The sequence below is a fragment of the Vagococcus allomyrinae genome (genome assembly GCF_017829975.1).
Classification (GTDB): Bacteria; Bacillota; Bacilli; order Lactobacillales; family Vagococcaceae; genus Vagococcus_D; species Vagococcus_D allomyrinae.
This window is the reverse complement of sequence record NZ_JAEEGA010000023.1, coordinates 1-57671: the sequence shown is the minus strand read 5'-3', so window position 1 is coordinate 57671 and position 57671 is coordinate 1. Positions and strand designations below refer to the sequence as shown.

Here is a 57671-nt window from a genome sequence, read left to right as displayed (position 1 = left end):
AGAAAATGCTAAAAACTTGGATTTTAAACCACTGGATGCCGCCCAACTAGCTCGTTCGCTAGACAATGTGGACATTGCTTTAGTGCCAGGTAATTTTTCTTGGGCAGCAGAGTTAAAACCAGCAGATGCCTTAGCTTTAGAAAAATTGCAGGAAAAATATAAAAATGTGGTGGCCCTTCGAACAGAAGATAAAGACTCTGATTTAGGAAAAGCCTTTGCAGAAGTCTTAACCAGTGACGAGTTTAAAGCGGCTATTGCAAAGTCAGAGTTCAAAGATTTTGATCAACCAGAATCCTGGAAGTAGAGGGAGAGGAATAAGCCAATGAGTACAATTGAGTTAAAAAATGTGTCTGTTCAATTCAAACAAAAAAAGCGACAAATCACAGCCGTCAACCAGGTGTCCTTAAAAGTGGAAAAAGGCGAGATTTTTGGCATTGTCGGCTTAAGTGGTGCTGGCAAAAGTACCGTTGTCCGAACCATGAACTTGCTGCAAGTGCCAACAAGCGGTCAGGTGTTAATTGACGGCCAAGATATTACCGCAGCTAAAGGGCAAGCTTTGGGGGAGATTCGCAAAAGAGTTGGGATGATTTTTCAACATTTTAATCTCATTAGTAATCGAACCATTGGCGACAATATTCTCTTCGCTTTAAAAGCTGCCAATTACCCGAAAGAGCAGCGTCAAGAACGAGTGAAAGAACTTCTGGAACTAGTTGATTTGAGTGACAAGATTGCTGATTATCCAGCAAATCTGTCTGGTGGTCAAAAGCAACGAGTGGGCATTGCGAGAGCCTTGGCTAACAAGCCAGATATTTTATTATGTGACGAAGCGACCAGTGCTTTAGATGTAGAAACCACAGAAGAGATCATTAACTTATTGGAAAAGATTAATCAGGAACTAAATTTAACGATTGTTTTTATCACCCACCAGATGGAAGTGGCCAAGCGACTGTTTCACCGCTTGGCGGTTATGCAAAATGGCGAGATTGTGGAACAAAATCGAACATTTGAGATTTTCGGTAAACCACAACATGAATTTACCCAAAAATTGGTGGGACGTCACATGAACTTAGTGATTCCCCAAGAATTAGTGCAGAAATTTCGGACAGGTGTTTTATTGGAACTAACCTATCTGGATGATAATGCTTTAGAGCCCCTGATAGCGAATGTTTCTCGCCAGATTCCCGTCTTGGTCAGCATTACTCATGGGAAAATTGAGTACATTCAAGGAAAGGCTATCGGACGGTTGATTATTCATGTTGACGGAGAACCTGAGGAGATCAAACGGGCCATTGAGATGATCCAAGGACAGGTTGACACATTGAAGCTAGTCGGAGAGGAGGAAGGATCATGACGGAAACATGGCAAATCATTCAGCAGGAATTACCAAAAGCTTTAGGTCAAACGGCGCAAATGGTCGTGATTGCCACATTGATTGCCTTAGTTTTGGGTGGCGGACTCGGCTTATTGTTGTACTATACTAGTCACCCACTCTTTATGAAGCAAGGCGTGCTGTACACCATCATGAGCTTTCTTGTCAATGCTATTCGCTCATTGCCATTTCTAATTCTAATGGTGGTCTTAATCCCGTTGGCCACCTTTGTTGTCGGTGACCCATATACACCTGCTGGTGGCACAGTCTCCCTGACAATTGCTGCGATTCCATTTTTTGCCAGAATTGCTGAAGGGGCCTTTGCTGAAGTCGATCATGGTGTTTTAGAAGCGGCCATCGCAACTGGTGCTAGCAAGTCATTGATATTTCGCGAGGTTATTTTCCCCGAAAGCTTGCCTAGCCTGATTAGAGGCGTGGTATTAACGATCATTAGTTTAATCGGCTATTCTGCTATGGTGGGAACCATTGGCGCTGGGGGCATTGGCGATCTGGCCATTCAATATGGTTATTATCGTTATGAAACAGGTGTCTTAGTGGTTGTGATCATTCTCTTGATCGTCATTGTTCAATTGATTCAATGGATTGGCGATCTCTTTGCAAAACGGGCATTGAAACGATAATACACGAGCTTTCTGTCGGTAATCCTTATGATAAGGTCCCGCCGGAAAGCTTTTTAAAGAGTGAGGAGCAATTTAAATGAAACGGCTAATAGAAATTTGTGGAAAAGAACGAGTGACCGCGCCAGAATTGATTCCTCAGGAATACCTGGTAGACTCAGTGACGGGAAGACAAGGGGAGGCGTACGCCTTAGTCTTTCCTTTATCAACTGAAGAAGTTGTTGAATTAGTGGTGTACGCTCAACTGGCAGATCTGAGTATCATTCCGCGAGGGGCAGGAACAGGCTTAACTGGTGCCACATTACCTGTTAGCTCAGAACTGTTAATCGATTTTTCGCTGATGAATCAGATTTTGGGCTTTGATAAGGAAACTTTGACCTTAAAGGTGCAGCCGGGTGTGACCTTGGCTGACATTCAAGCTTATGTTTCTCAGGAAGGGTATTTTTATCCCCCAGATCCAGGTTCCAAAGACGCGACTATCGGAGGAACTGTGGCAACCAATGCCGGCGGGATGAGAGCCGTTAAATACGGGGTGACACGAGACTATGTTCGTGCACTGGAAGTCGTTCTCTTAAGTGGGGAGGTGTTACCCGTTGGCAGTATCACTGAGAAAAACAGCTCCGGATACGATCTAAAAGACTTGTTTATCGGATCAGAAGGTACCTTGGGCATCATTACGGAAATTCAGTTAAAAGTGATTGTGCCTCCTGTGACCAGTCAATCGGTGTTAATTGCTTTTGATCAGCTTGCAGATGTTTCTAAGACAGTCCTAGCTATATTATCAAGCCATGTGGAACCGACTGCTTTGGAACTTTTTGAAAAAGAAGGCATGGCTTACAGTGAAAAAGATTTAGGCTTGAAATTACCTTTGGACTCAGGGGCTGCCTATTTATTGCTAACGGTTGATGGGCAAGACCCTAAAGAAATAATTGCTCGTTACCAAACAGCGATTCGACTTGCAGAAACACATGGTGGAATTGACAGTTTGGTTTTGACTGCCGAAACAGCTGTACAAGTTTGGCAATTGCGGGGAAATATCGTGGCGGGAATAGAAGCAGTTAGTCAGCAAGAGCCACTAGATGTGGTTGTCCCATTAAACAGAATGACAGAAACCATCGACTTTATGAAGGCGCTGGGCCAACGTTACCATTTACCGACGGTCTGTTTCGGTCATGCTGGTGATGGTAACATTCACGGCTGTATCATGCGTCAACATTTATCAGCCGCAGAATGGGAAAAACGCTTGTCCCAGCTATTAAGTGAGTTATATCATTTTATTTCTGATCAACAAGGTCTTCCTTCAGCAGAACACGGCATTGGTTTATTGAAGAAAGAGTATTTTTTAAAAGAAGCAAATCCGGTTTACGTGAAATATTTACGGCAGGTTAAGCAGGTCTTTGATCCTGATAATCGCTTAAACCCGACGAAACTATTTTAAGAGAAAGCGATCGGCTGCGAAGCTGATCGTTTTTTTACGCTATCGGAAAGTATAAGACTTTCCGATAGCGTAGTTTGGCTCCAGTTTCAGGCCCTATTTAGCTTTTCTTGTATTGAACTATATTTATAAAAATGTGTATAAAAATAAACGGATATTTTATAACGGTATATTTTTAATTTGTGCAACTATTCATTTTATCTCAATTACATTCAAAGCTTTTGTTGTTCATATAATAGTGAGTTTACGTGGTAATGTTTAGCAAGATAAAAATAACGAAAAAAATATTGTTTTAGCGAGTGAAATTACTGGATTTATTTTCTTTTTTTTGTCATAATGTGTAAAAAGTAATATGCAATAAAGAGACCACAACCTCTGATTTTTGACTATTTTGATTGTTTAGGCTTTAACAGAGGTTTCTGTTAGTTATTTTATCAATTGGAGAGTGACTAACGAAGCAACCGTCTCACTGGCTTTATAAGTTGTTCAATTTATGTTCAAAGTGAACAAAAGAGAGGAGCGGGAACAGAAGGCATGAGGTAATCATAGTTCTTTTTCGAAAAGTGCCTCATGTGAACAAACAGGCAATTATTTCTATTTTAAGGAGGCTGTGTCAAGTATGGAGAGAATAGTTGAGACCTTTATCGAGTTGGTTAAAATTGATTCTGAAGCTAAAAATGAAGGAAAGTTTCAAAAATATTTAAAAGAACAGTTTGAAGGGTTGGGACTAAAGGTTATTGAAGATGACACGATGGGGAAAACCGGATTAGGGGCTAACAATTTGTTGTGTCAGTTCCCAGGCGATTTAGATGTTGCGCCGATTTTTTTCTCAGCCCATGTGGACACTGTCACACCAGGCGTTGGCATACAACCAGAAATCCGTGACGGGGTTATTTATTCAGATGGCACAACGATTTTGGCTGCAGATGATAAAGCCGGCATTGCGGTTATGTTGGAATTAGTTAAGGTGATTCAAGAAGAAAACATTCCTCATGGTCTGATCGAGTTTGTACTCACCCCAGGAGAAGAAATTGGTTTAGTTGGCGTCAGTGCTTTTGATGTTAGCCAATTACAGTCAGCTTATGGTTTTGTATTAGATAATGGCGGGCCAGTTGGCAGTATTACGATGGCAAGCCCAACCTTAATGGGATTAGAAGTGGAAATTATCGGTGAAACGGCTCATGCAGGGTTAGAGCCTGAAAAAGGTGTTTCGGCGATAGAAATTGCTGCTAAAGCGATTTCTGAGATGACACTAGGTCGTTTGGATGAAGAGACCACGGCTAATATTGGCACAATAGCTGGAGGAACGGCGACTAATATCGTGGCAGACAATGTGATTGTGACGGCTGAAGCTCGTTCGATTTCTCGTAAAGCGTGTGAAAAGCAAATGATGGCCATGGTCTCAGCTTTTGAAGATAATGCGCGTCAATTAGGGGGGAAAGTTAATTATTCGACAGACATTAAGTCGATCGGCTATCGCTTTAGTGAAAGTGACCCGGTCGTTCAACTGGCTGCTAAAGCCATTGAGGCCGTTGGAAGAAATGCCAGTTATGATGTCAGTGGTGGTGGCAGTGATGCCAATGTCTTTAATGCTAAAGGGAAGAAGGCGTTAAACCTGTCTGTCGGTTACGAAGAAATTCATACCTTGCACGAGTATATTGCCATAGATGAATTACTCAAAGCTCTTGAATTGGCGGTTCAATTAGTCAAAGGCACTAACTAATCGATCGCAGGGCTATTGGCTAGAAGCTTATGGCACTCCCTGACAAAGGAGGATAGCCATCAAGCACGAAACCAGCAAATTGGATAATTTAGGATGTCTATCTAGCTAGTTCCAATTAAATAATGACGAGCAATCGTTAACCTTCCAGCCAAAAAGAAGCTGAAAGTACCACTCTTTGCTCGTCATTAAGTTGATAATCTAGTGGAACGATATGTTCGGATTGTTTGCGAGCTGGATACAGTAAGAAAAGAGGCGACAAAAATGAAGACTCTGCTAAAACAAGTGCCCATTGTGGCATTTGCCATCGCCTTAATCGGCGTAAGTATTAACATGTTTTTAGGACCCCATCATATAGCGGCAGGTGGCGTCAGCGGTATTGGGATTCTGGCTGAACAATTTTTTGGTATTAACAGAGCCTTAGTAGTTTTAGTTTTAAATGGGTTTATGCTAATTATCACCTATCTCTTTTTAGGGGAAAGTCACTTTGTTCATACGGTGATTGGCAGTATTATGTTGCCGATTTCCCTAGCGATTGTGCCAGAGATTATGGTGACTAGCGATCGTTTGTTATCGGTGATTTTTGGTAGTGCTATTTTTGCAACAGGAGTGGCCATTTTATATAAAATAGGCGCTTCAAGTGGTGGAACGACGATTCCGCCCTTAATCTTCAAGAAATATTTTGGCCTAAGTACGTCGATCGGATTATTGGCAACCGATTCGGTGATTGTCTTATTTAATATCGTCGTCTTTGGCTTTGAAGAGTTCCTTTTAGCCATCTTCTCACTGGTGATTACCTCTATCGTGATGAGTTATATAGAAACAGGCATGAAACGCCGCAAAGCAGTGATGATTATGAGTGAACACCATGTTGATGAAATAAAAGCAGCGTTGTTCCAAGAAGTCAATCGTGGCATAACTGTTTTTTCAGTTGAAGGTGGTTATACGGGACGTGAGAAAAACATGCTGATGATTATTCTTAGTAATCAGGAGTATCCAGCAATCCTAAAAGTTATTGATGAAATCGATAATAAATCTTTTGTGATTGCTTATAATGTATCAGAAGTTCATGGGTTGGGCTTTACTTATCTACCTTTAGGATAAAGAAAAATTTCGGGAGTGATTTAGATGAATCCAGTGTTGGCATTTACAGTTATTATGTTGGTGTGGACGATCAGTGACTTTGTTTCTAAAAAAACAAAGTCGTTGATTTCTTCCCTATTAGTGGCCTCATTAATCTTTTTAATCGGTTTTAAAACGAGTATTTTACCAGAAGATATTTTAACCAGTTCTTCATTGTTACCCTTAGGGTCAACTGTGGTTGGCTTTATCATTGTGCACATTGGCACGATGATCAGTATTGATGAATTGAAGCAACAATGGAAAACGGTAGTCATTGGCGTGGCGGCCATTCTTGGGATAACAGTGGCCTTATTAGTAGTCGGTCCTTTATTTGAAAGCATGAACTATGCCATTGCGGCAATTGGCGCTGTTAGTGGTGGAACCATTTCAATTATCATCGTTCAGGAAGCGGCTTTAGCGGCGGGACTCGTCTCAGTGGCCGTATTGCCAGTCTTAATATCTGCTTTACAAGGACTGATTGGCTTTCCTTTTACCTCGATTATCTTAAGAAAAGAAGCGAAACGGCTCCAAGCTGAATATCGCGCTGGCACCTTAAAAACTGTTGAGAAAAAAGCCGATCATGAAGAAGAAAAAGGCAAATTACCGGCAATGTTTCAAACAACAGCCGGGACACTTTTTGTTGTTGGGGTAGTGGTGTTGATTTCGACGTTTATCAGCAATATTACAAACGGGATTTTGAATACGTTTATTGTCGCCTTGCTATTAGGTGTGACCTTAAGAGCCTTAGGAATTGTTAAACCTAATATTTTAACCGGCATCGATGCCTATGGGTTGATGATGCTTGGGATATTAATTATCATCTTTGGTCCGCTAGCGACGATTCAACCGCAGGATTTATTTGATTTGATCGTGCCAATCACCTTGTCATTCTTGGTAGGGGTGAGTGGCAGTGTCTTATTCTCTGTGATCACGGGGAAAATCTTGGGCTATAGTTTACCGATGTCAATTGCCGTCGGACTTACCTCTCTATACGGGTTTCCAGGAACCATGATTTTGAGTCAAGAAGCTGCCAAAAGTGTCGGGGAAAATGAAGCCGAAATTGCGGCAATTGAAGGTCAGATTTTACCTAAAATGATCATTGCCGGCTTTTCAACAGTGACGATTACTTCAGTGTTAGTGACCAGTATTATCGCTGGTTGGATTGGCTAGGAGGCTGTGATGAGAACCTGGCGACCATCAAAATTGTTAGATTTATTGTTCCATCTGATTGGCATGGCGCTATTAATTTTATTGTGTACACGAATCAGCTTTATTTTTAAACCAGTCGGAGTTTTTATTACGACGTTATTTACCCCGATTATGATCGCTGGCTTTTTATATTATGTCCTAAATCCAGTGATTCTTTTATTGGAAAAGTTAACTAAAAAGCGCAGTTATGCAATTGCTCTGGTGTTTGTGATGATCGCCCTGATCTTCGGCTTATTGATTGGCACTATTTTTCCCAATTTAATTGGTCAGTTTATGGAATTAACTAAGGCAATGCCAGAATTCGTCAGCCGTCAACAAGAAAATTTAGCTGAGTGGCTAAATAGATTAGCCTTTGATATTGATGTCCAACGCTATTGGAGTGAGTTATCCGTCTCGTCCAATCAGATTTTAAACGCGACAGTCAATGGCTTGACGACCAGTGTTGGGACAGTTATCAGTGTGCTTTCCCGTTCAGTCCTACTGATTATTACGGTGCCAATTATTTTATTTTACATGTTCAAAGATGGTCAGCGATTTCCAGAAGCGGTTAGTTTATTTGTACCCAAAGCGTATCAGCAACCGGCCAAGGAGTTACTTGGCCGTGTGAATACCGCTTTATCAGCTTATATCAGTGGTCAAGCTCTGGTATGTCTATATGTAGCAGCAGGGGCCTACCTTACCTTTAAACTATTAGGAATCCCTTATGCCTTTCTCTTGGCTTGCATTGCTGGCATGATGGATGTGATACCTTACTTAGGACCTTGGATTGGTGTAACCCCTGCCTTTATCATTGCCTTCAGTATGTCTCCTCAAAAAGCAGTCATTTTGGCAATCAGTATTATCTTGATCCAACTAGGTGAATCTTATCTGGTCTACCCTTTGGTTATGGGGAAAAGCCTTAACATGCATCCTTTGACCATTATCTTGGCTTTATTAGTAGCAGGCAAACTGGCTGGTCTCCCTGGGATGATCCTAGCTTTGCCGACCTATGTGATCGCTAAGATTATTATTTTAAATGGCCTTCATTATCGCAGAGAAAAGCAATTGCTAAAACTGCCTAAGGAGAAGGAAAAACAACCAAGTTAGCCCAGTGCTAGCTTGGTTGTTTGAGTTAAAGCTAATCCGTCGGAAAACAATGACCGTCATTTCGGTAAGGATTAAATACAATTTTGTGTTTTTAGAGAATAGGGGGTATTAGTTGAAAAAATGTTGGAATTGTCCCTGTGATAATGGCAAAATCGTCACCTATCAGGAATATTAAAATAAGCCGTTTTCTGTGAAGTTGGTTATTTATCAACCTTTTTAGAGTAGGTAGCTCTTGGACTGGGGGATTTTTTCACATGTTAAGGATAACACGAAAAAAAATTGTTCTAAGAGGAAACCGTAGAACTTTCAAAAAAGTCAGGATTATAGTAAACGTTACCATTTTTCTTAGATTGTGATATACTTAACTTGAAGATGAAAGGGTGTTCAATGTGAGTAAACGGATCAAAAGAAAATACACGTTTCTCTGACAAAGTATAACTGAGCGGTTGCGCTCTAAGTTTGCTAGACTGGAGTCATCTAATCAAATTAAGGGCTGTTTTTTCTGTCCTTTTATTCATCATGGGCTGGATTTTGTTCGTGAGAGTAAAAGAATGGCGAAAAGAGCCTTATTTCCAATGGAGGGAAAGCCATGTTATTGGTAACTAACAATCCGCTGGTGGCCCGATCAAAGATCAAGATTCCGCTGGAGTTTTTGAAAGAAGATCACGGCCAGTTGTTGCTAAAAGTAAAAAGATACATTATCGAGGAACAGATGGTGTTGTTAACTCATCCTTTGAGCAGCAGCATCAAACCTAATGAAACCTACTATAAGTCGATTGTCTTAGGAGGTGGCGGGGAAGTGATCGATATAACCAGTCTCGACTACATTGAACAAGCCATCCAAGTCTATCAGCGTTTTATGGCGGACAAGCCCCGTCCTAATTGGACCGAGGCTGTCTTACAAGATTTTGCTTACGTCGATTATTATGTCATGGTAAGTACCGTTGAGCGAATGGGTATTCGTTAATGGAGATAAAGTTGAATCAACGATTCACGATTAAAGGAGGTGAGACGCAGCTCAATAGTACGGAGAATCGGTACAAAAATTTGAATTGAGGTGAAGAAATGAAACTAGAACTTGGAAAGATTCACATTAAAGAGGTGGTATTTGGTGATACGGCGAAGGTGGTGGCAGGCGTACTCTACCTTAATGAAACAGAGATTAAAGGGATGGTCTTAAAGGATGAACGGATTCACTCCTGTGACATTCAAATCGCTAAACCTGGGGAAAGCATTCGCATCACGCCCGTTAAAGATGTGATTGAACCTCGCTGTAAAGTTGCTGGTGGTGGCGGGATATTTCCCGGCGTGATTAACAAGGTTGGCATTGTCGGATCTGGTCGGACTCACGTCTTAAAGGGTTGCGGTATCACGACGGTTGGCAAGATAGTGGGCTTTCAAGAAGGTATCGTTGATATGAGCGGACCAGGGGCGGAAAAAACGCCATTTTCGGCGATCATTAATATTTGTTTGGTGCTAGAGCCGGCAGTCGATTTGGAACCCCATAGTTATGAAGAAGCAGCTCGCTTAGCAGGTTTAAAAGTCGCAGAATATCTCGGGAAATTAGGTCAAGCACTTGAACCAGATGAGGTGACAGTTTATGAAACCTTACCAGTCTTTGAACAAGTGGCACAGTATCCTGACCTTCCTAAAGTTGGTTACGTTTACATGTTGCAGACTCAAGGCTTGCTGCATGATACTTATGTTTATGGAACCGATGCTAAGCATGTTGTGCCAACGATCTTATATCCGACAGAAATCATGGATGGGGCGATTATTAGTGGTAATTGTGTGTCAGCATGCGATAAAAATACGACCTATCATCATTTGAACAATCCGGTGATTGAAGAGCTCTACGAAAAACACGGAAAAGAAGTCAATTTTGTTGGTGTGATTATTACCAATGAGACAGTCTATTTGGCAGATAAGGAACGTTCCAGTGATTGGACCGCCAAATTGGCAGAATATTTAGGACTAGACGGTGTGATCATTACGCAGGAAGGTTTTGGCAATCCAGATACGGATCTGATCATGAATTGTAAAAAAATTGAACAAAAAGGGATTAAGACCGTTATTGTCACTGATGAATATGCAGGGCGCGATGGCGCTAGCCAATCCTTAGCTGATGCCGATAAATTGGCAACAGCGGTTGTGACTGGTGGCAATGCCAATGAAACGATTATCTTACCACCGATGGATCGGTTGATCGGGCAATATGACTATGTTGATGTCATTGCTGGCGGATTTGACGGGAGCTTGCGAAAAGATGGCAGCATTGAAGTGGAAATTCAAGCTATTACAGGAGCGACCAATGAGCTTGGCTTTAACAAAATGTCGGCGAAAGGACATTAGGAAATAGAGAATGTCCAAACTAAATGATGTCACATAAGGAGGTAAACATGGCTAAATATAAAATAGTTCATTACATCAATCAGTTTTATGCAGGAATTGGTGGCGAAGAGCATGCTGGAACCGAACCTTTTAAAAAGGCGGAAATTATTGGTCCTGGACTGGCATTCGCTGGCGCTTTAGGTGAAGAGGTTGAGATCGTCGGGACAGTCGTCTGTGGCGATAGTTATTTTGGTGAAAATATGGCTATTGCGGAAGCGACGGTCACGGAGATGATCCAATCCTTTCATCCTGATTTAGTAATCGCTGGACCTGCATTTAACGCTGGGCGTTATGGCGTGGCTTGTGGAGCAGTTGCTCAAGCCGTCACGCAACAATTAAATATCCCAGTTGTGACTGGGATGTATGAAGAAAACCCTGGGGTCGACTTATATAAAAAAGAGGCCTATATCGTTTCTGTCGGGAAGTCGGCGGCAGCGATGAGAAAAGCGGTGCCCTTAATGGCAAGCTTGGCCAAAAAATTATTAGCAGGCGAAGCGGTTGATCCGCTTGAGGATCACTACATCGTGCGTCATCGGACAAATTTTGAAGCTGAACAGCGAGGGGCAAACCGTGCTGTTGAGATGCTGATAAAAAAAATAGCGAATCAAGATTTTCAAACGGAATTTCCAATGCCTGAGTTTGATAACGTAGTGCCTGGTCAGGCAATCACTGACATGGCTCATGCGAAAGTGGCACTGGTTACTTCAGGAGGAATCGTTCCGAAAGGTAATCCCGATCATATCGAATCTTCCAGTGCCTCAAAATACGGTGAGTACGATATTACGGGCGTGCAGGATTTAACTGAAGCGACTTATGAAACAGCTCACGGTGGATACGACCCGATGTATGCCAATCAAGATGCCGACCGTGTTTTGCCAGTTGACGTGATGCGTGACTTGGAAAAGGAGGGACGGATTGGCGAGTTGCACTCGAAATTTTACACGACAACTGGCAATGGCACCTCAGTTGCTAATGCCAAAAGTTTTGCAGCCGAGTTTGCTCAAAAACTGGTTTCTGATGGTGTTCAGGCCGTGATCTTAACCTCCACCTGAGGAACCTGTACCCGTTGCGGAGCAACTATGGTAAAAGAAATTGAGAAAACAGGGTTACCTGTCGTTCATATCTGTACGGTCGTGCCGATATCCTTGACAGTTGGCGCCAATCGAATTGTCCCGGCGATTGCCATCCCTCATCCCTTGGGAAATCCCAGTTTAAATGGGGAAGATGAGAAGAAATTACGCCGTGGGATTGTTGAAAAAGCCTTGTCAGCTTTAGAAAGCGAGATTGACACGCAAACAGTTTTTGAATCATAAGCTGGGAACGCAAATTTTAATGATACGAGAGGGCTGACGGTGTTGACTGTTTAGCCATCTGTCAAGTTAAAGGAGGGAACCAAAATGTCGAATCAACATATTGTGATTGGAACAGCTGGGCATATCGACCATGGTAAAACAACCTTAATCAAAGGGCTAACCGGCATTGAGACGGACACTACGGCTGAAGAAAAACGTCGTGGCGTGTCCATTAATCTCGGTTTTGCTTACCTTGACTTGCCAGATGGTCAACGGATCGGCATCGTGGATGTTCCAGGACATGAGCGCTTTGTGAAAAATATGTTAGCTGGTGTCGCTGGGATTAACTTGGTGTTATTGGTCATTGACGCCAATGAGGGCATTATGCCGCAAACGAGAGAACATCTTGATATATTGCAGCTTTTAGGCGTAAAAGATTTTATTGTCGTGTTGACGAAAGTGGGAACAGTTGAAGAGGACCTGCGTCAGTTAGTGGTTGAGGATATTCGCGAGACCTTAAGCCATACTGCTTTAGCTGATGCCCCGCTGATTGAAACAGATGCAGTCTTAGGGATTGGCATGGCAGCGCTAAAAAGTGAAATTTATCGTAGAGTGACCAGCATTGAAAAGAGTCTCAACGAAAGTGAACCTCGGCTAAACATCGATCGTGTATTTTCGGTAAAAGGTCATGGCACAATTGTCACTGGTACCTTAATTGACGGCTCCTTAAAGGTGGGGGCAGATCTGGTTGTCTATCCCAGTGCAAAAAAAACCAAAATTCGCAGCATTCAAGTTCATGAGTCTGCTCAGGAAGAGGCTTTTGCTGGTCAGCGTACGGCCTTAAATCTGACGAAATTGAGCTTAGGCGATCTAAAACGAGGCGATGTCATAACAGTCAAAAACAATGTCACGCCTACTTGGATGATTGACGTTAAACTAAGGGCGCTCCCTTCTGCTGAGCGTCCATTGGGTCTTTGGAATCGCGTTCACATTCATCTGGGGACTAAGGAAGTCTTAGGACGGGTGGTCCCTCTAGGTGCCGCTGACATCCCCCCTGGTGGTGAGGGATATGTCCAATTGCGTTTAGAAGAACAAGTGGCTGTTAAACAAGGCGATCATTTGATTTTACGCTCCTATTCGCCGACGGTAACCATCGCTGGTGGTATTGTCTTAGAAGCCAATGCTGAAAAGCACCGACGTTATAATCAGGATATTTTAGAAAGCTTGCACGTCAAAGAGTCAGGGGACTTTAACTTGGTTCTATTGGATTACTTGAACAAACAAGCTGGCTTTGTTACCGCAAAAACCATGGCAGATTATTTGAATACCAGCAGCCTCAAGATCAATCAAAGCTTAGAGACTTTATTGGCCAAAAAAAAGGTCGTCCAAGTTAATCAAACCTTTATTAGCAGTTGTCAACTAAAGGAAATTAGTTCAGCTATTTACGAGTTACTGCAAGACTATCATCAGAAGTTTCCCTTAAGGTCAGGGATGTCACTTGAAGAAGTCCGTTCTCGTTTTGAACTACGGCAAAGAGAGGTCGAGGCGATCTTACTGCTTTTAGAAGGTCAAGGGGTGGTCAAACGCTCTCAAGGAAGTATTAAGTTGGCGAGTTTTTCCGTCATTTTTTCCGCGGAGCAGCAAGCAATAAAAAAAAGAATTGAGACAACTCTGCTTGAGGCAGGGTTAGCACCCCCGAGTTTGGCAGAACTTTTGGCAAATGATCCAGCTGCCACGGCGGTTTTGGAGACATTAGTGGGAGATAGTGTCTATTATTTAAATCAAGAGACAGTGATCCACATGACAGTCTACCACTCGGCACTAGCCCAAGTGCAAAGTTTTTTAGCAGCTCACGGAACGATGACCTTAGGGGAATTTCGGGATATGATGCACACTAGCAGAAAATATTCTAAGATGTTTTTGGAACATTTAGATGAGTTAAACGTGACCAAACGGTTGGAAGACAGCCGCGTATTAGTCGAGTATGAAGGTTTATCAATGAGGAAGGTGATGGAATGACAGAACAGTATGATGTAATTGTCATAGGGGGTGGCCCAGCCGGCTTAACGGCAGCCCTCTATAATTCGCGGGCTAGATTAAAGACCCTCGTTCTAGAGCGGGAAAAGCTCGGTGGTCAAATTATGTCGACCCATGAGATTGCTAATTTTCCAGGCTCGATCCTAGGGGAATCAGGCGAGCCATCTGGTTCGGAATTGATTGCTCGGATGGTCGAGCAGGTAAAAAAATACGGGGCGACGATCGAAGTTGGCAAAGAAGTTATCGAAATCGACGTTACCCAGAAGGAGGGATATCGGAGGGTTAGGTGTCAAGATGGCACGCTTTACCAGGCGAAAGCCGTTATCGCAGCAAACGGAGCAGTTCCGCGAAAAATTGGCTGTCCAGGCGAAGCAGCGTTACAAGGTAAAGGGGTTTCCTATTGCGCAACCTGTGACGGGGCCTTCTTCGAAGATTTGGAAGTGTATGTTATTGGAGGGGGAAACTCGGCCGTTGAAGAAGCCACCTTTCTGACAAACTTTGCAAGGAAAGTCACCATTATTCAAAATCTCGGCTATCTAACGGCCGAGGCGATTGCCATTGAGCAAGCCGAAAAAACCGGCAAAATCGACGTGATCTATCATTCGGTAGTCGAGAAAATTAGTGGGGATGGTCTGGTAGAGTCCATGGTCATCCGCAATACTGAGACAAATGAATCCAGGGTGATTGAAGCAGACGAAGAAGATGGCACCTTTGGCATCTTTGTTTTTATTGGCTACCAGCCAAAGACGGCGATCTACGAAAATGTGCTGGATTTAAATCAGTGGGGCTACATTGAAACGACGGATAATCTGGCAACCAATATCCCAGGAATTTTTGCGGCCGGTGACATCAGACCCAAACTGTTGCGACAAGTTGTGACGGCGGCTGGCGATGGAGCGACAGCGGCCTTTGCAGTTCAGCGCTATATCGAAGAAAATAAGTCAAAATGAGGTGGAAAGATGATTGAATTAACGCTAGATAATTTTGATGAAGAAATCACCAACAGTGATCAACCGGTGTTGATTGATTGGTGGGGGGAGACCTGTGAAAGTTGTTTGGCATTGATGCCGACGGTAACGGCTTTGGCAGCGACCTATGGCGACAAATTGAAGTTTACGAAATTTAATACCTCACAAAAAGGGGTTCGTCGTTTTTGTATCAAGCATAAAATTATGGGATTGCCCGTGATTTCGATTTACCAAAAAGGCGAAAAAATTGCTGAACTTGGAAAAGAGGAACTTTCACCAGAAAGTTTGGAAGCATTGATAAAAAAATATTGTTAAGTGGAGGGAAAACGGATGTCATTAGAAAATAAAAAAATAATAGTATTAGGGGATCGTGATGGTATTCCTGGATTGGCGATTGAAGAATGTTTAAAGGGGACTACTGCAGAAGTCGTTTTTTCTTCGACTGAATGCTTTGTGTGAACGGCCGCAGGGGCCATGGACTTGGAAAACCAAAAACGAGTAAAGGAAGCCGTTGAAAAGTACGGGGCAGAGAATGTCGTGGTGCTTTTAGGCGGTGCCGAATATGAAGCAGCTGGTCTAGCTGCGGAAACAGTTACAAATGGTGATCCCACCTATGCGGGACCACTAACAAATGTACAGCTAGGTCTAGCTGTCTATCATATTTTTGAACCAGATTTTAAAGAGTTTGTTGATTCAGACGTCTATGACGAGCAAATCGGCATGATGGAAATGGTGTTAGAAGTGGATGAAATTGTTGCGGAAGTATCGGGAATCCGCAAAGAGTTTTCGACATATTAAGTTAGAAGAAGAGGCTGTTAGCAGACAGTCTCTTTTTCCAAAGTAAGGAGGTTAATCATGGATTATGCAACATTGAGAGCGGCCAGTTATGTATTGGTCCATACACCTGACATGGTCGAAAAAAATGGGACCACTCAAACGACTGAACGAATTGTCAATCCTGATAGTGATTATTTGAAAAAAGTCAGAGAACATTTACGGTCTTATGAGGATGTGGTCAATTATCCGCCAAATCAAACGTATATTGGCAACTTGCCTTATAGTCAGTTAAAGGAATTGCCACAACCTTGGTATCAGCACCAAATGACTGGCCAACGCTACAGCGACATTGGGGAAATTATGCCTCAAAAAGAGTTCTACGGGATTATTCAGTTGTGTGACGTTTTTGAATTAGTTCATCTCGAAGCCAGCTATGGGAAAGCGGTCAAAGAAGCGTTGAAGGAACACCCTTTATTTAAGGCTGACGCGGCTAAAATTAAAGAAGGCCAAAGCCTTGAGTGGCTTAAGACACAAGTGGAGGAGCATCATGCTGAAGGTTTGTATGAAAATTATCAATTGGTTGGTTGTGTGCAACAAGCTCACGAAATTGATGTGAATTTAAATGCCCATGTAATGCTGGAAAATCTGGTCGTTAAGGCTGGTGGTGTCATGTCCTTGCGACATCTGCTCGCTCAGCAGGGCATAGATCCGGCTGATGTTGATTATGTGATCGAGTGTAGTGAAGAAGCCTGTGGTGATATGAACCAACGTGGTGGCGGCAACTTTGCTAAATCAATTGCCGAATTAGCGGGTTGTGTCAACGCCACTGGTTCCGATATTCGGGGATTTTGCGCAGCACCTACCCATGCCTTAATCAGTGCAGCTTCATTGGTGCGCGCTCAGACATTTAAGAATGTGGTGATTGTAGCTGGCGGCGCAACAGCAAAGCTCGGAATGAACGGCAAATCACATGTTGAAAAAGGCTTGCCGATTTTGGAAGATGTACTAGGCGGCTTTGCCGCGCTCATCAGCGAAAATGATGGCAAGCACCCCTTGTTACGGACTGATTTAGTCGGTCGTCATAAGGTATCCAGTGGCTCCAGTCCACAAGCGGTGACCACAGCCCTTGTGGCCACCCCTTTAGATCTTGCCGGCTATACGGTTAACGATATTGATGCGTACTCTTTGGAGATGCAAAATCCAGACATTACCAAGCCGGCTGGGGCAGGAGATGTACCGGTGGCTAACTTAAAAATGATCGGAGCCATCGGCGTTATTCGAAAAGAAATCGAGCGCAGTCAACTGGCAAGCTTTGTGGCGGAAAAGGCCTTGCCAGGATGGGCGCCAACTCAGGGGCATATCCCCAGTGGCGTGCCTTACCTTGGCTTTGCTGTCACTGACTTAACGACAGGTGACAAAAATCGAGCCATGATTGTTGGCAAAGGCTCTTTGTTCTTAGGGCGCATGACCAATCTTTTTGACGGAATGTCAATCATTATCGAACGAAATAGTGGTGAGGTAAGTCAAGCTGATCAGACTGACTTGAAAGGGGAAGTCAGACAAGCCGTTGCCAAAGCCTTACGGGAGTTTGCGGCTAATATGACGGAAGAATAGGAGGGAGGATATGTCGAAGCAACTAAATACAACGATTAAGGAAGTTCTAAATGAGTTAGCTAACGATCTGGAAACTGGGAACCTCGATTCAAAACCTAAGATTGGCTTAACGATTGACGGCAGTGAGCATGGGTTAGAAACGATGCATCAGGCAGTCAAACTGGCTCAGAGTCAGCAACTTTTTGACATTGTGGTGATTGGAACAGCGGTTGACTGGGCAGGTGTCGAAGTTGTTGCGACAACTTGTGAAGCGGATAACTATCAGAAGATGGAGGAGCTTTTGGCAAAAGGTTACATTCAAGGGTGCGTCACTTTGCATTACCCTTTTCCGATCGGCGTTTCAACGGTTGGTCGAGTGGTCACGCCGGCTCTGGGAAAAGAGATGTTTATTTCCACTACCACCGGAACCACAAGTTCAAATCGAAATGAAGCGATGGTTTTAAACGCGATCAATGGGATTGTGGCGGCAAAAGCCGCCGGCATCGAGCAGCCAACTTTAGGTATTTTAAATGTGGATGGAGCAAACAGTGTAGAGCGTGCTTTGAAGACTTTAGCTAATAATGGCTATCCGATCACTTTTTCGGAAAGTCACCGCAGTGATGGCGGCGTCATCATGCGTGGTAATGACTTATTATTCGGTAGCGTGGATGTGATGGTTTGTGATAGCTTAACCGGTAATATTCTGATGAAGATGTTTTCAGCTTTTCAGACAGGAGGCAATTACGAAGCAACCGGTTATGGCTACGGCCCCGGTATTGGCGAAGGGTACGAGGAGACTGTTTTGATAATTTCACGAGCAAGTGGAGCCACTGTCATAGCCAATGCGCTGATGTATGCCTATCAAATGGTTCAAGGACAACTGGTGGCAATCAGTAAACAAGAGTACGCCTTAGCCAATCGAGCCAAGTTAAAAGAAGTTCGTCAGTCCTTACAAGCTAAAACAGCTGTTGTCGCAGAGAGTGTTGTGGCTCCCGATAAAGAAGTGGTGACCGTTGAAATCAGTGGGATTGACGTCATCGCTTTAGAGGATGCTGTCACTTGCTTGTGGCAAGCTGGGATCTATGCTGAAAGTGGCATGGGGTGTACTGGCCCGATTGTGCTGGTTAATGAACAAAATGTGACTCAATCAAGGGAAGTTTTAGTTAAGGCAGAGTTTTTATAGGGAAAAGCCGCGTCACTCAACTGAGTAACGTGGCTTTTCTGACAAAAGAACGTGAGACAATAGTTGCGTTAGCGCCCTTAAAAGTGGTAAATTAACAGTGAAGATGTTTCGTGAAAGGAGCTGTCAGATGTCATTAAAGGAGCAAGCGTTGCGTTTACCTACTACACCGGGATGTTATATTATGCGCAATAAACGGCAAGAAATTATCTACATTGGCAAGGCAGTTAATTTAAAGCGCCGAGTCAGCAGTTATTTTAACAAGGTTGAACATGAAAAGACTCAGCGACTTGTTCATGAAATTGCTTATTTGGAAGTGATTCATCTCAATTCTGATGAGGAAGCGTTGGCTTTAGAAGCACTGCTAATTGCTCATTTTAAACCTTATTACAATCGGGCGCTAATCGCAGAGCGTCAATATACCTACCTCGAAATAACTGAGGAGCAAAATCCCCGCCTATTGCTCACTGAAAAGGTGACGGAAAGTGGTGACTATTTTGGGCCTTACGGTTCCAAACAGTTGGCGCAACTGCTGTACAATTTTTTAGAGCGAGAATTTCCCTTGTCCAAGTGTCAGCACAATAAAGGCCGTCCTTGTCTCTACGTCGATTTGGGCCTGTGTTTAGGCGGTTGTTATCGAGACGTTGACCCAGCCCTTTATCAGTTTCAACGAACTAATATTCGCGAATTTCTTCAGCTGCCTTTATCCCAGATGATCCAAGTTTTAGTCCAGGAGCGAGAGCGCCAGAGTCGGCAACAATCTTTTGAACGAGCCCAAGAAGTTCAGCTCTTAATCAGCATGCTTGAAAAGCAATTAAATCGTGAGCCAGCTCCAATGGTCTTAGAGGCCAATTGTGATTATTTGGGAATTAAACAAGTGCCCCAATTTTGTTTATTTCAAGTGTCGCATATTAGAAATGGCATCGTCTCTATCACCAATTGGTGGACAGTCCCAGGGGTGTTATCTGTTCAGCAGCAGTTGAGCAGTGTTCAGTCATACTTTAAGCACCCTAATCATCAGGCGACGACCTGCCTTTACATCCCCAAAGGGCTAAAACGGATATTTAAAGAGTCCTCCTTACCCATTCTTGTGGGAAGTGATCAGCTGGCGGATTATTTTTGGACCAAAACACAAAAAAATCTGGTGTTAGCTGAAAAGGTCTATCTGATCTTTGAGGAATTTTTAGCGAAACAAGCCCAGTAAAATAAGCGATTTCCGGGAGTTCAACAAAAGCCTTTCCTTCCATTACCAGTCTACTTCGAGGGAACACCTTGTTTGGCTTTTCTCGTTTTTTGGTTAATTGTCGTTTTTATTCTCCTTTTAGAGATAAAATGTTCAGAAAAAGCAGTGACAAAAATCGTGAGAAAAACTAGTATTTCAAGTTGGTTTATGATAAACTTATGAAGATGTCAATTAGTATAGAGCAAGGAGGAGTCACCCGTGTATAATTTTTTCTTAGGTCTGATGATTGTTATTTCAATTTTAATTATAATTGCTGTAATGATGCAACCAAGCAAGCAAAATAGTGCTGCTAGTGCATTTACAGGTGGAGCTGACCAGTTATTTGGTAAACAAAAAGCTCGTGGTTTTGAAGCAGTCATGCAAAAGCTTACAGCTATATTAGGCGTTAGCTGGGGCGTTGTTGCCTTAATTTTAGCCTTTTTATCATCTAAGTAAGAGATAAAAGCCTCCTGTAATTCAAACAGGAGGCTTTTTTAGGTATAATTATGGGAGTTAATCAAACAATCATATACAGCACGTCTCATAATCAGCAAGATAGTCAGCTCAAACTAGCGAGTGTGCCTAGTGGTGTGCTAAATTTAGGAGGAATGATTTGGTGAAGATTAATCAAGTAGCGCCAGAGACAACGTTTTTTGAAGGTGATTCGCGAGGCATTATTATTTTTCATGCCTACACTGGGAGCCCTAATGATGTCCGTTCATTGGGCCGTTCTTTAAATAATCAAGGGTATTCAGTTTTGTTGCCGCTATTTGCGGGGCATGGAACAACCCGTCCAGAAGACATTTTAGCAACAGGGCCAGCGTTATGGCAAAAAGATCTTGAAAGAAGTGTCCGAGTAATGATCGATCACGGTTGCTCACAATTGGCTGTGTTCGGCTTGTCCTTAGGTGGGATTTTTGCCATGAAGGCGTTGGAAACTTACCCGGAGTTGATCATCGGAGGTGGTCCTCTGTGTTCACCGATTGTTCCGGAATCTAAAACCAATATCGTGCCATCCTTTAAATTTTTTGCTAAAAAACTAATAGAAGAATCTGGTGCAAATGACTTGGAAAAACGCCAGCGACTAAGCGACATCGAGTTATCACTGACCGAACAGTTAAGTGAGATTAAAGAATTTACGACCCTTGTCTTTGATCAGCTAGCAACGGTTACTCAGCCAACCCTTTTGGTACAGGCTGGCAAAGATCAAATGATTGACCCACAAGACGTTTACCTGATGGAAAAAGCATTAGTTAACTCGTTAACTCAGGTGAAGTGGTATCCAGAGAGTGGTCATGTGATTACCATCGGACCAGCTCGCCAACAGTTGCAAACGGATGTGCTGACCTATCTGAACGGCTTGCCTTGGAAATAGGTGATTAAGCTTAGGCAAGGAAGATCAGCGTCACACCCTGTTCAGTGGTTGATGAGATAAAAATAATCGAATCAAGGCGAGACTAACAAGAAGAAAGCGAGTTGCCTTAAGGCCGACAGGCATCGGATCAACGGCACTCAAAAAGGAGAACTAATGAAAGAAACAATTAAAGATAAAATAATTAGTTTTATGGAAAACAGCTCAAAAAAAAGCTTTTCCATGGAACAAATAGCAGAAGGCCTTGGATTAAGTAAAGGGGAAGATTTTAAACTCCTAGTCCAAACCATCGCGAGTATGGAAAGGGATAAGTCTGTCACTTTCACTAATAAAGGCAAGATTAAGTTGCCGATCAGAGATATTTTAATAGAGGGGATATTCCGGGCAAATGAACGCGGCTTTGGTTTTGTCACAATTGATCCAGAAGAGGCAGATGTGTATGTGGCAAAAGAAAACACCAATTTTGCCTTAAATGGTGATACTGTCATGATCAGCATCATATCCCCTGCAGATCATTTGGAAGGAAAAACGGCCGAAGGCAAAGTACTTGAGATTGTCAAACGCTCCATGACCCAAGTCGTTGGTGAATTTGTCGCCTATGACGAAGAGGAGCGTCAACAAAGTGATCTTTATGGCTTTGTTGTGCCACAAGATAAGAAATTGAATACTTATAAAATTTTTATTGCGGCGGAAGGCATTCAACCAGTAGATGGCATGATTTGTGTGGTAGAAGTGACTCACTACCCAGAGCCAGATTATCCCAATTCTTTGGAGGGCTTGATTAAACAAACGGTTGGGCATAAAAATGATCCCGGGATGGACATCATGTCAATCGTCTTGCAACACGGCATCCCTACTAAATTTCCGGATGATGTATTGGCTCATGCGGAACAAATTCCCGATGAGATTACCGAGGAAGAGATTCAGGAGCGGCGTGACTTACGTGATCAAGTGATTGTCACGATTGATGGCGCTGATGCCAAAGATCTGGATGATGCGGTAACAGTCAAAAAGTTGGCAAATGGTCATTATTTTTTAGGGGTCCATATCGCTGATGTTTCTCACTATGTGACAGAAGGCAGTCCGATGGACATTGAAGCTTATGAACGTGCTACCAGCGTCTATTTGACAGATCGAGTGATTCCGATGATTCCGCATCGTTTATCCAATGGGATTTGTTCATTGAATCCCCAAGTTCCACGCCTAGCGATGAGTTGTGAAATGGAAATTGATGAATTGGGTCAAGTAGTCAAGTATGATATTTTTGAAAGTGTGATTCAAACGACAGAGCGCATGACATATACAGCTGTTAACGACATTTTACAAGATGACAAGGCTGAGACAATCGCGCGCTATCACGAACTGGTTCCCATGTTTCGAGAAATGGGTGACTTGCATCAGATCTTAGAAACCATGCGTTTGGAACGGGGGGCCATCTCATTTGAAGATCGGGAAGCCAGTATTCTGGTTGACGAAGTCGGCCATCCAGAAGAGATCGTGTTAAGAAGTCGCGGTGTCGGGGAACGATTGATTGAATCCTTTATGCTAATTGCCAATGAAACCATTGCTCGCCATTATCAGCAGGCCAAATTGCCATTTATTTATCGGATACACGAGCAACCAAAAGAAGATAAAATGCAACGGTTCTTTGAATTTGCCGCAAGTTTTGGTATTCTTATTAAAGGAACCAAAGAAGATATTACCCCCAAAGATTTACAGCGGGTGCTGGAGCAAGTGAAAGGGCGACCAGAAGAACCGGTCATCAATAAAATGCTATTGCGCAGCATGCAGCAAGCTCGCTATAGTGAAGATCCTGTCGGACATTATGGACTAGCGGCAGAGGACTACACTCATTTTACCTCACCGATCCGTCGTTACCCGGATTTAATCGTTCATCGCTTGATTAAAGCTTATCAGAATCAGCCTGTCAAAGAGGAAACAAAAGCCAAGTGGCAAGAGCATCTACCAGATATTGCCCTTCACAGTTCTCAGATGGAGCGCCGGGCGGTTGAGGCAGAGCGCGATACAGACAGTCTGAAAAAAGCTGAGTTTATGCAAGATAAAGTCGGCGAAGAGTTTCCTGGTGTGATTGGCTCAATCACGAAGTTTGGAATGTTTATTGAGTTGCCAAATACGGTTGAAGGACTGATCCACATCAATAAATTGGATGATTACTTTCATTATGTGGAGAGTCATCTTGCACTGGTTGGAGAACGGACAGGTGTGACGTATCGCATCGGTCAAAAAGTAGTGATCAAGGTAGCTAAGGCCGATCCAACTACACGGGAAATCGATTTTGAACTGATTTCCACCGAAGACAACTCTGACCAAGCCCAAATTGTCGTACCGAAACAGCAACAGCGCGGACGTCGCCAACCCAAAGGGGACAAGGAAAGCCGCAAACAAGGCGGCCGTGGCAAGTCACAAGATCACCGTCCCAAACAAAAAGCAGGCAAGAAAAAAGCGACTGGCAAGAAACCCTTTTATAAAGAAGTCGCAAAAAAGAAAAAAGGCAAGAAAAAGAAAGCTAAGTAGTGTGTAAGCGACCAAACAGGTGAACTTGATGAGCGGTAAATCACCCGTTTACGATCATTGCACTATTACGACTTATAATCAGGAGGTGGCGTAATGCCAAAGGGAGAAGGGCAGTTAATTGCTCAAAATCGTAAGGCCCGTCATGACTATACCATCATCGATACAATAGAAGCGGGAATCGTCTTAAAAGGGACCGAAATCAAAGCGATCCGTGCATCGCGCATCAATTTGAAAGACGGCTTTGCCCGAATTCGCAATGGTGAGGTCTACTTGTCAAATGTTCATATCAGCCCATACGAGCAAGGGAATCTTTTTAATCACGATCCCCTAAGGACGCGGAAGTTATTGATGCACCGCAAACAAATTGACCGTTTAATAGGTGAAACTAAGAACACGGGTGTCACCTTAGTACCTTTAAAAGTTTACATAAAAAATGGCTTTGCAAAGGTTTTAATCGGCATTGCCAAAGGGAAAAAACAATACGATAAACGGGAAGATCTAAAACGGAAAGATATTAAACGTGAAATCGATCGCACGTTAAAAAATAGATTTTAACGAGCTCTTAACAATTGCCAGTTATGACCGATAAATATAACAAGATTAATCGTTAGTTTCTGAGTGTTAAGCTGGATTTTGAAATTAATGAGAAATTAATGAGAGTCAGGTGAATTCCTGGCTCTATTTTTAAGCCTTAAAATATCCTGTACACTAATTTAATGGTAAACTAAAGGTACCGATATTTCGCCCTGGTAATTAACTGGGCAGTAATATCACGCTAATTAAGTAGCTAAAGGTAGGTATTTTATTTTACTTATATGAGGTAGCGTTGATTTAGTAAGATTTAGTGAGATAAATTCACATATTTCTTTTAAAAGCGCTAAATATTTGTTACGATAGAGGCGTAGGTGACTTTTTATGCGAGAGGAGAAATGAGCACATAAGGTTAGGAAATGGTGAATTAAATTAGGGAAATAAAAATGTGAAAACTAAAGGAGATTGAATAAAAAAACAAGCAAATGGTTACCATAAATTTTTGTTTATGAAAAAATGATAATTTTCATGAAAAAGCTTTGTCTTTTAAGTGTAATGGTGGTATCATAAGCAATGTTGAATAGCAATAAGTAATAGTCCAATAAGTTAAAACTTATACAAACTTTTTCTCTATTAACTTTGTTATTTTTATAATCTTCTCTTTGGAAAAGAGGTGAAGTAATATGGAAGAATCATCCTGGATTGTTCGAAATGTTTTGGGATCAGGGCTGGATGTCGATGTTACAGTATGTTTGATGATTTTGCTGACGTGTGCAATTATTTTCGGCGTCGTCTACTTCTGTTCTCGGAATCTACAACTGAAACCAACTGGGAAACAAAATTTCTTAGAAATGGTTATTGATTTTGTTCGCAAGATATTATCTGATAACTTGCCAAGCAAAGAAGTAAATAATTATCATTTGCTGGCTTTTACCTTATTTCTATTTATTCTAGTTTCCAACATTCTAGGTTTGGTGACAAAAATTGGCATGCACAACCCTCAGGGAGAAGAAATCGTTTATTGGAAGAGTCCGACGGCTGATCCGTTAGTTACCTTAACGCTTGCGGCGATCGTGATTCTGTTAACGAATTATTTCGGAATGAAAAAATTTGGAATTAAAGGGTATTTCCAAAACAGTTTTGCAGAGCCAGCAAAGTTTTTAATGCCGATTAAACTGATGGAAGAATTTACTAACGTCTTGACATTAGGCCTCCGTCTTTACGGAAATATTTATGCCGGTGAAGTACTACTGACGTTGATTTCAAATCTTGCAAGTAGCAAAGGGTTCTTGACCTTTATCCCCGCGCTGCCGTTACAGATGATTTGGATAGGGTTCTCAGTCTTTATAGGAGCGATTCAAGCGTTTATCTTTGTCACATTATCAATGGTGTATCTCTCACATAAAGTCGTAGCAGAACACTAAACACAGTACACAATAAAAAAATAATAGAGAGTTATTTTTAGGAGGAAATTTATTATGAATTACATCGCAGCATCTATCGCAGTTTTTGGGTCAGCTATCGCAGCCGCTTACGGTAACGGTAAAGTTATTTCTAAAACCTTGGAATGTATGGCACGTCAACCAGAAATGTCTGGTGAATTAAGAAGTACCATGTTTATCGGTGCCGGTTTGATTGAAGCTGTGCCAATTTTAGGGATTGTTGTAGCGTTATTATTAGTATTCTTAGGTTCATAAGATAATACTTACGAAGGCAGGACGCCGAACTTTCGGACAACCGTCTCTGCTTTCTTTCTATATGATTGAGAGAGGAAGTGCGCACGATTATGATCAACCATTTAGTCGTAGGTAGTGTTCCATCAACTACCCTTTTTACGATGTTTTTTGTAAGTTTGTCATTTTTATGCCTGATGCTACTGATAAAAAAGTTTGCGTGGGGGCCGATTACGAAGATGCTCGAGGACCGAGCGACTAAGATCGCCAATGATATTGATGGAGCGGAACAAGCAAAACTAGAAGCGGATACGTTTGCTAAAAAGAGTGAAACGGAGTTAAATCAAGCAAAAGCGGAAGCTGCTGCCATTATCAAACGTGCGAAAGAAAATGCTGAACACAGCGCTGACAGCATTGTAGCGGCTGCTAGACAAGAGGCACAAAATTATCGTGATAAAGCCCATAAAGACATTGCGATAGAAAGAGAACAACTGATTGAATCTGCTCGTCGTGAAGTCGCAGATTTGTCTATCCAAGTAGCCGGTAAGATCTTGAAAAAAGAATTAAATAAAGAAACCCATACGGAATTGATTAATTCTTATATTGAAGGGCTGGGATTGCAAAATGAAGACTGAGAACTTAACGATTGATCGTCGTTATGGGAAAGTTCTTTATGATACCTCTAAAGAAGAGCATCAATTAGATGAAATTCATGAAGAGTTAGTAGCCTTACGAGAGATTTACGAAGAGGTACCGGAGCTTGGCCGAATCTTAAGTGACGACCGATTAGAACCTTTTGAAAAAGTCGATATTTTGCATGAGTTGGATAAAGACTTTGGCGAAACAGTCTCTAAATTTTTACGGGTTATTTACGAGTATGGCCGGATGGCTGAAATCCCTCAAATCATCGATGAATTTGAACACTTTTATTATGATAACAAAGGTATTTTAGTCGCTGAAGTAACCTCTGCAGTTGAACTCACAGATGAACAAAGCGAACGGATTGAAGCAGAAATTGCCAAGCGTTATGATTATAAAAAAGTGAAATTAAAGAAAAAAATTGATCCTGATATTTTAGGTGGATTAATCGTCAGTGCTAATCACAAAGTAATTGATAACAGTGTCAAAAAACAATTAGATGCGATGCACAAAGAGCTATTAAAGTAGCAGTGAAATGAGAAAAAAGAGGTGACAATCAGTGAGCATAAAAGCAAAAGAAATTAGTGCGCTCATTAAACAACAGATCGCCAATTACGCAGACGCTTTGGCTGTAGATGAAGTCGGTGTCGTAACCTACGTTGGTGACGGTATTGCTCGCGCCTATGGGTTAGAGAATGCCATGAGTGGCGAACTATTAGAATTTTCAAATGGCTCATACGGAATGGCTCAAAACCTAGAATCAAATGATGTTGGGATTATTATTTTAGGCGACTTTGAGACGATTCGTGAAGGGGATAAAGTTAAACGAACTGGTCGGATTATGGAAGTACCTGTCGGTGATGCGATGATCGGGCGGGTAATCAACGCTTTAGGATTGCCAGTTGACGGGCTAGGCGATATTAAAACGACCAACACTCGTCCGATTGAAGCCACTGCTCCAGGAGTTATGCAACGTCAATCGGTTGATCAGCCTTTACAGACAGGACTTAAAGCGATTGATGCTTTAGTACCAGTCGGTCGCGGACAACGTGAACTGATCATCGGTGACCGTAAAACAGGCAAAACAACGGTTGCGATTGACACGATCATCAACCAAAAAGGTCAAGACATGATCTGTATTTATGTGGCCATCGGTCAGAAAGAATCAACGGTTAGAGCTCAAGTTGAAACCTTAAAGCGCTATGGTGCCATGGATTATACGATTGTTGTCACTGCTAGTGCCTCACAACCGGCGCCCTTACTTTATATCGCCCCTTATGCTGGTGCTGCGATTGGTGAAGAATTTATGTATCAAGGGAAACATGTCTTAGTTGTTTACGATGATTTATCTAAACAAGCGGCAGCTTACCGGGAACTTTCTTTACTCTTACGTCGTCCGCCAGGTCGGGAAGCCTATCCAGGAGATGTTTTCTACCTGCATTCCCGTTTGCTGGAACGTGCCGCTAAATTGAGCGATGATTTAGGGGGTGGGTCAATGACGGCTTTGCCTTTCGTTGAAACTCAAGCAGGTGATATTTCAGCTTACATTCCAACGAACGTTATCTCGATAACAGATGGTCAGATTTATCTGCAAAATGATTTGTTCTATTCAGGTGTCCGTCCGGCCGTTGATGCTGGGTTATCAGTGTCACGTGTAGGAGGCTCTGCTCAAATCAAAGCCATGAAAAAAGTCGCAGGAACTCTACGACTGGATTTAGCTAGTTATCGTGAATTAGAAGCCTTTACCCAATTTGGATCTGACTTGGACGCCGCCACACAAGCTAAATTAAACCGTGGGCGTCGAACAGTTGAAATCTTAAAACAAGACATTCATAGCCCGATCGCTGTTGAAAAACAAGTGACCATTTTATACGCCTTAACCCATGGTTTCTTGGACAGCATTCCTGTAGATGATATTTTACGTTTTGAAAAGGAATTATTTGACTTTATCGATGATAATTATCCTGATATCTTTGCTCATATCCGTGAAACTAAAAATCTACCTGAGTCAGCTGATCTTGATGCCGCTATCGGAGAGTATCAAGGAATGTTTTTAGCGACAAATAAGGTAGCGGAGAGTGCTGACGCTTAGAAAGATGGTGAATGAGTGTGGCTGAATCATTAATTGAAATTAAACGAAAAATCACCTCGACCAAAAAAACCAGCCAAATTACGAGTGCGATGCAGATGGTCTCTGGCTCTAAATTGAACAAATCGGAAGCCTCATCCCGTAATTTTCAGCGGTATTCAGAAAAAGTTCGGGAAATTGTCACACATTTGGCAGCAACCCAACTGGAATACATTGAAGGGGATGCGGAGATTGATTTATTTGAAGACGTTGACCCAGATGACTATCACAGTATGTTAGTATCGCGACCGATTAAAAAAACAGGTTATATCGTGATTACGGCTGACAAAGGCTTAGCAGGTGGTTACAACAGCTCGGTAATCAAGCAAACGTTGAACATGTTAGCAGAAGACCATGACAGTGATCAAGAGTACGTCATGATGGCGATTGGCAGTGCAGGAGCGGATTTTTTTAAAAGCCGCGGCATGAACATGGCCTATGAACTTCGTGGTTTAAGCGATCATCCAACCTTTGAAGAAGTCCGAAAAATCGTAAAAGCAGCAGTTCAGATGTACGAAAACGAAATTTTTGATGAGTTATATGTCTGCTACAATCACCATATTAACTCATTGGCGTCACAGTTTCGAGCGGAAAAAATGTTGCCTATCTCCGACTTGGATGCAGGTGAGGTCAAAGATTATGAGCTTGAGTATATTCTTGAGCCTAGTGAAGAAGCAATTCTTGACAAATTACTACCTCAGTATGCTGAAAGTTTGATTTATGGCGCCATTTTAGACGCTAAAACCGCTGAACATGCCGCTCGGATGACGGCGATGAAGAGCGCAACAGATAATGCAAAAAATATTATTGACGATTTAACTATTTCATATAACCGTGCCCGCCAAACAGCGATTACCCAAGAAATTACGGAAATCGTAGGCGGAGCAGCGGCATTAGAGTAGTGACGGGAGGAAATGTGGAATGAATTCAGGCAAGATTGTTCAAGTAATCGGTCCCGTTGTCGACGTGGAGTTTCCATTAGATCAATCCTTACCAGACATTAACAATTCGTTAATTGTCTACAAAGCAAATTCGAAACAAAAGGTGGTCTTAGAAGTCGCTCTTGAACTTGGTGATGGCGTGATTCGCTCGATTGCCATGGAATCAACAGATGGCTTACAAAGAGGGATGGAAGTGCTGGATACCGGCGCGTCTATTTCCGTCCCAGTCGGTAAAGAGACCTTAGGTCGTGTCTTTAACGTCTTGGGCGAAACCATTGATTTGGAAAAACCATTTGCCGATGATGTTGAAAAAAGCAGTATTCATAAAAAAGCACCAACTTTTTCTGAATTAGCAACAAGTTCTGAACTGTTAGAAACAGGGATTAAAGTCATCGATTTATTGGCACCTTACTTAAAAGGTGGTAAAGTCGGACTTTTCGGTGGTGCCGGTGTTGGTAAAACCGTGTTAATCCAAGAACTAATTAATAATATCGCCCAAGAACATGGGGGAATCTCTGTGTTTACTGGTGTGGGTGAGCGAACTCGTGAAGGAAATGACCTTTATTACGAGATGAAAGAGTCTGGCGTTATTGAAAAGACGGCCATGGTCTTTGGTCAGATGAATGAGCCACCAGGTGCACGGATGCGGGTTGCGCTAACTGGTTTGACGATTGCGGAATATTTCCGTGATGTTGAAGGTCAGGATGTGTTATTGTTTATTGACAATATTTTCCGTTTCACCCAAGCAGGTTCAGAAGTGTCGGCTCTTTTAGGTCGGATGCCCTCTGCCGTTGGTTACCAGCCTACTCTTGCAACAGAAATGGGGCAATTACAAGAACGGATTACCTCGACGCAAAAAGGGTCGATCACGTCTATTCAAGCGATTTATGTGCCAGCGGATGATTATACCGATCCGGCACCCGCAACGGCTTTTGCCCATTTAGATGCAACGACGAACTTAGAGCGTCGCTTAACCGAGATGGGAATCTATCCGGCTGTTGACCCACTAGCGTCAACTTCAAGTGCTTTGGCACCGGAAATTGTCGGCGATGAACATTATAAGACAGCGACAGAAGTGCAACACATCTTGCAACGTTACCGCGAATTGCAAGATATCATTGCAATCTTGGGAATGGACGAGCTATCAGACGAAGAAAAAATCTTAGTTGGGCGTGCTCGTCGTATTCAATTCTTCTTATCACAAAACTTCCACGTAGCCGAACAATTTACGGGTCAAAAAGGCTCTTATGTTCCTGTTAAGGAAACGGTTCGCGGCTTTAAGGAAATTCTTGCCGGGAAATACGATGAATTACCAGAAGAAGCCTTCCGAAGTGTCGGTAGTATTGAAGAAGTAGTCGAAAAAGCCAAATCATTAGGCTATTAAGAATGGAGGTAGAACTATGGCTCACTTAAAAGTAGAGATAGTGACTCCAGATGGTCTTAGCTATGAAAATCCTGAAGCGCAATTAGTAGTGGTTCGGACGATCGATGGCGAGTTGGGAATTTTACCCAATCACGCCCCGATTATCGTGCCATTGTCGATTGATGAAGTTCGTATTAAAAACGACCGTGATAGCAAAGAACAAGATATTGTGGCAATTAATGGTGGCATTATGGAAGTACGTGATAATATTTTGACGATTATTGCAGATAGTGCGGAAAAACCAAGCGATATCGATGTTTCTCGAGCAGAACGTGCCAAACAACGAGCGGAAGAGATTATCGAAGAGGCTAAAAAAGAACACGATATTGATCAGTTACGCCGGGCAGAAGTTGCCTTATCACGTGCAATTAACCGGATTAACGTGTCGCGTAAATAGTTAAATACCAGATGAGAATGTGATAATTCTTATCTGGTGTTTTTTTTGTGGAGCAAACAAAGGAGTATCAGTGGGTCTAGTCGTAATCTCTTCGTTTAATCACCTGAATATTGAGATGATTTCCGTTCGTTAAATGTATGTATAGTATTAAGAATGCTGTAAATTCGCTAGTTTAAGACTTCTTTTTAGGCACTCTTTCTTTTTTTTTTTCATTAACTATGCTAAACTATAAACAGTTTCAAAAATATAAAGGAGGATCGACCCTATGCAAGTTTATGGAATTGATGCCTTAGTCAGATTAGTCAGTCACTTTGCCTTTGTGTACTTAACTTTTTGGGCCATGCAATCATTGCGTACTGAGTCCTTCTTTAAACAAACAAACACGACGCGAATTCGCATGTTGTTCTTGCTGATCTCGTTTGCAATTGGGTTTACAGCCAGTTCTTTTTTCTTGGAATGCATGACATTAGTGCGTAATTTTATGTTAACAATAGTACAACCGTAAGACAGTCATATTAAAATATGATGATTGTACTGTCAATGATTCGCAAGGTATGTTATACTAGTCGGAGTTTGTTTGAAAATATCTTGGGGGGAACACGATGGATCATATTATTGTTCAAGGCGGCAACCAGCTAAAAGGAAATGTTAAAATTGAGGGTGCGAAGAACGCAGTCTTGCCTATCTTAGCAGCTAGCCTATTGGCAGAAGAGGGAATGACGACGTTAGAAAATGTCCCGATCTTATCCGATGTTTTTATGATGAAAGAAGTAATTAAACATTTAAATACAGAAATTAACTTTGATGAAGATAATAACACGATGACAATTGATGCCAGCCGTCCATTATTGGATGAGGCGCCATACGAATACGTCAGTCAAATGAGAGCCTCGATCGTGGTCATGGGACCACTATTAGCGCGAAACAACCACGCACGCGTGGCGATGCCAGGTGGCTGTGCCATCGGTTCACGTCCAATTGACTTGCACTTAAAAGGATTCCAAGCACTAGGAGCCACCATCAAACAAGAAGATGGCTACATTGAAGCACATGCTGAAAACGGCTTAGTTGGCGCTCGTATTTATTTGGATTTTCCAAGTGTTGGGGCCACGCAAAATATCATGATGGCCGCCGTTCGTGCCAAAGGGACAACCACCATCGAAAACGTTGCAAGAGAACCTGAAATTGTCGATCTCGCAAATGTCTTAAACAAGATGGGAGCGAAGATCAGTGGTGCCGGAACTGAAACCATGAAAATCGATGGTGTCGAGCGGTTAGTCGCGGTTTCTCACCGGATCGTGCAAGATCGGATCGAAGCAGGCACCTTTATGGTTGCCGCCGCTATGACAGAAGGTGATGTTTACATCGAAGAAGCAATGATTGAGCACAATGGTCCATTAGTCTCAAAATTGCGAGAAATGGGTGTTGAAGTCATTGATGAAGGGGATGGCATCCGTGTTATTGGTCCTAAAACCCTAAAATCCACTGACATTAAGACTCTGCCTCATCCAGGTTTTCCAACGGATATGCAAGCGCAGATGAGTGCGTTGCAAACCGTAGCCGAAGGTACTAGTGTGGTCACAGAAACCGTTTTTGAGAATCGTTACCAACATCTAGTTGAAATGGCTAAAATGGGAGCGGATTTCAAGATTGACAATAATGTCGCTTATATTTACAACCGTTCAACCTTACATGGAGCAGAAGTTGCTGCCACAGATTTGCGTGCCGCTGCTGCCTTGGTTTTAGTAGGCTTAGTAGCTGAAGATCAGACTAAAGTGACTCATTTAGAATACTTGGATCGTGGCTACTACAATTTCCATGAGAAATTGAGAAGTCTAGGCGCTAAAATTGAACGCTATGATCGTTTAGGTAATGTCGTAGTGGCAAAAAAAGTTATCAGCAGTGAAAAAGTCTAAATAATCAATATCAAGGAGCTCATCTATGGGTACATCGACAAAATATGTCCTAAAACAATTATTGAAAATAATCATTGTGATTGCCCTCATACTTGGCTTGTTTGTAGCAGGTACGATGATCGGTTATGGGGTCATCGGTGATGGCAAATCAAAGGATGTCTTTAAGGAAGAAACCTGGACCCATATTACTGATTTCTTTAAATAAGCCGTGCCGTGGACAGAACGATGTTCACGGCCTTTTATTTGATTTTTGGGGACATCGTTATATTGGCCGTGGCTACAGAAGAAAGTTGCGTGTTGATGAGAAGTGTTAGGGGAAAACGATAGGGGCATAGTTATGAAAAAAATTATTATTAGTGTGGTTACATTTTATCAAAGACGAATCTCTCCAGGGGTGCCTCGTCGTTGTCGTTATCATCCGACCTGTTCTCAATACATGGTGGATGCGGTAGGCACTCACGGTGCTTTTAAGGGGTTTGTCATGGGGCTGGGCCGAATCTTAAGGTGTCACCCTTTTATTCGAGGCGGCATCGATTATGTCCCCTTTAAGTTTACGCTACGGCGAAACCCGGACCAAGAGTATCACGGACCCTATGATCGGAGGTTAAAAGATGAGCATCACTGTGATCACAAACACTGAGGAATACCCGTGGGAGCTGTTACTATTAGCAGATCCTGAGCGGGGAAAAGTGGCAGTCTATCTTGAGACATCCACGGTCTACGTCTATCGGGAAGGGCCAAAAGTCGTTGGCGTGATCGTGATCCAAAGGCAGTCAGCCACTCAGTATGAAGTCATGAATTTAGCTGTTGCCGAGGAATCTCAAGGGCGAGGGATTGGCCGTCAATTATTAACCTATGGTATCGGACAACTTCAAGATGAGCTTGTTCCAGTAAAAGTTGTGATTAAGACGGGAGACATTTCAGGTCCAGCATTGAGCCTTTACCAACATCTGGGATTTACGGTGAAAGAGGTCATCGAAAACTACTTTATTGAGCATTATTCTGAACCGATTTATGAAGCAGGACAATTACTTAAACATCAAGTTATTCTAGAAAAAATTATTTAAACAAGGTATACTCATAGAGGAAAGATTATCATGAAGCGAGGGGAACATATGTCAGTTTTAGTTTTTGACTGGGGCGGTACAGGAATCAAGCATGGATTGTGGAAAAATGATCGGTTGGAGCAACAAGAACAGTTTCCGACACCCAAGACATGGCAAGACTTAAAAAGCCAAATGAAAGCGGTAAAAGACGGTTTTTCAGAGGAAGACTTAGAAGGCGTTGCGATTAGTGCGCCTGGGGCAGTTAATAGTCAAAAGGGAGTGATTGAAGGGATTAGTGCCATTCCTTATATTCACCACTTCCCAATTCAAGCTGAATTAGAAGCGTATTTTGGTTTACCAGTGGCTTTTGAGAATGATGCCAACTCTGCAGGGATGGCGGAAGTTTGGAAAGGGGCCGCTCGAGAGTATCAAGATGTCTTGTTTTTAGTTTTAGGAACAGGCGTAGGCGGCGCGATTATTAAAAACGGTCAAGTGGAAAAAGGCGCTCACCTCTATGGCGGCGAATTTGGTTTGATTTACCTCGATGGCAACCAGACCTTTAGCGGGGTCGGGACAGCTGTTAAAATGGCTGATCGTTATTGTCTCCGTCATGATTTAGAAAAAGGGAGCGTCTCTGGTGAAGAGGTCTTTCGTTTAGCTACTGAGGGAGACGAGATCGCTGCAGAAGAAGTTGAAAATTTTTACAATTACGTGGCAAGAGGGGTCTTTAGCTTACAATTTACCTTGGACCCGGAATGTATCGTGATCGGTGGCGGTGTCTCTGCCAAACCTGGTTTGTTAGAGGAGGTCAATCGGCGCGTGCTAGAACTGTTTGCAGATCATGAAATTATTGACTTTGAACCAGTCATTAAAACCTGTGAATTTAAAAATGATGCCAATTTAATTGGGGCCGTTGCCAATTTTTATCAGCAACAGACCCTTAGCTAGATGATCGAGAGAGGCCTACTTGATTAGGGAATGACAGGCCATCAGAAATGATGAACAGATTCCCTTAGTCAGATAGCCTCTCTTTTTTTACAACTTTGTGAAGAAATCGATAAAACGATTATTCGTTTCTGCCTGATGGATTTCCAGAAATAGCGAAATTTTGGCGTTCATTACGGCATAACTGCACAAAATTGACCTGCCCAAAAATGCAGATGTGAATAGTTGAAAACGAATTGTCAGAAAATTCTTGACATTAGATGCAATATCCCTTATATTAAGATACATCTTAAATTTATTTTTAAAGAGATACTAATACACGGGGGTTTTATTATGAAGAAAAAATTTGGATTTTTGATGGCAGCGTCGATGTTGCTATTGGCTGCTTGTGGCGGTGGTGATAGTGCTGGCTCAGCAGGTAGCGGTAACGCTGCTGGAAAAGATGATAAAGAAATTAAAATCGGGGTCAACCTTGAGTTATCAGGGGCGGTTTCGGCTTATGGTATTCAAGAAAAAGAAGGCATTGAGTTAGCGGTTAAAAAGATCAATGACGATGGTGGGATTTTAGGCAAACCAATTAAGCTAGTGGTCAAAGACAACAAATCAGAAACTGGCGAGGCCGTTTCCGTTGCCGCAAGTTTGACCAATGATGGTGTCGTGGCGATAATTGGGCCAGCGACTTCAGGTGCTACTAAAGCGACGATTCCCAACTTGACTAAAGCCCAGGTCCCAGCAATTACACCTTCAGGGACCGACGATGCGATCACGGTTGCCAATGAAACGGTTCAAGAGTTTATCTTTAGAACTTGTTATCAGGATTCATTCCAAGGAAGCATCTTGGCTAAATATGCTTCAGATAACCTTGGGGGTAAAAAAGCAGTTATTATTGGTGATAATTCAAGTGACTACGGTAAAGGTCTAACAAAAGCCTTTAAAGATACCTTTACAGGTGAGGTTGTGGCCAACGAAAACTTTGTTGAAAAGGACAAAGATTTTAAAGCAACTTTGACGAAAATCAAAGACAAAGACTTTGATTTCATCTACATTCCAGGGTATTACACAGAAGCTGGTTTGATCATTAAACAAGCACGGGAAATGGGCATTACCCAGCCGATTTTAGGGGCAGATGGTTTCTCTGATCCTAAGTTAGTTGAAATTGCTGGAGCTGAAAATGTCAACGAAGTATACTACACGTCTCACTTCTCTGAAAATGCGCCTGCCACGGATAAAGTGGCCGATTTTGTGAAAGACTTTAAAGCAGAGTATAAAGATAAAACACCAAGCTCATTTAACGCCTTGGCTTATGACTCTGTTTACATGCTAAAAGATGCGATTGAAGCAGCTGGCGAAGCAGACAGTGTGAAAATCAAAGATGAATTGGCTAAACTAAAAGATTTTGTCGGTGTTACCGGTAAAATGTCGATCGATAAAGATCACAACCCTGAGAAAGCTGCAGTAGTAATTGGTTTGACAGAAGGAAAAGAAACCAGTTCTGATATTGTTGAACCGTAAAGGGAATAAATCGCTTGTTTAACGACTAACAAGCAAAGGGGAGAGGGTGAGACGACTGTCTCTCCCTCTTTATAACTTTAGAATGGAAGGGATGCATTATGGATATATTCTTTCAACAGCTGATCAATGGGCTTTCATTAGGGAGTATTTATGCTCTGATTGCTCTAGGCTATACGATGGTATATGGTATTATTAAATTGATTAACTTTGCCCATGGTGAGATTTACATGTTAGGGGCGTTTATCGGCTATTATTTAATTTCAAAAATTGGGTTGCCTTTTTTACCGGCCCTCTTACTTTCAATGATTAGTTGCTCAATCATTGGTGTTTTGATTGAGTTTTTGGCTTATCGGCCATTACGAGGCTCCACTCGGATTGCGGCCTTAATTACCGCAATTGGCGTGTCCTTTTTGATCCAAAATTTAATGGTTTATTTTGTAGGGCCAGAAGTGCGAGCCTTCCCTCAAGCCATTAAACCGAAAAATTATGACTTAGGCTTATTCGAAATCAGCAATATTCAAGTGATCATCTTGGTGACAACCATTGTGCTAATGGTTTTATTGCAATTCATCGTTAAAGGAACCAAGATGGGAAAAGCGATGCGTGCGGTTAGTGTCGACCCAGATGCAGCTAAGTTAATGGGCATTAACGTCGACCGCACTATATCATTTACCTTTGCGATTGGGTCGGCCTTAGCGGCAGCTGCCGGTGTTCTAATTGGACTCTATTACAACAGCATTGACCCGTTGATGGGTGTCACCCCAGGCTTGAAAGCCTTCGTGGCCGCCGTCTTTGGAGGGATTGGGATTATTCCAGGAGCCGCCTTAGGTGGGTTTGCCATCGGCGTGATTGAAACCTTTATCAGTGGCTCTCCAATTGAAGGCATGGCTCAGTATAAAGATGCCATCGTCTATGGGATTCTAATCGTTATTTTACTAATTAAACCAGCAGGCTTACTTGGTAAAAATGTTAAAGAGAAAGTTTAGGTGATGACAGATGAAAAAGAATTTACGATATAATGTTGTCTGGCTAGGCCTAGCAGTTGCTGTCTATTTGCTTATTATGCTATTTCAACAAATCGGCGTTATCAATCCAGTGATTCAGGATTTACTGATTACCATTGGGATCAACGTGATTTTGGCTAGTGGCTTGAACTTGATCATCGGTTTTTCTGGGCAGTTCTCCCTAGGACATGCTGGCTTTATGGCGATTGGTGCCTATGCAACTGGGATGGTTGCCAACAAGTTGCCTGGACTTTTAGGATTCTTTCTGAGTATTTTAGTGGGAATGGTCATTGCTGGCGCAGTTGCTGGCATGGTTGGTGTGCCAACCTTGCGGCTCAAAGGCGATTATCTGGCCATCGCAACACTTGGGATTGCGGAGATTATCCGCATTGTGATCGTCAATGGCAATGACCAGTCAGACGGCGGTTTATTTGCCACTGGCGGTGCTGCTGGCATCTTTGGAATTGAAGCTTTTGCGAATTGGCAAATGGTGTTTGTGTTTATGGTGATTACGACGGTTGTGATTGCCAATTATATTCATAGCGGACCAGGTCGAGCAACCCTGGCCATTCGGGAAGATGAGATCGCGGCAGAATCTATGGGCGTCAATACAACGAAATATAAAGTGACTGCCTTTATTATTGGCGCCATGACGGCTAGTGTTGCTGGTTCGTTACATGCCAGTTATGTGGGCATGATTATTCCAAAAGATTTTGCCTTTATGAAATCGGTAGATATTTTAATTATCGTTGTTTTCGGCGGCATCGGCAGTTTAACAGGTACCTTTGTGGCAGCTATTTTGCTAGGGGTATTGAACTACTTCCTGCGGGATATCGGTGAATTACGAATGATTATCTATTCGTTGTTGCTGATCATTATCATGATTTTTAAACCAGGTGGGTTGCTTGGAACGTGGGAATTTTCAGTTAAAAAACTGTTGAATAAAAAGGGAACAGGGGGCGATGACCATGTCACTACTGGAAGTAAGTAATTTAACGAAAAACTTTGGTGGCTTGGCTGCCGTTTCCAATGTGAATATCGAGTTGGTAGAAAATGAATTAGTCGGCCTAATCGGACCGAACGGTGCCGGCAAGACCACCTTATTTAACTTGCTGACAGGCGTATACGAGCCTTCTGAAGGGACCGTCAAGCTGACCATCGACGGTCAAGAAGCAGTCTTAAATGGCAAGAAGCCCTACGTGATTGCCGCTTTAGGGTTGAGTCGAACGTTTCAAAATATTCGCTTGTTTAAAGATTTAACGGTCATGGATAATGTCTTGATTGCCATGAACGGCAAAAATAAAGTCGGACTCTTGACTAGCATGTTACGTCTGCCAAAATTTTATGCAAAAGAGGCAGAGATGCGGCGCAAAGTAATCGAACTCTTGGCGATCTTCGATTTGGAAGATAAAATTGACACCTTGGCGAAAAACTTACCATATGGTGAACAAAGACGGTTGGAAATTGTTCGCGCCTTAGCAACGGAACCGAAAGTGCTGTTTTTAGACGAACCAGCTGCCGGTATGAACCCCCAGGAGACAGCAGAATTGACCAAGTTGATTCGCAAAATTCAACAGGAGTTCGGCATTACCATCTTGTTGATCGAACACGACATGTCTTTAGTGATGGATGTATGCGAACGATTGTATGTTTTGGAATATGGTCGTTTGATCGCCAAAGGGACACCAGAAGAGATAAAAAATGATCCAAAAGTAATTCAAGCGTATTTAGGCGGTGAGTTGTAATGTTAAAAGTAAACGATATTTCGGTTCATTACGGCGTGATTGAAGCTGTTAGAAAAATCACCTTTGAAGTAAACCAAGGTGAAATCGTCTCCCTAGTTGGGGCGAATGGCGCTGGCAAAACCACTATTTTAAGAACGATTTCCGGCTTGATCCGACCGACTACTGGCACAGTTGAATTTGAGGGGGTGGCGATTGAAAAAGTGCCGCCTCAAAAAATTGTGGCTGCTGGTCTCTCTCAAGTTCCAGAAGGTCGTCATATTTTCCCAGGCTTAACAGTTTTGGAAAATTTAGAGATGGGCGCCTTCTTGCGCAAAAATAAAGAAGAAAACAAAAAGATGATGAAAGAAGTGTTTGAGCGTTTTCCGATTTTAGCTGAACGGAAAGGCCAAGACGCCTCGACCCTCTCAGGAGGCGAACAACAGATGTTAGCCATGGGGCGAGCGCTGATGTCACAACCTAAATTACTCCTCTTAGACGAGCCCTCAATGGGGTTGGCGCCGATCTTTATTAAAGAGATCTTCAACATCATTCAAGATATCCAAAAACAAGGAACTACGGTCTTATTGATTGAACAAAATGCTAATATGGCTTTGTCAATTGCTGATCGAGGTTATGTCTTGGAAACGGGGAAAATTGTGTTAAGTGGAACTGGCCAAGAATTGCTAGCAAGTGAAGAGGTTCAGAAAGCATACTTAGGAGGTTAACTGATGATTGTTGAAAATTATATGTCCACCAAATTAATCACTGTGACAAAAGAAGTCAAAATTAACGATGCGGTTGAATTGATGAATGAGCATCAGATCCATCGTTTGCCAGTCATTGAGAACGGCAAGATGATCGGTCTTTTAACCGAAGGTACGATTCAAGAAGCGATGCCTTCGAAAGCGACCAGTTTAAGCGTTTATGAAGCCACCTACTTATTAAATAAGACGACCGTTGCCGATGTCATGATCAAACAAGTTGAAACCATTGAAGCCGGTGCGTTGCTGGAAGACGCCATTTATAAGATGCGTCAGAAAAATGTTGGCGTACTGCCTGTTTGTTCAGCAAGTGGTGAAATCGTTGGGATCATTACTAATAACGATATTTTTGACGCTTTTCTAGAAATCACGGGCTACAATCAAGATGGGGTGCGTCTCGTAATCGAAGTTCAAGATGACCATCAAGGGATTTTAGCCGATTTAGCCCAAACATTTGCTGAAAATGAGATCAATGTGGTTCAAATCGTTGTCTACCGCAATGAGAAACAGCCGACCATTGTCGTGCAACTGTCTAACGCTGAAGAAGCAGCCATTGGTACGATTTTAAAGGATAAAGGGTACAATGTTTTATCTTCTATTAAAACAGAAGCCAATACCTAGCTCCTATTTAAAGAATCCAGTGGAACTAGCGATTCGACTTATTTTCCGGGATCTGCCTAGTTAAATCTGAAACATTAAAAAGAGGCCTCATTGCTGAGAGCCTCTTTTTAGTAGTGAACCGCCATCCCCAGGTCGATGCCAACGTGCTAAGTGATCAGGATCATCACGATTGTCATAATCGCCAGGCTCAAGAGGATGCTGACAGAAGAGATAAACCCGGTCACTTCTTCTTTGACACCTGCTGCTACGCTGTTGATGACAGCAAAGGTTGGAATCGGCGCAAAAGCTAAGACCGTTAAGACGATTTTGACCAAGGGGTTGTCAAAGGGGAGGACAAAGTAGAAGAGGATAGCGAATAACGCCCCAAAGGCATAACGCCATGACAGGATTTTAAGAACTTTAATCATCGCAGTTTTTGGCAAGTGTAATTCTAAATAAATACCAATCATCAACAAGGAAAGAAAGCCATTGGCACTTGAGAAAAGCTTAAAGATATCAATTGAAAAAGCTGGTAAACTAATGCTAAAGAATCTTAGAATGACCATGATCAAATAGGTCATAAAAGGAATTGAACGCAACAATGCTTGAGATAATAGCTGCGTCGCTTGTTTTTTATCAAAATCTGGATGACTGCTTTCGACGATTATTTTGGAGCCACCTGCAATCATGATGCAATTGCCAACGTCGAACATAAAGAGATAGGGAAGTGCCAGTGGGTAAAAACTTTGGATAAAGGGCAAGGTGAAATTGCCAACATTATATCCCGAAATGCAGTACATAAAAAATACCCTATCCAGATAACTGTCTTTGCGCCAAAGGAATTTAGCAGTGAAGACTAAAATTAAATTCATCGCCACCGCAATGGTTGCCAGTAAAATAAAATCAGCAGTGATGTTCATGGTGTTCATTCCGACAATCACTGTGGCCGGTAACGTAATGGTGACAATGATATTTGACAAGACTTTACCATCTGATTTTGAGACGAGCCCACCTTTTTTTAGAAAAAAACCAACTAATATAATCAAAAATAAGCCAAATGCATTTAATAAAATAGTAGACATAACTAACCTCCTATATACATCCTGTTAAATAATCAAACATATAGTTCCATTGGATAATTCGCATAATCATCCGCCAAGAGTGGTACTTTCAGCTTTTTTTTGGCTGAAAGTTTAACGGGAAAGGATGATTATTTAATGGGAACTATATATTAACCATTATCAACCTTATGAGAAGAATCTGCAACTACCTAGTTAACAATTAGGCGGATATGTGGTATCTTGTATAAGATAGAAATTTTACTGGGAGTACCTAAAGGGCCAGCTATCTGAGTGAACGGAAAAGAGGAGTTGATCGCATGAAAAAAAATAAAGATATTGAAGTCACAGTGGTGGAAAAAAAACAAAATGCAAATGGACAAGCGGCTGAGGTCCATGAATTAAGTATTGGCAAAAAAGTTATCGGCGAAGTTGAAAAATTAGAATCTGGTAAGTTTGTCGTGACAATTAAAGGCGAAGGGCCAAAATATGTGAAATCTTTTGACGAAGGTTACGAAACCTTGATTAGTCACTGGAATCTCTTTCAGTAGAAGGACTTCAGGCGTTTTTTGTTAGCTGAAAAAGGGCCTTGTATAAAGAGAATTCACTAAATTATGAAAAAATTCAAAAAAAAATCAAATAACACTTGAAATTTTCTTGGAAATTGGTTATTATATTGAAGTCGGGTTAAAACTCGTCTTGGAGGAGTAGCGAAGTGGCTAAACGCGACGGACTGTAAATCCGTTCCTTAGGGTTCAGTGGTTCGAATCCACTCTCCTCCATTTTTACATTTTGGGCTATAGCCAAGCGGTAAGGCAACGGACTTTGACTCCGTCACTCGTTGGTTCGAATCCAGCTAGCCCAGTTAGTGACTAACTACTTCCACGTTGAGGTAGTTTTTTTATTGTTCTCAGCGTATTCGTTGGATTTCTGGCAGAGATTAGCTATACTAGGAATGAACGATAAAGCGAAAGAAGTTCTGTTTTTTTGAACAGAGTTGGAGAAAGGGGCGTAAAGATGAAGAGACCAGACTTAAAAGAAAGAATTTATCAACAATACCAAGTATTAAAAAATGAGGTTGCAGTTGATATTCGTAAAGCCGATGCTAAAGCAAAAGGCAAGAGCTTAAATATTCGTGTTAGAACACCAAGAGCAACACGAAAGACCATCAAATGGCAATCTAAAGGTTATTAACAGCCAAACAGACGACTGAGAAAAGGCATCATGCCAGAGCTCAGTCGTCTGTTTTTTTATGTCTTTAAAGCGATGGACTGACGATTAATGATATCCACATCTACCACAACTTGTTCAATGGGCGATTTAGGGTGTTCGATTTGGTTAACCAGTATTTCAGCAGCTTTGACTCCCATCAAATGGAAGTCTTGAGCAGCAGTCGTTAAGGCTGGTTCAATTAAGGTAGAAGCTTGGATATTGTCAAAGCCGACGATGGATAAGTCTTTTGGCAGGGATAAGCCGCTTTCCTTTGCAGCAGACATGAGCAGCATGGCCGTTAAATCATTTTCGGCGACGATGGCCGTAATGTTGTAATTTTTTGCATACTTAACGATCTCGTGATAAAAGGCCTCATCGTCAGCAACTGGCTTAACATTTTCACTGTGAAATTGAATATCGTGTTCAAATAAGGCTTTTAAGTAGCCAAAATAACGATCTCGAACAGTGGTCGTTGTGTCAACCGCTTGTGTTGAGATGTATAAGATTTTCCTATGGCCGGCCGCTATCAGTAACTTGGTTAGCTCATATCCGCCAGTAAAGTTGTTTGCGGTGACGCAGTTGATGGTCAGACCTTCTAGTTGTTTATCGATTGAGACCATCGGAAACTGTTGTAGCTGACGATAGTAGAGAATATCTAAATCACTCGTGCTGGTCATGGGGTAGATGATTAAACCTGCATAATGATCAAGGGTCAATAATAATTCCCGCTGATTAGCATACTTATGGGTTTCAATGTTGATGGTGTAATGGGTTTGTCTTAAAAAAGAGACCACACCTTCAGCGTAAGCCGACATGCCAGTATTTTCAGCAAAGGGCATAATCAGTAAAATTTCATGACGATCCTTCATCTGACTGATCAATTTAGTCGCTCTCGCAGGTTCTGAGACAAAGCTGCCTTTACCTTGAAGGCGATAGATGATTTCTTGATTTTCCAATTCTGTGAGCGCGCGTTTTGAGGTGATTCGACTGACGTTATATTCTTCAGCTAAGGCTATCTCTGTCGGGAGTTGTTCACCAGGTTTTAGAACACCGTTTGCTATTTTTTTTGCCAAATCGTCAATTATTTGTTGGTATAAAGGAAGTTTTGCCATGAGTATCACTCCTATAGGTTGATATATCAAATTCATTATAGCACAGATGACTTGGTATGGGTATCCAGATAAACAATCCTTATTTTAAAGGGGTTAGCCATAAACGTTTGAAAAAAAGAAAGCGTTTGACTTATAACTTGATATATCATATAATTATTTTTGTTATAGTGAGTATATCGAATTTAGGAGGAGTTTAAATGAAACGAAGCAAAAAGTTATCAGTTTTAGTTATTTTAGCCAGTGCTTTAGTCTTTGCCGCTTGTGGAAAAACTGAAAAAGAAAAGACGACAGAGGAAGACGTGTCCTCAATTTCATTATTGCGACCTAGTTGGAATGATTTACGCCCTGCATCAAAAGATTTGTGGATGTGGCAAGAATATGAAAAAATGTCCGGGGTAAAGGTTAATTGGGAAGAGATGACCGATATCGGCGAAAAGAAAAACATTATTTTGACTCGTGAGACTTTACCTGATGCTTTTTATCAAGTGGATTGGAGCAATGGCGAGCTATTAAAATATGGTCAGCAGGAAATGTTTATTCCCCTTGAGGACTTGATAAAAAAACATGCGCCAAACTTACAGTCATTTTTGGATGAAAACGAAGATGTTAGAAAGGGCCTAACCAGTGCCGACGGCCATATTTATGCCACCCCTTATTTGGATCCGTATCCTGAAGGAAATCGAACCATTCGATTGTGGATCAATAAAACTTGGTTGGATAACCTAAAGATGGAAGTGCCGAAAACGACGGCAGAATTAGAAAAAGCTTTAGTGGCATTTGTTAATGAAGATCCAAATGGCAATGGCCAAAAAGATGAACAAGGTTGGTATATGCCAAGCGGGTCAATTGGTTGGACATTTGAGCAAATGCTGATGGGATCTTTCGGGATTGGAAATGGTGGACGCAAGGCACTTGGTAATTTTATCTATATTGATCAAGATGATGACATTCAAGTGACCATTGCAGCTGACGAATACAAAGAGTTATTAAAATATCAACGGGATTTATACGAAAAAGGGGCCATCAATCAGCAAGCGTTCAGTGGCGTTGAGTACGATAAATGGACAGCAGATGCTGCCAAAGACACAGTTGGTGCGTGGAATTGGGCAGCGCCAGATTATATCGGCGAGTCAGTTAAAGATAATTATGTGGCGATCAACGTGCTCGCTGGGCCCAATGGCGATACGGCTTCCTTAACCGATTCACCAGTAGCAGGAGCCTCAAGCTTGGTTATTACCAAAGAGGCTGCTAATCCTGGTAAAATTTTGGAATGGGTTGACTATTTTTATAGTGATGAAGGAAGCGAATTTGGTTACTTAGGCAAAGAAGGCGTTACTTACAATCTTGAAGATGGGAAGAAAGTTTATATCGACGAGATTCTCAACTATAAAGATGGGATTGGTTTAGGTGCTTTCCAATATGTCGATAATGTTTATGGTGGGTATTTCCCGTATGTGGAACTGCCAGCTGAAATCAGAGACGCAGCTGGGCGTAAAGAGACACCTGTCTATGCTGATTTAACGGAGGAGACATTACCTAGCGTCATGTTACCAGATTTACCAGCAACCATTGAAGAGGCCAATCGTTCAAGTTCAATCATGGCCGATGTTGGCAATTATGTGGGCCAAATGAGAGTTGACTTTGTGACAGGCAAGAAAGACATCGACAAAGAGTGGAAAACCTATATCGAGACCTTGAAAAAAATGGGTGTTGATGAGTACTTAAAAATTAAACAAACTCAGTATAAACGATACAAAGAAAGTTAAGGTGGGAAACAACTATCGACAGTATGTTAAACAATCAAACAAATAGTTCCATTGGATAATTCGCATAATCAGTCCTCAAGCGTGGCACTTTCAGCGTTTTTCTGGCTGAAAGTTTAACGGGAACTATCTAGCCTGACTTTAAGTAAAGGTGAAAAGCTTCACCTTTACTTAGTCTGAGCTAGGCTCATCAATTAAAAGACTGATACAAGGAGGGTATGGAAGGTGAAAGAAGTCAACAAATCAACAATGACATTTTCAAGAATTGCGCAAATTTTCTCACGACAAAAATGGTTGTACTTGATGATGTTACTACCTTTAGTTAGTTTACTTATTTGGAATTATTGGCCGATGTACGGGGTGATTATCGCCTTTAAAGATTATTCGCCAGCACTGGGTATTTCCGGTAGCCCCTGGGTCGGCTTTCAGCATTTTACCCGCTTTTTTAATGCTTTTTATTTTAAAGATGTTATCGTGAATACCTTGCGTATCAGTATTTATAGCTTGCTGATAGGTGTTCCTTTGCCGATTATCTTGGCTTTAATGTTCAATGAGGTTCGCAGCAAAAAATTTAAATCCATCACCCAAACAATTTCTTACATCCCCAATTTTATTTCAGTGGTCATTGTCGTCGGCATGGTTTTTTTCTTCACCTCTCCCGTCGATGGGGTCATCAATGAAGTCATTAAGTTTTTTGGGATGAAGCCAATTGATTTTTTAGGAGATGCCAAAATGTTTCCTCATGTCTTTGTTTGGTCAGGGGTCTGGCAAGGCGTTGGTTGGGGGACATTAATCTATACAGCAGCTATGTCAGGCATTCCCCAAGATCAATACGAGGCCGCTTATTTAGAAGGAGCTTCCCGAATCCAATGCATGCGCCATATTACAATTCCCGCCATCATGCCGACGATTGTTATTTCAACCATTCTAGCAACAGGAAGCATCATGTCAGTCGGGTTTGAAAAAGTGTTGTTATTACAAAACGATGCCAATCTGGCAACATCGGAAGTCCTTTCGACCTACATTTACAAGGCAGGGATTTTAAATGCTGAGTATAGTTTTTCAGCAGCAGTTGGCTTATTTAATAATTTAGTGAACTTTGTTATCTTGTTTATCGTCAATAAAATTGCGCAAAAAACAGGAGAGAACAGTTTATGGTAGGAGGGGAATATGAGAAATAATCGCTCAAGAGAAGATAAACTATTTGATGTTGTGAATACAATTCTGATCACTGTGATCGTCCTGTTAATTTTTTACCCGATTTTGTTTGTGGTGGCAGCCTCCTTAAGCGACCCGACTAAAATTTTTGATAGTCCCATTTTATTATGGCCAAAAGGCTTTACTTTTAATGGTTACAGAAAAGTTTTTGAAAATCGCGATATTTGGATTGGCTTTAAAAATGCCGTGATTTACACCGGTTTAGGAACAATGATTAATGTCTTAATGACCACGTTAGCAGCTTACCCATTGTCTCGTCGTGATTTTAAAGGCCGTAATATCATCACGTTTCTGTTTACGTTTACGATGTTTTTCTCAGGTGGGCTGATTCCCACCTATTTAGTCAATCAAAAATTAGGCATCATTAATACCATCTGGGTGATGATCTTACCGGGGGCAGTTGGGGTCTATAACATGATTATTATGCGAACTTACTTCCAACAAAATATTCCCCGTGAATTAGAAGAGAGTGCCTTTATCGATGGCTGCACGGACATGCAATTGTTATGGAAAGTCGTCTTGCCACTCTCGACGCCGATTATTGCGGTAATGATGATGTTTTATGGCGTTGGTCGTTGGAACGGTTACTTTGATGCCATGATTTACTTATCTGATCGGGAACTATTTCCCCTCCAATTGATCTTGCGAGAGATACTGATCCAAAATCAAATGGGCGATGCGGCCAATCAGCAAATCATGAGCAGCAGTCAGGCGGAAGTCAGTATGATTAAACAAACCATCAAATATAGTGTGGTTGTTATTTCAAGCATACCAGTTTTGCTCTTTTATCCAATTGTTGCAAAATATTTCGAAAAAGGCATTATGGTTGGGGCGATTAAAGGTTAAGGAGCGAGGTCATGGGAGAAAAATTGTATCACTGGTCAGTGGTGTTAACGAGGTTGGTGTACCTTAATTTGCTGTGGTTGTTATTTACCCTCTTAGGGGGGATTATCTTAGGGATTATGCCAGCGACAGTTGCGCTGTTTGCCGTACTTAGACAAGAGATAAAAGCCGAAGGGGAGACGACTAAAGTAGGCAGTACTTTTATCGACTACTTTCGGAAAGAGTTCGTCAAAAGTAACCTTTTGGGAATCGGGCTCATCTTACTGGGAGTGCTGCTCTATCTTAATTATCAACTTACCACCATTTCCACAGGTTATTTGATGAGCGGGCTCCATTATCTTTCCATTGTATTACTATGTCTGTTTATCATGCTGCTGGTTTTCTTTTTTCCAGTTTACGTTCATTTCCAATTACCACTGTCTAAAGTATTATTGCAACCCTTATTGTTAATTTTCTTTAGTCCTTTTGAAGTTTGCAAGGTTATTGTGATTTTGACAGCTACTTACTATTTATTCCATTGGATTCCTGGCTTGCTGCCTTTAATCTACATGTCATTACCAGCTGCTTTAATCATGTTAACCTTACATCGGCGGTTTTTAAGATTGCCGATTTACGGCGAAAAAAACAGTTCCATTCCAGAGTGAGTCTCGGGTGGAACTGTTTTTTTAGAGTGAAGCCGTAGGCGTTGCTAGTGGAGGGATTGCCTGAGTTGATGCCTTAACTTTTGTGAAGAAAATGAGAAGAAGTGGCAGAGTTCGTTGGATTAAGTAGAAACTTATGGCGTTAAATGATAAAATGGAACAAGCAAAGATTTTAGAGAGAAGGTTTTGTATGACAGAGTCAGTAACAGTTCAAGAATTAGTCAATGAATTACAGCTTGATGTGATTTGTGGAGAAGACTATTTAGATAGAAAAATTATCACCAGTGATATTTCCCGGCCGGGTTTGGAATTGACCGGCTATTTTAATTATTACCCTTATGATCGGGTTCAATTGTTCGGTCGGAAGGAAACGACGTTTTCGCAAAAAATGACGCCTGAAGAGCAGGTCATGGTGATGCGTCGCTTATGTCACGAAGAAACGCCGGCGATTATTTTCGCCCGCGATTTAATTCCGCCAAGCAATATGTTGCGGGTCGCAGAAGAAAAAAATGTGCCAGTTTTGCGTTCATCTTTGACCACCTCCCGAGTTTCTGGTGTGATGTCCAACTACTTGGAAAGTCAGTTAGCCAAGCGGACCTCTATCCACGGCGTATTAGTGGAAGTTTATGGATTAGGTGTTTTAATTCAAGGGGACAGCGGCATTGGGAAAAGTGAAACAGCCTTAGAATTAATTAAAAAAGGTCATCGCTTGATCGCAGATGATCGGGTGGATGTCTATCAACAGGACGAACGGACCGTGATTGGTGAACCAGCTCGTCTGTTGGAGCATTTGATTGAGATTCGTGGCATTGGCATTATCGACGTGATGAATTTGTTTGGGGCAAGTTCAGTACGGGGCAGTGGCCAAGTTCAATTGGTCATTTATTTAGAAAACTGGAGCAAGGAAAAGAAATTTGATCGCTTAGGCGGGGCAGCTGAAACGGTCCAAATAGCGAACGTGGACATTCCTAAAATTTCCATTCCGGTTAAAACCGGTCGTAATGTGGCGATCATTATTGAAGTTGCTGCTATGAACTTTAGAGCCAAAACAATGGGGTATGATGCCACTAAAACATTTGAAAATAATTTAACGGCACTGATTAAAGAAAACTCTGAAGCAGAGTAAGACAAAGGTTATCAGATGCTAAAGGCATCTCATTAGCTGTTTTTATATAAGGGGGATATCGATGTTTTTAGCGCAAGTAAACCCAGTGGCTTTTAACCTCTTTGGGTTGGAAGTTAAGTGGTACGGTGTAATTATTGTCACGGGAATCGTGTTGGCGGTTTGGCTAGCATCTCGTGAGGCAAAACGTGTAGGCTTAAAAGAAGACGATATCGTTGATTTTATGTTTTGGGGGCTCCCAATTGCCATTATTGGGGCTCGTCTGTATTACGTAATCTTTGAATGGCAGTATTACCTAGAAAATCCCCTGCAAATTTTTGCGATTCGCAATGGTGGGTTAGCCATTTATGGCGGGTTAATCGCAGGTGGCTTAGTGGTTTATTTTTTCACTCAGTCACGTTATATTTCTTTTTGGAAGTTTCTGGATATTGCGGCTCCAAGTGTGATCATCGCCCAAGCAATTGGCCGTTGGGGGAACTTTATGAATCAGGAAGCCTTTGGTGGTGAAACCACTTTGGCCTTTTTGCAAAGCTTGCACTTACCAAATTATATTATTGAGAATATGTACATCGATGGGGCATATCGGCAACCGACCTTTCTCTATGAAAGTCTCTGGAATGTCTTAGGTTTTATCCTGATTTTATGGTTGCGTCAAAAGAAAGATTTCCTGCGGGAAGGCGAAGTATTTTTCAGCTATGTCTTGTGGTATTCATTTGGCCGCTTCTTTATCGAAGGGATGAGAACCGATAGTCTCTATTTAGTAGGCGATATTCGCGTCTCTCAATTTTTATCATTTGTTTTATTTGTAGGGAGTTTGATCTTTATCGTTTACCGTCGAAAAAAAGTCAACCCACCGATCTACAATCGTAAAGGAGCGCGATAGTTTTTATGTTAACCACTGTTTTATTTGATTTTGATGGTACCTTAGCCGATACCAATCACCTGATTTCTGAATCTTATTTGCATGTCTTAAATAAGTATTTTCCAGGTGAATACGATACTGAAGGGGTCCGACATTTTAATGGGCCACCCTTAGAAGAAGTTTTTGGTAATTTATTGCCTGAAAAAGCCGACCAAATGGTTCGGGAGTATCGGGAGTACAATCACGCGCAACACGACGCATTGATTCAAACCTTTCCCGATGTTAATCAGTCTTTAAGGCGCTTAAAAGCCGCTGGGCTTAATCTAGCCGTTGTTTCGACTAAATACAACGCTGTTTTGCTAAAAGGACTTGATTTACTGGAAATGACCCCTTACTTCCACGAAGTAATTGGGGGCAACGATTATCAAAAGGTCAAACCCGATCCAGAGCCGTTACAAGTGGCGATGAGCCGTTTAGGAGTGAAGCCAGAAGAATGTTTGATGGTCGGGGACAATTGGCACGATATTCAAGCGGGCCACAATGCAGGCATGGAAAGTGTTTTTGTTAGCTGGTCACAAAAAACAACAGCTGAGATGGCACCTTATCAACCGGATAAAATAGTCGATTCTATGGTAGACTTAACAGAGTGGATTCTATCAAAAACTGGAGGAAATTAACAGATGAAACAAAAAATTGCTGTTCTAGGACCAGGGTCATGGGGAACTGCCTTAGCGAAAGTTTTAGTTGAGAATGGTCACGATGTTACCATCTGGGGGCGGGAAGTCGATCAGATTGCTGAAATTAACCAGCAGCACACCAATCAACACTATTTGCCAGATCTTCTGTTGCCACTGGAATTAAAAGCGGAATATGACTTGAAAACAGCCGTCACCGGTGCAGATGCCATTCTATTTGTTGTGCCAACGAAGGCCATCCGCTCAGTCGCTGCCCAACTAGTGGCGGTGCTGGACACAAAACCAGTCATTATTCACGCCAGTAAAGGTCTGGAACAAGGGACTCACAAGCGTATTTCGCAAGTTCTAATGGAAGAGATTCCCGCAGACAAACGTCAAGATGTGGTAGTCCTTTCGGGCCCTAGCCACGCAGAAGAAGTGGCTGTGCGTGATATTACCACCATTACAGCTGCCAGTAAAAATTTAAAATATGCTGAATACGTTCAGCAGTTATTTATGAATGACTATTTCCGCATTTATACCAACGATGACGTGATCGGTGTTGAAACTGGTGCGGCTTTAAAGAATATTATTGCTTTAGGCTCAGGGGCGATTCATGGTTTAGGTTTTGGCGACAATGCCAAAGCCGCAATCATGACTCGTGGTTTGGCGGAAATCAGTCGCTTAGGTGTTGCCATGGGCGCTGATCCACTGACCTTTATCGGTATGAGTGGCGTCGGGGATTTGATTGTCACTTGTACCAGTGTTCACTCCCGTAATTGGCGGGCAGGTGATTTACTGGGACGCGGTCATAACTTACAAGAAGTGTTAGACAACATGGGCATGATCGTGGAAGGTGTTTCCACGACCAAAGCCGCTTACGAGCTCTCTCAGGAGTTAAATGTTGAAATGCCAATTACCGAAACCATTTATAAAGTCCTCTATGAAGGGGCAGATGTACAAGAAGCCGCAAAATTAATCATGTTGCGCGACGGCCGCTCAGAAAAAGAATTTTAAGGCGTGCTATCTAAAAGGGAATATCCCACTATAGAAGAGGAGAATGTATTGTGAAACAACGAGTGAAAAAGGCCATTATTCCAGCGGCCGGTTTAGGAACCAGGTTTTTACCAGCTACAAAAGCCATGGCAAAGGAAATGTTGCCGATTGTCGACAAGCCAACCATTCAGTTTATCGTCGAAGAAGCCTTAGCTTCAGGAATTGAAGATATCTTGATCATTACTGGTAAAGCGAAACGCCCGATTGAAGATCATTTTGATGCGAACTTAGAATTAGAGATGAATTTGAAATCCAAAGGGAAAACAGAACTATTAAAGCTAGTGGAAGAAACCACCGATTTAAACTTGCATTTTATGCGTCAATCAAGTCCTCGCGGCTTAGGCCACGCCGTCTCATTAGGCCGTGCCTTTGTGGGCAATGAGCCCTTTGTTGTCATGTTAGGTGACGACTTAATGGAAGATACGATTCCGTTAACAAAGCAGTTGATCAACGATTACGATGAAACGCGTGCTTCGACGATTGCCGTGATGGAAGTTCCCCATGAAGATACCTCAAAATATGGCATCATCAATCCGGAACACATGGTGAAAAAAGGCTTGTACAACGTGAAAAATTTTGTTGAAAAACCAAATCCAGAAGAAGCTCCAAGTAATTTGGCGATCATTGGCCGTTACCTGTTGACGCCTGAGATCTTTGATGTCTTGGATCAACAAACACCAGGAGCAGGTGGCGAGATTCAATTAACTGATGCCATTGACACCTTAAATAAAACACAACGAGTGTTTGCCCACCAGTTTACTGGCAAACGCTACGACGTTGGTGATAAATTTGGCTTTATGAAAACCAGTATTGAATATGGCTTAACTCACCCAGAAGTAAAAGATAACTTGAAAGAGTTTATCATTCAATTAGGGAAAGACTTAGAAGCAGAAGAAAAACCGAAGAAATCACCTAAAAAGTAAGAAAAATCCTCAAGTTCGCTGAGAAGTGAGCTTGAGGATTTTGGCATTATTTTAGGAGCGAAAAGCAGTTTTTTTGCTTACACCCACCAGCTATTATGTTGTATAATAACAAAGATAGTGTTATTTGTAAGATTAAGGAGCAATTAAATGGAAATTAAAGAAGCAATTTTACACGTCTTAGATTTGGAAGCTAGTTCGCTGATTTGTTCTCAAAAGGAATTGGCCATGACTGATTACGCTGTTAAAACCTATTTAGAAGGGATCATGAAACGTTTTAACAACGCTGATTTTAAAACAGGCACCTTAGATGGCAGCAATGACTTGTTTGCGGACATTAGCAACGAACAACTGAGCTTTGTTGAAAAAAGTACCAGCGTGGCGCAAAAATTTTATGATTGTGTCGTACAAGGGGAGGAAATTCCCAGTGGAGATTTGCTATACTTCCATGGTGAAGACGAAACAGATCAATACGTAGGGATCTTTAAGTTAAATTACCGTCCAGCTTATACCCATTTTGTTGATTATGTGGACGATGGCATGTTAAACAATATCATCATCAATAAAACGATTTTGCCAAGCATTACCCAAAAAGTGGAAGAAGCGGTCTTAATTAATGTGACAAAACAGACCTTCGACTTAGTGGAGAAAAAATACAAATTTGATGGCCGTAAAGTTGAGTACTTTTCAAGCGTCTTATTAAAAACAGAAGCAACCCCAACCGTTCAAGATAACATTAAAATTGTTAAAAAAGCGGTCAAAGAAATCGCCGATAAGTACAACGAAGAAAAATACGTCAGCATGTCAAATATTCAACAAGCAGTTTATGAAAGCATTGAAGAAGAAGGCAAAATCAGCAACGAAAAGATTGCTGAGATGGTCTTTGAAAACAATATTTCCGCAAAAGCCGAATACATCGAACGGGTCGAGCGAACCAATTTTGATGAGGATATTCCGATCAATGTGCCCAAATACGAAAAGAAATACAGCAAGCAAAAATTAAAATTAGCCAATGGGATAGAGATGATTATTCCAGTGGAAGTATATAAAAATAAAGAATTGATTGAGTTTATCAACAATCCTGACGGTACGATTTCAGTCATGATTAAAAATGTGGATGAGATCATTAATAAATTTTAATGGCAGGCGGCTGAAAAGCTGCCTTTTTTGCTATCGCCAGCTGTCAATTGCTAGGCAGGTAAATGATGGCTACAGCCTTACTAGTCTTGCTGATCCTCCTTTCGGCTGGTGAATATGAAATTGGCAAAACTTAAGAGGTTTTCGAAAAAGATTGTTCCTTAGATTAACACCCTATCTTTTGACGTGAAAAACATCCTGTGGTAAAGTGTAACATGATGTGGGGACTGCGTCATTCAGGTGAACGAGAAAAGGGGATGAGTGGACTTGAGAGCGATCCAACAACGACATTATTTAATCGGCGTACTTCTAGTTGTCATGGCTATATTAGTGGCAACACCCGCTGAAGGCACAACATTAGAAGAAACACAAAATAAAACGTTAATCGGCCCATCAGCCTCATTAAAAGGGCCAAAGTTACCACTGAGAGAGGCGAAAAAAGCGGCAGTGACCCCGGAAAATGATAAAGACTTATGGAAAAAGCCAACAGGTGGCGACTACCCTGAGTTAACTTCTGAGACGGCGTTGCGCATCGTTGCGAACGTGACAGATCAGCGAATCTATTTTTATGACCAAGACCAGCTAATCTATACCATGATTACCTCTTCGGGTTTGGCAGATGAAGAAAATGCCACACCTCTGGGAGACTTTGAGATTCAAGAAATTCGCGGTGAAAGCTTTTTTAACAATGAACTAGGTGAAGGGGCACTTAATTACGTGTCGTTTAAGGACTACGGTGTCTATTTGTTCCACAGTGTGCCGGTTAACGAGGCGTTGGAAGTCAATGTGGCGGAAGCTGAAAAATTAGGTGAGCGGGCCTCACACGGCTGTTTCCGCTTATCAATGCCTGATTCACAATGGTTTTACGACAATGTCCCGGCTGGAACCCCAGTTAAGGTGACAGAATAAAGTCAAAAGAAGCAGATTCAACGATCAGTTGGTCTGCTTCTTTTTATGTATAGACCATGTGGACTTGCATAGCGCTAGAACGAAAGGTGATTAAAAGCTTAAAGTAAAAAAAGCTCTTTAGACAGACGTTAGGGGGATAACGTCTGAGCTAAAGAGTCTTTTTAATAGGTTAACGGCGATAGCTATAAGCGCGATCGCTTTGATAATGCTGTTTGCGAGTGTGGCGACGGTAACTTCTTTCATCCCAGACCATGAACCATAAGAAAAATAAAGGTGTGACGATTAATAATGCAGTTTTAACTCCTAGAGACCCTAAGCAAATACCAATAACCAATATAACAAATACCAAGCCAATTCTACGAATTCCTACCATTTATATCACCTCTTATAAGTTATGCGAACGTTTGTTCTTTTCTTTATTATACAAACAAATGTTCGCTTTGTAAAGTGGAAAATGCAAAAAAGAAATTAAAATAGCAAAAACGTGATATCCCAAGGAGAAGTATCTAGAATTGAAGATAAAATAAAACAACCAGTTAAGCAACTGATTGTTTTATTGACTAGATATGATTTCGATATAAGCCGACGACTTTACCTAAAATGGAGACATTCGGTAAAATAATTGGTTCTAAACTATCATTTTCCGGTTGTAAACGGAAGTGATCTTTTTCTTTGTAAAATCTCTTACAGGTTGCTTCGTCTTCGTCTGTCATGGCGATTACAATTTCGCCATTAGAAGCGGAAGATTGCTTTTTGACAATGACTTGATCCCCATCTAATATGCCAGCGTTGATCATGCTTTCGCCGCGAATCGTTAACATAAAAAGGCTATTGTCTTCATATTTTAAGTCTGGCGGAATCGGAAAGAAATCCAACGCTTCTTCAACGGCTAAAATGGGTTCCCCAGCCGTTACCGTTCCTAAAATGGGAATAGTTGATGGGCGAATGCCAATCATATCTAACCCGATTTGTGTTAATTCGATGGCACGAGGTTTAGTAGGGTCTCGTTGTAAAAGTCCTTTTTTCTCAAGTCTGGACAAATGTCCGTGAACCGTAGATGTCGAAGACAGGTTAACAGCTGTGCCGATCTCTCTTACTGTCGGTGGGTAGCCTTTGGCTTCAACTTGGCTATGAATGTATTTTAAAATTTCGGATTGTCGTGTTTCTTGTGCCATACTGATACCTCCTTAAGGCAGTTTTAGTATTAATTTGAGTTTAGCATAAAAGTGACAAAAAATCAAACAGATGTTCGCTTGTTTCTGTGAGAAAGCCACTTTTTTTTCTTTTGAAGGGATTTTTTAAACCCGCCTTTCAAAATCCAAGTAATTTAGTTGTTTTTTGAAAGGAAATAGTCTAGTATTAAAGGCGTTGGCGAGCTGTTAGCAGCAGTCGCTTAGAAAGATCTTGGAGGGAATCGCATGCTATCAAAGGACAAATTAGACCGCATTAATGAATTGGCAAAAAAGGCCAAAGCTGAAGGCCTGTCGCTAAACGAACAAAAAGAACAAAAAATATTGAGAGAAGAATACCTTGAAAAATTCCGCGGCGGGATGCGCAATCATATTGAAGGAATGAAAGTGGTGGATCAAGAAGGCAATGATGTGACACCAGATAAATTAAAAGGGATTCAAAAAGAAAAAGGATTACATAATCGTCATAAAGAGTAATAATAGGGGCTTTTAAGGCTAGTTTATCTACCTTGAAAGGCCTCTATTTTCTAAAAAAAGCAAAACGATTTCATTTTTCAATTGCAATTTGCCTGAACAAAAGGTAAAATAATCCTATAAAGGTAAAAAAAACCTAAAATAGCAGGAGGATGATTATTTTGTTCGACAAGATCGATGAGTTAGGCGTTAATTCAATCCGTACCCTTAGTATGGACGCGATTCAGAAAGCAAATTCAGGACACCCAGGATTACCAATGGGAGCAGCACCAATGGCGTATGCCCTATGGACC

61 protein-coding genes and 2 tRNA genes (1 of these 63 running past the window's edge) are annotated in these 57671 nt (G+C 41.8%); 59 read left to right on the top strand and 4 right to left on the bottom strand.

Annotated features, from left to right (window positions below; genetic code table 11):
• The 42 genes from I6N95_RS24630 to I6N95_RS24415 all read left to right on the top strand — a co-directional run.
• Positions 1 to 304: the final stretch of a MetQ/NlpA family ABC transporter substrate-binding protein gene (locus tag I6N95_RS24630; RefSeq protein WP_209532481.1), read on the top strand. 539 nt of this gene lie to the left of the window's left edge; 304 of the gene's 843 nt are visible here — the last part of the coding sequence; the start codon falls outside the window, past its left edge; it ends in the stop codon at positions 302 to 304.
• A gap of 18 nt (positions 305 to 322) precedes the next feature.
• Complete coding sequence (locus I6N95_RS24625) at positions 323 to 1351, top strand: methionine ABC transporter ATP-binding protein (protein WP_209532479.1); 1029 nt, start codon at positions 323 to 325, stop codon at positions 1349 to 1351.
• Entirely contained in the window at positions 1348 to 2010 is a 663-nt protein-coding gene (locus I6N95_RS24620; protein WP_209532476.1) for a methionine ABC transporter permease, read from the top strand. The genes I6N95_RS24625 and I6N95_RS24620 overlap by 4 nt, the downstream gene beginning before the upstream one ends.
• A gap of 76 nt (positions 2011 to 2086) precedes the next feature.
• Positions 2087 to 3445 (top strand): FAD-binding oxidoreductase, encoded by a 1359-nt coding sequence (locus tag I6N95_RS24615; protein WP_209532474.1) that lies wholly within the window; start codon positions 2087 to 2089, stop codon positions 3443 to 3445.
• Positions 3446 to 4061: 616 nt separating this feature from the next.
• A complete protein-coding gene (locus tag I6N95_RS24610; RefSeq protein ID WP_209532472.1) occupies positions 4062 to 5165 on the top strand; it encodes a M20/M25/M40 family metallo-hydrolase in 1104 nt (367 codons plus the stop codon).
• 261 nt (positions 5166 to 5426) lie between these two features.
• Positions 5427 to 6266 carry a YitT family protein gene (locus I6N95_RS24605; protein WP_209532471.1) on the top strand — a complete coding sequence of 280 codons (840 nt, stop codon included), beginning with the start codon at positions 5427 to 5429 and terminating at the stop codon, positions 6264 to 6266.
• A 24-nt stretch (positions 6267 to 6290) separates the two neighbouring features.
• Positions 6291 to 7454, top strand: a complete 1164-nt coding sequence (locus I6N95_RS24600; RefSeq protein ID WP_209532469.1) for a hypothetical protein — start codon at positions 6291 to 6293, stop codon at positions 7452 to 7454.
• Positions 7455 to 7463: 9 nt separating this feature from the next.
• Positions 7464 to 8579 (top strand): AI-2E family transporter, encoded by a 1116-nt coding sequence (locus I6N95_RS24595; RefSeq protein WP_209532467.1) that lies wholly within the window; start codon positions 7464 to 7466, stop codon positions 8577 to 8579.
• Between the two features lie 589 nt (positions 8580 to 9168).
• Complete coding sequence (locus tag I6N95_RS24590) at positions 9169 to 9546, top strand: GrdX family protein (RefSeq protein ID WP_209532465.1); 378 nt, start codon at positions 9169 to 9171, stop codon at positions 9544 to 9546.
• Positions 9547 to 9644: 98 nt separating this feature from the next.
• The gene (locus I6N95_RS24585; RefSeq protein WP_209532463.1) at positions 9645 to 10931 is read left to right on the top strand and encodes a glycine/sarcosine/betaine reductase component B subunit; all 1287 of its coding nucleotides are present in this window, start codon (positions 9645 to 9647) and stop codon (positions 10929 to 10931) included.
• 47 nt (positions 10932 to 10978) lie between these two features.
• Positions 10979 to 12283 carry a glycine reductase complex selenoprotein B gene (gene grdB / locus I6N95_RS24580; protein ID WP_245249860.1) on the top strand — a complete coding sequence of 435 codons (1305 nt, stop codon included), beginning with the start codon at positions 10979 to 10981 and terminating at the stop codon, positions 12281 to 12283.
• Between the two features lie 84 nt (positions 12284 to 12367).
• On the top strand, positions 12368 to 14281 hold the full coding sequence (gene selB / locus I6N95_RS24570) for a selenocysteine-specific translation elongation factor (RefSeq protein ID WP_209532457.1): 1914 nt from the start codon (positions 12368 to 12370) through the stop codon (positions 14279 to 14281).
• Positions 14278 to 15249 carry an NAD(P)/FAD-dependent oxidoreductase gene (locus tag I6N95_RS24565; protein ID WP_209532455.1) on the top strand — a complete coding sequence of 324 codons (972 nt, stop codon included), beginning with the start codon at positions 14278 to 14280 and terminating at the stop codon, positions 15247 to 15249. The genes selB and I6N95_RS24565 overlap by 4 nt, the downstream gene beginning before the upstream one ends.
• A 9-nt stretch (positions 15250 to 15258) precedes the next feature.
• Positions 15259 to 15582, top strand: a complete 324-nt coding sequence (locus I6N95_RS24560) for a thioredoxin family protein (RefSeq protein WP_209532453.1) — start codon at positions 15259 to 15261, stop codon at positions 15580 to 15582.
• Positions 15583 to 15597: 15 nt separating this feature from the next.
• On the top strand, positions 15598 to 16065 hold the full coding sequence (grdA, locus tag I6N95_RS24550) for a glycine/sarcosine/betaine reductase complex selenoprotein A (protein ID WP_245249859.1): 468 nt from the start codon (positions 15598 to 15600) through the stop codon (positions 16063 to 16065).
• Between the two features lie 57 nt (positions 16066 to 16122).
• Positions 16123 to 17658 (top strand): glycine/sarcosine/betaine reductase complex component C subunit beta, encoded by a 1536-nt coding sequence (gene grdC, locus I6N95_RS24545; protein ID WP_209532447.1) that lies wholly within the window; start codon positions 16123 to 16125, stop codon positions 17656 to 17658.
• Positions 17659 to 17668: 10 nt separating this feature from the next.
• A complete protein-coding gene (gene grdD / locus I6N95_RS24540; protein WP_209532445.1) occupies positions 17669 to 18820 on the top strand; it encodes a glycine/sarcosine/betaine reductase complex component C subunit alpha in 1152 nt (383 codons plus the stop codon).
• Positions 18821 to 18947: 127 nt separating this feature from the next.
• Positions 18948 to 20021: a GIY-YIG nuclease family protein gene (locus I6N95_RS24535; protein ID WP_209532443.1), complete on the top strand. Its 1074-nt coding sequence runs from the start codon at positions 18948 to 18950 to the stop codon at positions 20019 to 20021.
• A 237-nt stretch (positions 20022 to 20258) separates the two neighbouring features.
• Complete coding sequence (gene secG / locus I6N95_RS24530; RefSeq protein ID WP_209532441.1) at positions 20259 to 20495, top strand: preprotein translocase subunit SecG; 237 nt, start codon at positions 20259 to 20261, stop codon at positions 20493 to 20495.
• Between the two features lie 160 nt (positions 20496 to 20655).
• Positions 20656 to 21414, top strand: a complete 759-nt coding sequence (locus tag I6N95_RS24525; RefSeq protein WP_209532440.1) for an alpha/beta hydrolase — start codon at positions 20656 to 20658, stop codon at positions 21412 to 21414.
• Positions 21415 to 21567: 153 nt separating this feature from the next.
• Positions 21568 to 23946, top strand: a complete 2379-nt coding sequence (gene rnr, locus I6N95_RS24520; RefSeq protein WP_209532438.1) for a ribonuclease R — start codon at positions 21568 to 21570, stop codon at positions 23944 to 23946.
• Between the two features lie 93 nt (positions 23947 to 24039).
• Positions 24040 to 24501, top strand: a complete 462-nt coding sequence (smpB, locus tag I6N95_RS24515; RefSeq protein WP_209532436.1) for an SsrA-binding protein SmpB — start codon at positions 24040 to 24042, stop codon at positions 24499 to 24501.
• Positions 24502 to 25160: 659 nt separating this feature from the next.
• Positions 25161 to 25901, top strand: coding sequence for a F0F1 ATP synthase subunit A (atpB, locus tag I6N95_RS24510; protein WP_209532434.1), 741 nt, complete (start codon positions 25161 to 25163; stop codon positions 25899 to 25901).
• Positions 25902 to 25955: 54 nt separating this feature from the next.
• The gene (gene atpE / locus I6N95_RS24505) at positions 25956 to 26174 is read left to right on the top strand and encodes a F0F1 ATP synthase subunit C (protein ID WP_209532433.1); all 219 of its coding nucleotides are present in this window, start codon (positions 25956 to 25958) and stop codon (positions 26172 to 26174) included.
• 89 nt (positions 26175 to 26263) lie between these two features.
• Complete coding sequence (atpF, locus tag I6N95_RS24500; RefSeq protein ID WP_209532431.1) at positions 26264 to 26785, top strand: F0F1 ATP synthase subunit B; 522 nt, start codon at positions 26264 to 26266, stop codon at positions 26783 to 26785.
• Entirely contained in the window at positions 26775 to 27317 is a 543-nt protein-coding gene (gene atpH, locus I6N95_RS24495; protein WP_209532429.1) for an ATP synthase F1 subunit delta, read from the top strand. The genes atpF and atpH overlap by 11 nt, the downstream gene beginning before the upstream one ends.
• A 31-nt stretch (positions 27318 to 27348) precedes the next feature.
• A complete protein-coding gene (gene atpA, locus I6N95_RS24490; protein WP_209532427.1) occupies positions 27349 to 28881 on the top strand; it encodes a F0F1 ATP synthase subunit alpha in 1533 nt (510 codons plus the stop codon).
• A 17-nt stretch (positions 28882 to 28898) separates the two neighbouring features.
• Complete coding sequence (locus I6N95_RS24485) at positions 28899 to 29819, top strand: F0F1 ATP synthase subunit gamma (RefSeq protein WP_209532527.1); 921 nt, start codon at positions 28899 to 28901, stop codon at positions 29817 to 29819.
• Positions 29820 to 29838: 19 nt separating this feature from the next.
• Positions 29839 to 31242 carry a F0F1 ATP synthase subunit beta gene (gene atpD / locus I6N95_RS24480; protein ID WP_209532425.1) on the top strand — a complete coding sequence of 468 codons (1404 nt, stop codon included), beginning with the start codon at positions 29839 to 29841 and terminating at the stop codon, positions 31240 to 31242.
• Between the two features lie 16 nt (positions 31243 to 31258).
• Positions 31259 to 31678, top strand: coding sequence for a F0F1 ATP synthase subunit epsilon (locus I6N95_RS24475; protein WP_209532423.1), 420 nt, complete (start codon positions 31259 to 31261; stop codon positions 31676 to 31678).
• Positions 31679 to 31943: 265 nt separating this feature from the next.
• On the top strand, positions 31944 to 32183 hold the full coding sequence (locus tag I6N95_RS24470) for a DUF1146 family protein (RefSeq protein WP_209532421.1): 240 nt from the start codon (positions 31944 to 31946) through the stop codon (positions 32181 to 32183).
• Between the two features lie 97 nt (positions 32184 to 32280).
• Positions 32281 to 33594: a UDP-N-acetylglucosamine 1-carboxyvinyltransferase gene (gene murA / locus I6N95_RS24465; RefSeq protein WP_209532419.1), complete on the top strand. Its 1314-nt coding sequence runs from the start codon at positions 32281 to 32283 to the stop codon at positions 33592 to 33594.
• A gap of 25 nt (positions 33595 to 33619) precedes the next feature.
• Positions 33620 to 33799, top strand: a complete 180-nt coding sequence (locus tag I6N95_RS24460) for a DNA-directed RNA polymerase subunit beta (RefSeq protein WP_209532417.1) — start codon at positions 33620 to 33622, stop codon at positions 33797 to 33799.
• A 132-nt stretch (positions 33800 to 33931) separates the two neighbouring features.
• A complete protein-coding gene (yidD, locus tag I6N95_RS24455; RefSeq protein WP_209532415.1) occupies positions 33932 to 34234 on the top strand; it encodes a membrane protein insertion efficiency factor YidD in 303 nt (100 codons plus the stop codon).
• Positions 34206 to 34661 carry a GNAT family N-acetyltransferase gene (locus I6N95_RS24450; protein WP_209532413.1) on the top strand — a complete coding sequence of 152 codons (456 nt, stop codon included), beginning with the start codon at positions 34206 to 34208 and terminating at the stop codon, positions 34659 to 34661. The genes yidD and I6N95_RS24450 overlap by 29 nt, the downstream gene beginning before the upstream one ends.
• Positions 34662 to 34709: 48 nt before the next feature.
• Positions 34710 to 35588, top strand: coding sequence for an ROK family protein (locus tag I6N95_RS24445; protein ID WP_209532524.1), 879 nt, complete (start codon positions 34710 to 34712; stop codon positions 35586 to 35588).
• 330 nt (positions 35589 to 35918) lie between these two features.
• A complete protein-coding gene (locus tag I6N95_RS24440; RefSeq protein WP_209532411.1) occupies positions 35919 to 37097 on the top strand; it encodes an ABC transporter substrate-binding protein in 1179 nt (392 codons plus the stop codon).
• 98 nt (positions 37098 to 37195) lie between these two features.
• A complete protein-coding gene (locus I6N95_RS24435; protein WP_209532409.1) occupies positions 37196 to 38083 on the top strand; it encodes a branched-chain amino acid ABC transporter permease in 888 nt (295 codons plus the stop codon).
• 10 nt (positions 38084 to 38093) lie between these two features.
• Positions 38094 to 39092, top strand: a complete 999-nt coding sequence (locus I6N95_RS24430; protein WP_209532407.1) for a branched-chain amino acid ABC transporter permease — start codon at positions 38094 to 38096, stop codon at positions 39090 to 39092.
• Positions 39070 to 39846, top strand: coding sequence for an ABC transporter ATP-binding protein (locus I6N95_RS24425; protein WP_209532405.1), 777 nt, complete (start codon positions 39070 to 39072; stop codon positions 39844 to 39846). The genes I6N95_RS24430 and I6N95_RS24425 overlap by 23 nt, the downstream gene beginning before the upstream one ends.
• Positions 39846 to 40550: an ABC transporter ATP-binding protein gene (locus I6N95_RS24420; RefSeq protein WP_209532403.1), complete on the top strand. Its 705-nt coding sequence runs from the start codon at positions 39846 to 39848 to the stop codon at positions 40548 to 40550. Before I6N95_RS24425 ends, I6N95_RS24420 begins: the two co-directional genes overlap by 1 nt.
• Before the next feature lie 3 nt (positions 40551 to 40553).
• The gene (locus I6N95_RS24415) at positions 40554 to 41207 is read left to right on the top strand and encodes a CBS and ACT domain-containing protein (protein ID WP_209532401.1); all 654 of its coding nucleotides are present in this window, start codon (positions 40554 to 40556) and stop codon (positions 41205 to 41207) included.
• A gap of 146 nt (positions 41208 to 41353) precedes the next feature.
• Here I6N95_RS24415 and I6N95_RS24410 read toward each other — a convergent pair whose 3' ends face one another.
• On the bottom strand, positions 41354 to 42268 hold the full coding sequence (locus tag I6N95_RS24410; protein ID WP_209532399.1) for an AEC family transporter: 915 nt from the start codon (positions 42266 to 42268) through the stop codon (positions 41354 to 41356).
• Between the two features lie 296 nt (positions 42269 to 42564).
• Between I6N95_RS24410 and I6N95_RS24405 the strand changes: the two genes are divergently transcribed.
• The 4 genes from I6N95_RS24405 (at position 42565) to I6N95_RS24390 (ending at position 43438) form a co-directional block, all read left to right on the top strand.
• Positions 42565 to 42795 (top strand): DUF2969 family protein, encoded by a 231-nt coding sequence (locus I6N95_RS24405; protein WP_209532397.1) that lies wholly within the window; start codon positions 42565 to 42567, stop codon positions 42793 to 42795.
• 150 nt (positions 42796 to 42945) lie between these two features.
• Positions 42946 to 43026: transfer RNA gene (locus tag I6N95_RS24400), tRNA-Tyr, on the top strand.
• Between the two features lie 11 nt (positions 43027 to 43037).
• Positions 43038 to 43109: transfer RNA gene (locus tag I6N95_RS24395), tRNA-Gln, on the top strand.
• 152 nt (positions 43110 to 43261) lie between these two features.
• Entirely contained in the window at positions 43262 to 43438 is a 177-nt protein-coding gene (locus tag I6N95_RS24390) for a hypothetical protein (RefSeq protein WP_209532395.1), read from the top strand.
• Between the two features lie 56 nt (positions 43439 to 43494).
• Here the strand turns inward: I6N95_RS24390 and I6N95_RS24385 are convergent, their stop codons facing one another.
• Positions 43495 to 44568: a GntR family transcriptional regulator gene (locus I6N95_RS24385; protein ID WP_209532393.1), complete on the bottom strand. Its 1074-nt coding sequence runs from the start codon at positions 44566 to 44568 to the stop codon at positions 43495 to 43497.
• Positions 44569 to 44765: 197 nt separating this feature from the next.
• Between I6N95_RS24385 and I6N95_RS24380 the strand changes: the two genes are divergently transcribed.
• The 11 genes from I6N95_RS24380 to I6N95_RS24330 all read left to right on the top strand — a co-directional run bounded on the left by I6N95_RS24380 (position 44766) and on the right by I6N95_RS24330 (position 55714).
• Positions 44766 to 46334 carry a type 2 periplasmic-binding domain-containing protein gene (locus tag I6N95_RS24380; RefSeq protein ID WP_209532391.1) on the top strand — a complete coding sequence of 523 codons (1569 nt, stop codon included), beginning with the start codon at positions 44766 to 44768 and terminating at the stop codon, positions 46332 to 46334.
• 246 nt (positions 46335 to 46580) lie between these two features.
• Complete coding sequence (locus I6N95_RS24375) at positions 46581 to 47492, top strand: ABC transporter permease (RefSeq protein ID WP_209532523.1); 912 nt, start codon at positions 46581 to 46583, stop codon at positions 47490 to 47492.
• Between the two features lie 9 nt (positions 47493 to 47501).
• Entirely contained in the window at positions 47502 to 48395 is an 894-nt protein-coding gene (locus tag I6N95_RS24370) for a carbohydrate ABC transporter permease (RefSeq protein ID WP_209532389.1), read from the top strand.
• 11 nt (positions 48396 to 48406) lie between these two features.
• A complete protein-coding gene (locus I6N95_RS24365) occupies positions 48407 to 49036 on the top strand; it encodes a YesL family protein (RefSeq protein WP_209532388.1) in 630 nt (209 codons plus the stop codon).
• Positions 49037 to 49223: 187 nt separating this feature from the next.
• Positions 49224 to 50159: an HPr(Ser) kinase/phosphatase gene (gene hprK, locus I6N95_RS24360; RefSeq protein ID WP_209532386.1), complete on the top strand. Its 936-nt coding sequence runs from the start codon at positions 49224 to 49226 to the stop codon at positions 50157 to 50159.
• 61 nt (positions 50160 to 50220) lie between these two features.
• Positions 50221 to 51039 carry a prolipoprotein diacylglyceryl transferase gene (gene lgt / locus I6N95_RS24355; RefSeq protein WP_209532384.1) on the top strand — a complete coding sequence of 273 codons (819 nt, stop codon included), beginning with the start codon at positions 50221 to 50223 and terminating at the stop codon, positions 51037 to 51039.
• Positions 51040 to 51044: 5 nt separating this feature from the next.
• Entirely contained in the window at positions 51045 to 51695 is a 651-nt protein-coding gene (ppaX, locus tag I6N95_RS24350) for a pyrophosphatase PpaX (RefSeq protein WP_209532383.1), read from the top strand.
• A 3-nt stretch (positions 51696 to 51698) separates the two neighbouring features.
• Positions 51699 to 52709: an NAD(P)H-dependent glycerol-3-phosphate dehydrogenase gene (locus I6N95_RS24345; protein ID WP_209532381.1), complete on the top strand. Its 1011-nt coding sequence runs from the start codon at positions 51699 to 51701 to the stop codon at positions 52707 to 52709.
• 50 nt (positions 52710 to 52759) lie between these two features.
• Entirely contained in the window at positions 52760 to 53671 is a 912-nt protein-coding gene (gene galU / locus I6N95_RS24340; protein WP_209532379.1) for a UTP--glucose-1-phosphate uridylyltransferase GalU, read from the top strand.
• Positions 53672 to 53818: 147 nt separating this feature from the next.
• Positions 53819 to 54808, top strand: a complete 990-nt coding sequence (locus tag I6N95_RS24335) for a nucleoid-associated protein (RefSeq protein ID WP_209532376.1) — start codon at positions 53819 to 53821, stop codon at positions 54806 to 54808.
• A 264-nt stretch (positions 54809 to 55072) separates the two neighbouring features.
• Positions 55073 to 55714, top strand: coding sequence for a L,D-transpeptidase (locus I6N95_RS24330; protein WP_209532374.1), 642 nt, complete (start codon positions 55073 to 55075; stop codon positions 55712 to 55714).
• 169 nt (positions 55715 to 55883) lie between these two features.
• Here the strand turns inward: I6N95_RS24330 and I6N95_RS24325 are convergent, their stop codons facing one another.
• Positions 55884 to 56087, bottom strand: a complete 204-nt coding sequence (locus tag I6N95_RS24325; protein ID WP_209532372.1) for a hypothetical protein — start codon at positions 56085 to 56087, stop codon at positions 55884 to 55886.
• 187 nt (positions 56088 to 56274) lie between these two features.
• The gene (gene lexA, locus I6N95_RS24320; RefSeq protein WP_209532370.1) at positions 56275 to 56889 is read right to left on the bottom strand and encodes a transcriptional repressor LexA; all 615 of its coding nucleotides are present in this window, start codon (positions 56887 to 56889) and stop codon (positions 56275 to 56277) included.
• A gap of 243 nt (positions 56890 to 57132) precedes the next feature.
• On the opposite strand from lexA, the gene I6N95_RS24315 reads away from it, so the two are divergent.
• Together I6N95_RS24315 and I6N95_RS27590 are read left to right on the top strand one after the other, a co-directional pair.
• Positions 57133 to 57381: a DUF896 family protein gene (locus tag I6N95_RS24315; RefSeq protein WP_209532368.1), complete on the top strand. Its 249-nt coding sequence runs from the start codon at positions 57133 to 57135 to the stop codon at positions 57379 to 57381.
• 158 nt (positions 57382 to 57539) lie between these two features.
• On the top strand, positions 57540 to 57671 hold a 132-nt coding region (locus tag I6N95_RS27590), incomplete at its 3' end, for a hypothetical protein (protein WP_209532521.1).

Excerpts from the sequence above, each read along its gene's own strand:
- I6N95_RS24565 (WP_209532455.1), top strand. The coding sequence starts at position 14,278 with ATGACAGAACAGTATGATGTAATTGTCATAGGGGGTGGCCCAGCCGGC.
- I6N95_RS24535 (WP_209532443.1), top strand. The coding sequence starts at position 18,948 with ATGTCATTAAAGGAGCAAGCGTTGCGTTTACCTACTACACCGGGATGT.
- I6N95_RS24590 (WP_209532465.1), top strand. The coding sequence starts at position 9,169 with ATGTTATTGGTAACTAACAATCCGCTGGTGGCCCGATCAAAGATCAAG.
- I6N95_RS24625 (WP_209532479.1), top strand. The coding sequence starts at position 323 with ATGAGTACAATTGAGTTAAAAAATGTGTCTGTTCAATTCAAACAAAAA.
- I6N95_RS24335 (WP_209532376.1), top strand. The coding sequence starts at position 53,819 with ATGGAAATTAAAGAAGCAATTTTACACGTCTTAGATTTGGAAGCTAGT.
- atpF (WP_209532431.1), top strand. The coding sequence starts at position 26,264 with ATGATCAACCATTTAGTCGTAGGTAGTGTTCCATCAACTACCCTTTTT.
- I6N95_RS24560 (WP_209532453.1), top strand. The coding sequence starts at position 15,259 with ATGATTGAATTAACGCTAGATAATTTTGATGAAGAAATCACCAACAGT.
- I6N95_RS24475 (WP_209532423.1), top strand. The coding sequence starts at position 31,259 with ATGGCTCACTTAAAAGTAGAGATAGTGACTCCAGATGGTCTTAGCTAT.
- atpB (WP_209532434.1), top strand. The coding sequence starts at position 25,161 with ATGGAAGAATCATCCTGGATTGTTCGAAATGTTTTGGGATCAGGGCTG.
- I6N95_RS24445 (WP_209532524.1), top strand. The coding sequence starts at position 34,710 with ATGTCAGTTTTAGTTTTTGACTGGGGCGGTACAGGAATCAAGCATGGA.
- I6N95_RS24380 (WP_209532391.1), top strand. The coding sequence starts at position 44,766 with ATGAAACGAAGCAAAAAGTTATCAGTTTTAGTTATTTTAGCCAGTGCT.
- I6N95_RS24435 (WP_209532409.1), top strand. The coding sequence starts at position 37,196 with ATGGATATATTCTTTCAACAGCTGATCAATGGGCTTTCATTAGGGAGT.
- I6N95_RS24470 (WP_209532421.1), top strand. The coding sequence starts at position 31,944 with ATGCAAGTTTATGGAATTGATGCCTTAGTCAGATTAGTCAGTCACTTT.
- I6N95_RS24615 (WP_209532474.1), top strand. The coding sequence starts at position 2,087 with ATGAAACGGCTAATAGAAATTTGTGGAAAAGAACGAGTGACCGCGCCA.
- I6N95_RS24375 (WP_209532523.1), top strand. The coding sequence starts at position 46,581 with ATGACATTTTCAAGAATTGCGCAAATTTTCTCACGACAAAAATGGTTG.
- ppaX (WP_209532383.1), top strand. The coding sequence starts at position 51,045 with ATGTTAACCACTGTTTTATTTGATTTTGATGGTACCTTAGCCGATACC.
- I6N95_RS24405 (WP_209532397.1), top strand. The coding sequence starts at position 42,565 with ATGAAAAAAAATAAAGATATTGAAGTCACAGTGGTGGAAAAAAAACAA.
- murA (WP_209532419.1), top strand. The coding sequence starts at position 32,281 with ATGGATCATATTATTGTTCAAGGCGGCAACCAGCTAAAAGGAAATGTT.
- I6N95_RS24325 (WP_209532372.1), bottom strand. The coding sequence starts at position 56,087 with ATGGTAGGAATTCGTAGAATTGGCTTGGTATTTGTTATATTGGTTATT.
- atpE (WP_209532433.1), top strand. The coding sequence starts at position 25,956 with ATGAATTACATCGCAGCATCTATCGCAGTTTTTGGGTCAGCTATCGCA.
- I6N95_RS24460 (WP_209532417.1), top strand. The coding sequence starts at position 33,620 with ATGGGTACATCGACAAAATATGTCCTAAAACAATTATTGAAAATAATC.
- I6N95_RS24610 (WP_209532472.1), top strand. The coding sequence starts at position 4,062 with ATGGAGAGAATAGTTGAGACCTTTATCGAGTTGGTTAAAATTGATTCT.
- I6N95_RS24620 (WP_209532476.1), top strand. The coding sequence starts at position 1,348 with ATGACGGAAACATGGCAAATCATTCAGCAGGAATTACCAAAAGCTTTA.
- selB (WP_209532457.1), top strand. The coding sequence starts at position 12,368 with ATGTCGAATCAACATATTGTGATTGGAACAGCTGGGCATATCGACCAT.
- I6N95_RS24600 (WP_209532469.1), top strand. The coding sequence starts at position 6,291 with ATGAATCCAGTGTTGGCATTTACAGTTATTATGTTGGTGTGGACGATC.
- grdD (WP_209532445.1), top strand. The coding sequence starts at position 17,669 with ATGTCGAAGCAACTAAATACAACGATTAAGGAAGTTCTAAATGAGTTA.
- atpH (WP_209532429.1), top strand. The coding sequence starts at position 26,775 with ATGAAGACTGAGAACTTAACGATTGATCGTCGTTATGGGAAAGTTCTT.
- smpB (WP_209532436.1), top strand. The coding sequence starts at position 24,040 with ATGCCAAAGGGAGAAGGGCAGTTAATTGCTCAAAATCGTAAGGCCCGT.
- I6N95_RS24595 (WP_209532467.1), top strand. The coding sequence starts at position 7,464 with ATGAGAACCTGGCGACCATCAAAATTGTTAGATTTATTGTTCCATCTG.
- I6N95_RS24415 (WP_209532401.1), top strand. The coding sequence starts at position 40,554 with ATGATTGTTGAAAATTATATGTCCACCAAATTAATCACTGTGACAAAA.
- I6N95_RS24390 (WP_209532395.1), top strand. The coding sequence starts at position 43,262 with ATGAAGAGACCAGACTTAAAAGAAAGAATTTATCAACAATACCAAGTA.
- grdC (WP_209532447.1), top strand. The coding sequence starts at position 16,123 with ATGGATTATGCAACATTGAGAGCGGCCAGTTATGTATTGGTCCATACA.
- I6N95_RS24410 (WP_209532399.1), bottom strand. The coding sequence starts at position 42,268 with ATGTCTACTATTTTATTAAATGCATTTGGCTTATTTTTGATTATATTA.
- I6N95_RS24315 (WP_209532368.1), top strand. The coding sequence starts at position 57,133 with ATGCTATCAAAGGACAAATTAGACCGCATTAATGAATTGGCAAAAAAG.
- lgt (WP_209532384.1), top strand. The coding sequence starts at position 50,221 with ATGTTTTTAGCGCAAGTAAACCCAGTGGCTTTTAACCTCTTTGGGTTG.
- hprK (WP_209532386.1), top strand. The coding sequence starts at position 49,224 with ATGACAGAGTCAGTAACAGTTCAAGAATTAGTCAATGAATTACAGCTT.
- atpD (WP_209532425.1), top strand. The coding sequence starts at position 29,839 with ATGAATTCAGGCAAGATTGTTCAAGTAATCGGTCCCGTTGTCGACGTG.
- I6N95_RS24430 (WP_209532407.1), top strand. The coding sequence starts at position 38,094 with ATGAAAAAGAATTTACGATATAATGTTGTCTGGCTAGGCCTAGCAGTT.
- I6N95_RS24385 (WP_209532393.1), bottom strand. The coding sequence starts at position 44,568 with ATGGCAAAACTTCCTTTATACCAACAAATAATTGACGATTTGGCAAAA.
- I6N95_RS24365 (WP_209532388.1), top strand. The coding sequence starts at position 48,407 with ATGGGAGAAAAATTGTATCACTGGTCAGTGGTGTTAACGAGGTTGGTG.
- I6N95_RS24370 (WP_209532389.1), top strand. The coding sequence starts at position 47,502 with ATGAGAAATAATCGCTCAAGAGAAGATAAACTATTTGATGTTGTGAAT.
- I6N95_RS24345 (WP_209532381.1), top strand. The coding sequence starts at position 51,699 with ATGAAACAAAAAATTGCTGTTCTAGGACCAGGGTCATGGGGAACTGCC.
- I6N95_RS24450 (WP_209532413.1), top strand. The coding sequence starts at position 34,206 with ATGAGCATCACTGTGATCACAAACACTGAGGAATACCCGTGGGAGCTG.
- yidD (WP_209532415.1), top strand. The coding sequence starts at position 33,932 with ATGAAAAAAATTATTATTAGTGTGGTTACATTTTATCAAAGACGAATC.
- I6N95_RS24420 (WP_209532403.1), top strand. The coding sequence starts at position 39,846 with ATGTTAAAAGTAAACGATATTTCGGTTCATTACGGCGTGATTGAAGCT.
- rnr (WP_209532438.1), top strand. The coding sequence starts at position 21,568 with ATGAAAGAAACAATTAAAGATAAAATAATTAGTTTTATGGAAAACAGC.
- I6N95_RS24425 (WP_209532405.1), top strand. The coding sequence starts at position 39,070 with ATGTCACTACTGGAAGTAAGTAATTTAACGAAAAACTTTGGTGGCTTG.
- I6N95_RS24585 (WP_209532463.1), top strand. The coding sequence starts at position 9,645 with ATGAAACTAGAACTTGGAAAGATTCACATTAAAGAGGTGGTATTTGGT.
- lexA (WP_209532370.1), bottom strand. The coding sequence starts at position 56,889 with ATGGCACAAGAAACACGACAATCCGAAATTTTAAAATACATTCATAGC.
- I6N95_RS24440 (WP_209532411.1), top strand. The coding sequence starts at position 35,919 with ATGAAGAAAAAATTTGGATTTTTGATGGCAGCGTCGATGTTGCTATTG.
- I6N95_RS24605 (WP_209532471.1), top strand. The coding sequence starts at position 5,427 with ATGAAGACTCTGCTAAAACAAGTGCCCATTGTGGCATTTGCCATCGCC.